General features: G+C 72.9%; 55 protein-coding genes (2 of these 55 only partly in view). 23 read left to right on the top strand and 32 right to left on the bottom strand.

Annotated features, from left to right (window positions below; genetic code table 11):
• Together nagB and ACLJT4_RS00520 are read right to left on the bottom strand one after the other, a co-directional pair.
• Nucleotides 1–236: the 5' end (the start) of a glucosamine-6-phosphate deaminase gene (nagB, locus tag ACLJT4_RS00525; protein ID WP_411120477.1), read on the bottom strand. Its footprint begins 547 nt before the window's first position; only the first 236 of its 783 coding nucleotides appear in the window; the start codon lies at nt 234–236; its stop codon lies off the left edge, out of view.
• Nucleotides 237–426: 190 nt separating this feature from the next.
• Entirely contained in the window at nt 427–1200 is a 774-nt protein-coding gene (locus ACLJT4_RS00520) for an SDR family oxidoreductase (protein ID WP_411120476.1), read from the bottom strand.
• 139 nt (nt 1201–1339) lie between these two features.
• Between ACLJT4_RS00520 and ACLJT4_RS00515 the strand changes: the two genes are divergently transcribed.
• The gene (locus ACLJT4_RS00515; protein WP_411120475.1) at nt 1340–2008 is read left to right on the top strand and encodes a TetR/AcrR family transcriptional regulator; all 669 of its coding nucleotides are present in this window, start codon (nt 1340–1342) and stop codon (nt 2006–2008) included.
• Nucleotides 2009–2367: 359 nt separating this feature from the next.
• Nucleotides 2368–3840 carry a sensor histidine kinase gene (locus tag ACLJT4_RS00510; RefSeq protein WP_411120474.1) on the top strand — a complete coding sequence of 491 codons (1473 nt, stop codon included), beginning with the start codon at nt 2368–2370 and terminating at the stop codon, nt 3838–3840.
• Nucleotides 3841–4039: 199 nt separating this feature from the next.
• Here ACLJT4_RS00510 and ACLJT4_RS00505 read toward each other — a convergent pair whose 3' ends face one another.
• The gene (locus ACLJT4_RS00505) at nt 4040–4297 is read right to left on the bottom strand and encodes a WhiB family transcriptional regulator (RefSeq protein WP_003983230.1); all 258 of its coding nucleotides are present in this window, start codon (nt 4295–4297) and stop codon (nt 4040–4042) included.
• Nucleotides 4298–4617: 320 nt separating this feature from the next.
• On the bottom strand, nt 4618–5601 hold the full coding sequence (locus ACLJT4_RS00500) for a diacylglycerol/lipid kinase family protein (protein WP_411120473.1): 984 nt from the start codon (nt 5599–5601) through the stop codon (nt 4618–4620).
• Nucleotides 5602–5696: 95 nt separating this feature from the next.
• On the opposite strand from ACLJT4_RS00500, the gene ACLJT4_RS00495 reads away from it, so the two are divergent.
• Nucleotides 5697–6158 (top strand): hypothetical protein, encoded by a 462-nt coding sequence (locus tag ACLJT4_RS00495; RefSeq protein WP_016570329.1) that lies wholly within the window; start codon nt 5697–5699, stop codon nt 6156–6158.
• Between the two features lie 275 nt (nt 6159–6433).
• Here ACLJT4_RS00495 and ACLJT4_RS00490 read toward each other — a convergent pair whose 3' ends face one another.
• From ACLJT4_RS00490 to ACLJT4_RS00475, 4 genes are all read right to left on the bottom strand, one after another.
• Entirely contained in the window at nt 6434–7399 is a 966-nt protein-coding gene (locus ACLJT4_RS00490) for an RNA polymerase sigma factor SigF (protein WP_411121051.1), read from the bottom strand.
• 43 nt (nt 7400–7442) lie between these two features.
• Entirely contained in the window at nt 7443–7856 is a 414-nt protein-coding gene (locus ACLJT4_RS00485; protein ID WP_003985353.1) for an anti-sigma factor, read from the bottom strand.
• 308 nt (nt 7857–8164) lie between these two features.
• Nucleotides 8165–8653, bottom strand: coding sequence for a GNAT family N-acetyltransferase (locus ACLJT4_RS00480; protein WP_411120472.1), 489 nt, complete (start codon nt 8651–8653; stop codon nt 8165–8167).
• Between the two features lie 66 nt (nt 8654–8719).
• Nucleotides 8720–8980: a UBP-type zinc finger domain-containing protein gene (locus ACLJT4_RS00475; RefSeq protein WP_016570332.1), complete on the bottom strand. Its 261-nt coding sequence runs from the start codon at nt 8978–8980 to the stop codon at nt 8720–8722.
• Nucleotides 8981–9046: 66 nt separating this feature from the next.
• Between ACLJT4_RS00475 and ACLJT4_RS00470 the strand changes: the two genes are divergently transcribed.
• Entirely contained in the window at nt 9047–10639 is a 1593-nt protein-coding gene (locus tag ACLJT4_RS00470; RefSeq protein ID WP_411121050.1) for a Na+/H+ antiporter, read from the top strand.
• Between the two features lie 59 nt (nt 10640–10698).
• On the opposite strand, the gene ACLJT4_RS00465 is transcribed toward ACLJT4_RS00470, so the two are convergent.
• Together ACLJT4_RS00465 and ACLJT4_RS00460 are read right to left on the bottom strand one after the other, a co-directional pair.
• The gene (locus tag ACLJT4_RS00465) at nt 10699–11604 is read right to left on the bottom strand and encodes a 1-aminocyclopropane-1-carboxylate deaminase/D-cysteine desulfhydrase (protein ID WP_411120471.1); all 906 of its coding nucleotides are present in this window, start codon (nt 11602–11604) and stop codon (nt 10699–10701) included.
• 58 nt (nt 11605–11662) lie between these two features.
• Nucleotides 11663–11896, bottom strand: coding sequence for a hypothetical protein (locus ACLJT4_RS00460; protein ID WP_016570903.1), 234 nt, complete (start codon nt 11894–11896; stop codon nt 11663–11665).
• 103 nt (nt 11897–11999) lie between these two features.
• On the opposite strand from ACLJT4_RS00460, the gene ACLJT4_RS00455 reads away from it, so the two are divergent.
• The 3 genes from ACLJT4_RS00455 to ACLJT4_RS00445 all read left to right on the top strand — a co-directional run bounded on the left by ACLJT4_RS00455 (nt 12000) and on the right by ACLJT4_RS00445 (nt 14044).
• Nucleotides 12000–12788 (top strand): helix-turn-helix domain-containing protein, encoded by a 789-nt coding sequence (locus ACLJT4_RS00455; RefSeq protein WP_411120470.1) that lies wholly within the window; start codon nt 12000–12002, stop codon nt 12786–12788.
• Nucleotides 12789–12798: 10 nt separating this feature from the next.
• Complete coding sequence (locus tag ACLJT4_RS00450; protein ID WP_037635736.1) at nt 12799–13716, top strand: glutaminase; 918 nt, start codon at nt 12799–12801, stop codon at nt 13714–13716.
• A gap of 94 nt (nt 13717–13810) precedes the next feature.
• A complete protein-coding gene (locus ACLJT4_RS00445) occupies nt 13811–14044 on the top strand; it encodes a hypothetical protein (protein ID WP_016570900.1) in 234 nt (77 codons plus the stop codon).
• A 22-nt stretch (nt 14045–14066) separates the two neighbouring features.
• On the opposite strand, the gene ACLJT4_RS00440 is transcribed toward ACLJT4_RS00445, so the two are convergent.
• The 4 genes from ACLJT4_RS00440 to ACLJT4_RS00425 all read right to left on the bottom strand — a co-directional run bounded on the left by ACLJT4_RS00440 (nt 14067) and on the right by ACLJT4_RS00425 (nt 18980).
• Nucleotides 14067–14471: a VOC family protein gene (locus ACLJT4_RS00440; protein WP_411120469.1), complete on the bottom strand. Its 405-nt coding sequence runs from the start codon at nt 14469–14471 to the stop codon at nt 14067–14069.
• 69 nt (nt 14472–14540) lie between these two features.
• On the bottom strand, nt 14541–15479 hold the full coding sequence (locus tag ACLJT4_RS00435; protein ID WP_411120468.1) for a beta-ketoacyl-ACP synthase III: 939 nt from the start codon (nt 15477–15479) through the stop codon (nt 14541–14543).
• Between the two features lie 142 nt (nt 15480–15621).
• The gene (locus ACLJT4_RS00430; protein WP_411120467.1) at nt 15622–17883 is read right to left on the bottom strand and encodes a heavy metal translocating P-type ATPase; all 2262 of its coding nucleotides are present in this window, start codon (nt 17881–17883) and stop codon (nt 15622–15624) included.
• Between the two features lie 83 nt (nt 17884–17966).
• A complete protein-coding gene (locus ACLJT4_RS00425) occupies nt 17967–18980 on the bottom strand; it encodes a helix-turn-helix transcriptional regulator (RefSeq protein WP_275462990.1) in 1014 nt (337 codons plus the stop codon).
• Nucleotides 18981–19135: 155 nt separating this feature from the next.
• Here ACLJT4_RS00425 and ACLJT4_RS00420 point away from each other — a divergent pair, with 155 nt between their 5' ends.
• On the top strand, nt 19136–20668 hold the full coding sequence (locus ACLJT4_RS00420; protein ID WP_411120466.1) for an MFS transporter: 1533 nt from the start codon (nt 19136–19138) through the stop codon (nt 20666–20668).
• A gap of 138 nt (nt 20669–20806) precedes the next feature.
• Entirely contained in the window at nt 20807–21892 is a 1086-nt protein-coding gene (gene corA, locus ACLJT4_RS00415; protein ID WP_020963711.1) for a magnesium/cobalt transporter CorA, read from the top strand.
• A 40-nt stretch (nt 21893–21932) separates the two neighbouring features.
• Here corA and ACLJT4_RS00410 read toward each other — a convergent pair whose 3' ends face one another.
• Nucleotides 21933–23216, bottom strand: a complete 1284-nt coding sequence (locus ACLJT4_RS00410; RefSeq protein WP_411120465.1) for a CynX/NimT family MFS transporter — start codon at nt 23214–23216, stop codon at nt 21933–21935.
• Entirely contained in the window at nt 23213–23992 is a 780-nt protein-coding gene (locus ACLJT4_RS00405) for a FadR/GntR family transcriptional regulator (RefSeq protein WP_411120464.1), read from the bottom strand. Before ACLJT4_RS00405 ends, ACLJT4_RS00410 begins: the two co-directional genes overlap by 4 nt.
• A 278-nt stretch (nt 23993–24270) precedes the next feature.
• Between ACLJT4_RS00405 and crcB (ACLJT4_RS00400) the strand changes: the two genes are divergently transcribed.
• Genes crcB (ACLJT4_RS00400) through crcB (ACLJT4_RS00390) form a run of 3 tightly spaced genes read left to right on the top strand, consistent with a single transcriptional unit; the run spans nt 24271 to nt 25513 of the window.
• Nucleotides 24271–24708: a fluoride efflux transporter CrcB gene (gene crcB, locus ACLJT4_RS00400; protein ID WP_411120463.1), complete on the top strand. Its 438-nt coding sequence runs from the start codon at nt 24271–24273 to the stop codon at nt 24706–24708.
• Nucleotides 24705–25154, top strand: coding sequence for a DUF190 domain-containing protein (locus ACLJT4_RS00395; protein WP_411120462.1), 450 nt, complete (start codon nt 24705–24707; stop codon nt 25152–25154). The genes crcB (ACLJT4_RS00400) and ACLJT4_RS00395 overlap by 4 nt, the downstream gene beginning before the upstream one ends.
• A complete protein-coding gene (gene crcB, locus ACLJT4_RS00390) occupies nt 25151–25513 on the top strand; it encodes a fluoride efflux transporter CrcB (RefSeq protein ID WP_411120461.1) in 363 nt (120 codons plus the stop codon). The genes ACLJT4_RS00395 and crcB (ACLJT4_RS00390) overlap by 4 nt, the downstream gene beginning before the upstream one ends.
• Before the next feature lie 239 nt (nt 25514–25752).
• Here the strand turns inward: crcB (ACLJT4_RS00390) and snpA are convergent, their stop codons facing one another.
• On the bottom strand, nt 25753–26415 hold the full coding sequence (gene snpA, locus ACLJT4_RS00385; RefSeq protein WP_411120460.1) for a snapalysin: 663 nt from the start codon (nt 26413–26415) through the stop codon (nt 25753–25755).
• 243 nt (nt 26416–26658) lie between these two features.
• Here snpA and ACLJT4_RS00380 point away from each other — a divergent pair, with 243 nt between their 5' ends.
• Nucleotides 26659–27618, top strand: coding sequence for a LysR substrate-binding domain-containing protein (locus ACLJT4_RS00380; protein ID WP_411120459.1), 960 nt, complete (start codon nt 26659–26661; stop codon nt 27616–27618).
• 159 nt (nt 27619–27777) lie between these two features.
• Here the strand turns inward: ACLJT4_RS00380 and sodN are convergent, their stop codons facing one another.
• A complete protein-coding gene (gene sodN / locus ACLJT4_RS00375) occupies nt 27778–28173 on the bottom strand; it encodes a superoxide dismutase, Ni (protein WP_016570886.1) in 396 nt (131 codons plus the stop codon).
• A gap of 165 nt (nt 28174–28338) precedes the next feature.
• Here sodN and sodX point away from each other — a divergent pair, with 165 nt between their 5' ends.
• A complete protein-coding gene (sodX, locus tag ACLJT4_RS00370) occupies nt 28339–28785 on the top strand; it encodes a nickel-type superoxide dismutase maturation protease (protein WP_411121049.1) in 447 nt (148 codons plus the stop codon).
• Here sodX and ACLJT4_RS00365 read toward each other — a convergent pair.
• Entirely contained in the window at nt 28707–29318 is a 612-nt protein-coding gene (locus tag ACLJT4_RS00365) for a CGNR zinc finger domain-containing protein (protein WP_411120458.1), read from the bottom strand. The genes sodX and ACLJT4_RS00365 overlap by 79 nt on opposite strands.
• Before the next feature lie 92 nt (nt 29319–29410).
• Here ACLJT4_RS00365 and ACLJT4_RS00360 point away from each other — a divergent pair, with 92 nt between their 5' ends.
• On the top strand, nt 29411–30172 hold the full coding sequence (locus ACLJT4_RS00360; protein ID WP_411120457.1) for a class I SAM-dependent methyltransferase: 762 nt from the start codon (nt 29411–29413) through the stop codon (nt 30170–30172).
• Between the two features lie 101 nt (nt 30173–30273).
• On the opposite strand, the gene ACLJT4_RS00355 is transcribed toward ACLJT4_RS00360, so the two are convergent.
• The 3 genes from ACLJT4_RS00355 to ACLJT4_RS00345 form a co-directional block, all read right to left on the bottom strand.
• Nucleotides 30274–31026: an amino acid ABC transporter ATP-binding protein gene (locus tag ACLJT4_RS00355; RefSeq protein ID WP_037635773.1), complete on the bottom strand. Its 753-nt coding sequence runs from the start codon at nt 31024–31026 to the stop codon at nt 30274–30276.
• Nucleotides 31027–31079: 53 nt separating this feature from the next.
• Nucleotides 31080–32018: an amino acid ABC transporter permease gene (locus tag ACLJT4_RS00350; protein WP_411120456.1), complete on the bottom strand. Its 939-nt coding sequence runs from the start codon at nt 32016–32018 to the stop codon at nt 31080–31082.
• 82 nt (nt 32019–32100) lie between these two features.
• Nucleotides 32101–33084, bottom strand: a complete 984-nt coding sequence (locus ACLJT4_RS00345; protein ID WP_411120455.1) for an ABC transporter substrate-binding protein — start codon at nt 33082–33084, stop codon at nt 32101–32103.
• 562 nt (nt 33085–33646) lie between these two features.
• On the opposite strand from ACLJT4_RS00345, the gene ACLJT4_RS00340 reads away from it, so the two are divergent.
• On the top strand, nt 33647–34876 hold the full coding sequence (locus ACLJT4_RS00340) for an NADP-dependent malic enzyme (protein ID WP_411120454.1): 1230 nt from the start codon (nt 33647–33649) through the stop codon (nt 34874–34876).
• Nucleotides 34877–35065: 189 nt separating this feature from the next.
• Nucleotides 35066–36028, top strand: coding sequence for a zinc-binding dehydrogenase (locus tag ACLJT4_RS00335; protein WP_233656812.1), 963 nt, complete (start codon nt 35066–35068; stop codon nt 36026–36028).
• A 54-nt stretch (nt 36029–36082) separates the two neighbouring features.
• Here ACLJT4_RS00335 and ACLJT4_RS00330 read toward each other — a convergent pair whose 3' ends face one another.
• The gene (locus ACLJT4_RS00330) at nt 36083–36829 is read right to left on the bottom strand and encodes an antibiotic biosynthesis monooxygenase (RefSeq protein WP_411120453.1); all 747 of its coding nucleotides are present in this window, start codon (nt 36827–36829) and stop codon (nt 36083–36085) included.
• Between the two features lie 152 nt (nt 36830–36981).
• On the opposite strand from ACLJT4_RS00330, the gene ACLJT4_RS00325 reads away from it, so the two are divergent.
• Nucleotides 36982–37191 (top strand): helix-turn-helix domain-containing protein, encoded by a 210-nt coding sequence (locus tag ACLJT4_RS00325; RefSeq protein WP_016571568.1) that lies wholly within the window; start codon nt 36982–36984, stop codon nt 37189–37191.
• Nucleotides 37191–37763, top strand: coding sequence for a Clp protease N-terminal domain-containing protein (locus tag ACLJT4_RS00320; RefSeq protein ID WP_411120452.1), 573 nt, complete (start codon nt 37191–37193; stop codon nt 37761–37763). Before ACLJT4_RS00325 ends, ACLJT4_RS00320 begins: the two co-directional genes overlap by 1 nt.
• Before the next feature lie 72 nt (nt 37764–37835).
• On the opposite strand, the gene ACLJT4_RS00315 is transcribed toward ACLJT4_RS00320, so the two are convergent.
• The 7 genes from ACLJT4_RS00315 to ACLJT4_RS00285 form a co-directional block, all read right to left on the bottom strand.
• Nucleotides 37836–39041: a helix-turn-helix transcriptional regulator gene (locus tag ACLJT4_RS00315; RefSeq protein WP_411120451.1), complete on the bottom strand. Its 1206-nt coding sequence runs from the start codon at nt 39039–39041 to the stop codon at nt 37836–37838.
• Nucleotides 39042–39043: 2 nt separating this feature from the next.
• Nucleotides 39044–39955, bottom strand: a complete 912-nt coding sequence (locus ACLJT4_RS00310; protein WP_411120450.1) for a DUF4097 family beta strand repeat-containing protein — start codon at nt 39953–39955, stop codon at nt 39044–39046.
• A gap of 176 nt (nt 39956–40131) precedes the next feature.
• Complete coding sequence (locus ACLJT4_RS00305) at nt 40132–40311, bottom strand: DUF6104 family protein (RefSeq protein WP_004937694.1); 180 nt, start codon at nt 40309–40311, stop codon at nt 40132–40134.
• Between the two features lie 168 nt (nt 40312–40479).
• Nucleotides 40480–44256: a multifunctional oxoglutarate decarboxylase/oxoglutarate dehydrogenase thiamine pyrophosphate-binding subunit/dihydrolipoyllysine-residue succinyltransferase subunit gene (locus tag ACLJT4_RS00300; RefSeq protein ID WP_411120449.1), complete on the bottom strand. Its 3777-nt coding sequence runs from the start codon at nt 44254–44256 to the stop codon at nt 40480–40482.
• Between the two features lie 237 nt (nt 44257–44493).
• Nucleotides 44494–45627, bottom strand: coding sequence for a sensor histidine kinase (locus ACLJT4_RS00295; RefSeq protein WP_016570287.1), 1134 nt, complete (start codon nt 45625–45627; stop codon nt 44494–44496).
• A complete protein-coding gene (locus tag ACLJT4_RS00290; protein WP_016570288.1) occupies nt 45624–46364 on the bottom strand; it encodes a response regulator transcription factor in 741 nt (246 codons plus the stop codon). The genes ACLJT4_RS00295 and ACLJT4_RS00290 overlap by 4 nt, the downstream gene beginning before the upstream one ends.
• Nucleotides 46365–46447: 83 nt before the next feature.
• Nucleotides 46448–47200 carry a spermidine synthase gene (locus tag ACLJT4_RS00285; protein WP_411120448.1) on the bottom strand — a complete coding sequence of 251 codons (753 nt, stop codon included), beginning with the start codon at nt 47198–47200 and terminating at the stop codon, nt 46448–46450.
• Nucleotides 47201–47415: 215 nt separating this feature from the next.
• Between ACLJT4_RS00285 and ACLJT4_RS00280 the strand changes: the two genes are divergently transcribed.
• The 3 genes from ACLJT4_RS00280 to lon all read left to right on the top strand — a co-directional run bounded on the left by ACLJT4_RS00280 (nt 47416) and on the right by lon (nt 51924).
• On the top strand, nt 47416–48282 hold the full coding sequence (locus ACLJT4_RS00280; protein WP_411120447.1) for a rhomboid-like protein: 867 nt from the start codon (nt 47416–47418) through the stop codon (nt 48280–48282).
• A 61-nt stretch (nt 48283–48343) separates the two neighbouring features.
• Nucleotides 48344–49321 carry a pentapeptide repeat-containing protein gene (locus tag ACLJT4_RS00275; protein WP_411120446.1) on the top strand — a complete coding sequence of 326 codons (978 nt, stop codon included), beginning with the start codon at nt 48344–48346 and terminating at the stop codon, nt 49319–49321.
• A 161-nt stretch (nt 49322–49482) separates the two neighbouring features.
• Nucleotides 49483–51924, top strand: a complete 2442-nt coding sequence (lon, locus tag ACLJT4_RS00270) for an endopeptidase La (protein ID WP_411120445.1) — start codon at nt 49483–49485, stop codon at nt 51922–51924.
• Nucleotides 51925–51993: 69 nt separating this feature from the next.
• Here the strand turns inward: lon and ACLJT4_RS00265 are convergent, their stop codons facing one another.
• Nucleotides 51994–52854, bottom strand: coding sequence for a lysozyme (locus tag ACLJT4_RS00265; RefSeq protein WP_411120444.1), 861 nt, complete (start codon nt 52852–52854; stop codon nt 51994–51996).
• A gap of 286 nt (nt 52855–53140) precedes the next feature.
• Between ACLJT4_RS00265 and ACLJT4_RS00260 the strand changes: the two genes are divergently transcribed.
• Complete coding sequence (locus ACLJT4_RS00260; protein WP_016574676.1) at nt 53141–53635, top strand: MarR family winged helix-turn-helix transcriptional regulator; 495 nt, start codon at nt 53141–53143, stop codon at nt 53633–53635.
• A gap of 56 nt (nt 53636–53691) precedes the next feature.
• Here the strand turns inward: ACLJT4_RS00260 and ACLJT4_RS00255 are convergent, their stop codons facing one another.
• Nucleotides 53692–54481: the 3' portion of a hypothetical protein gene (locus tag ACLJT4_RS00255; protein WP_411120443.1), read on the bottom strand. It continues 56 nt past the right edge of the window; 790 of the gene's 846 nt are visible here — the last part of the coding sequence; its start codon lies off the right edge, out of view; it ends in the stop codon at nt 53692–53694.

The raw sequence follows: 54481 nt of genomic DNA, 5'->3' as shown, positions 1-54481 counted from the left end.
GACTCCGGGTGCCCGGCGGGCAGGCCCACGTACTCGTCGAGCTGGCAGATCCGCGCGCGCGAGGCGTCCACCGCACCGGCGCGGACCTTCGCCGCCAGCGCCTCGTAGATGGGCAACGGGGTCGAGCCGGTGGCCACGCCGAGCAGCGCCTCGGGCTTGCGGCGCACCAGGGTGGCGATGGCCTCCGCGATGAGCGCGCCGCCTGCCGCGGCGTCCGGGACGATGACAACTTCCACGCTTGGCCTGCCGTTCTGGAGAATGGGCTATGTGGTATAGACCAATCTAACAGAGAAGGCCGTCCCTGACCCCGTGGCGTCGCTGAACGCAAGGGCACGTTTTCCTGACCGTTCCCCGTCGCCGTGGTGACCGCAGTCGCGGGGGCGGACGGGGCGCGGCGGCGGGATGGCGAGGCGGGGTGCGGGGTCGTCAGAGCAGGGCGCCGCCCGTGGCGTCTATCCACTGGCCCGTCACCCAGCGACTGTCGTCCGAGGCGAGGAACCCCACGATGTCGCTGATCTCGGTGGGTCCGGCCACCCGCCCCAGCGGAGAGAGTGCGCCGGTCGCGGCGCGGGCCTCGGCGTTCGTCTCGCCGCGCAGCCAGCCGGCGTTCATGTCGGTGTCGACCGCGCCCGGTGCCACCGCGTTGACCGTGATGCCGCGCGGGCCGAGCTCCTTCGCCAGCGAGCGGGTCAGTACGTCGACGGGGCCCTTGGACATCGCATAGGCGATCAGATCGGACCGCGCGGCGCCCTGCGTCAGCCGCGTGGAGACGTTGACGATCCGTCCGCCGTCCCGCAGGCGGGACAGCCCCTGCTGGATCACGAAGAACGGTGCGGTGGAGTTGACCGCGAAGAGGTGCTCGACGTCGCCGCGCGTCATCTCGCCGAACGGGCGCAGGGCGCCGTCCAGCGTCTTGTTGATCCCCGCGTTGTTGATCAGGATGTCCAGTCCGTCGGCGTGTGCGTCGAACGCGGTCCACAGTGCCTCGGCGTCGCCCGGCTCCCCGAGTCCGGCGCGCAGCGTGAACGCCTCGCCACCCGCCGCCTCGATCGCCGCGACCGTCTCCTTCGCCGCCGCCTCGTCGCTGGCGTAGTGCACGCCGACCCGGGCGCCGTCGCGCCCCAGTCGCTCCGAGATGGCCCGGCCGATCCCCCGGCCGCCGCCCGTCACCAGTGCCGTCCTGCCGCTCAGAGCACCCATCGTGACCCCTCCCCTTCTTCTGTGCGTCCGTGCGCTTCCGCGCACGGACGTCCGGTCGTCCGCGCGAGCACTTTCTGTAGTGCTCGCTACACAAAAACCGTAGCACGCGTTTCTTATCGACCGCTATAGAATTCACTCCATGGTGGCCAAGGAGACCAAGCAGCGCGGCCGACCCCGGTCGTTCGACCGGGACACGGCACTGGAGAAGGCGGTCCGCTCCTTCTGGGAGCACGGCTACGAATCCACGTCCATCTCGGACCTCACCCGCGAGATGGGCATCAGCGCCCCCAGCCTCTACGCCGCCTTCGGCGACAAGCGGGCGCTGTTCGACGAGGCGATCGCCGTCTACGGGCAGCTCTACGGCGGCTTCATCACCCGCGCGCTCGCCGAGGAGCCCACCGCTCGCCGCGGCGTCGAGCGGGCCCTGCGCGAGGCCGCGACCGAATACACCGTCCCGGACCGCCCGCGCGGGTGCATGGTCATCAGCGCCGCGCTGAACACCGCCCCCGCCTCCGCCGAGGTCGCCGACTCCCTGCGGCACAAGCGGCAGTCGAACCTCCGCGAGATCGAGCGCGCGATCCGGGCGGACGTCGCCACCGGCGAGCTCCCCGCCGACACGGACGCGTCGGCACTGGCCGCGTACGTGAGCGCGATCGTCGCCGGGATGTCGCAGTCCGCGCGCGACGGCACGGACCGCACGACCCTGGAAGCGGTCGCCGCCCTGGCGATGAACGCATGGCCGGGCGCGGCGGAGGCGCGCGCGGAACGGCCGCACGCGGCAGGGCCGTCCGAGGGGGAGCGGGCCTGACACCGGCCCCGAAAACACCCGCGGGCCGCGGCGCCGGGACAGGACCCTCAACCTGTCCGGCACCGCAGCCCGGAGCTGACATCGGCCGGCCCCGTAGTACGGGCGGGGCGCGCCCCCTGTGCGGTTGGGGACGCGGTCCCGTCCTGGGACCGGTCGATCGGAGGCCCGGGCGCAGTCAGGGCAGAGAGCGCCGTGGGCCTCGATCCGCCCTCCTGTGCGGGGAGGGCGGAGGCTTCAACGGTCCGGGGTTTCCCCCGGGGTGTCGCACCGCACATTCTGGACTAGACCATTCTGCCGTGTCCATGGCCGTGCAGGCACAACACATACCGTACGCCGGTAGGCTCCCAGGTGTGCCCTCGATGAACGATCTCGTACGCCAGCACACCGCTCTGAGCGACTCCGACCTGGAGTGGCTACACCTGTTGGTCTCGGAGTGGCAACTGCTCTCGGACCTCTCTTTCGCCGACCTCGTGCTGTGGGTGCCCACTCTCGACGGCACCCGGTACGTGTCGGTCGCCCAGATGCGGCCCAACACCGGACCGACCTCCTACCAGGACGACATGGTCGGCCATCTCGTGCCCCGTGGCCGCCGGCCGATGCTGGACTCCGCTCTGGACGAGGGCCGCATCGTGCGCGAGGGCGACCCGGAGTGGCGCGAGGAGGTGCCGGTGCGGGTCGAGTCGATCCCGGTCCGCCGCGAGGGCCGGGTCCTCGGAGTGATCGCCAGGAACACCAACCTGCTCACCGTGCGGACCCCCAGCCGGCTGGAGTTGACCTACCTCCAGAGCGCCTCCGACCTGGCCCAGATGATCGCTGCCGGAACGTTTCCCTTCCCTGGTCAGCAGGTCGACATGGACGCCTCGCCGCGCGCCGGCGACGGACTGATCCGGCTCGACGCCGACGGCGTCGTCCAGTACGCCAGCCCCAACGCGCTCTCCGCCTACCACCGGCTCGGCCTCGCCGCCGACCTCGTCGGCCACCACCTCGGCCAGGCCACCGCCGAACTGGCCCCGGCCCGCGGCCCGGTGGACGAAGCGCTGGTCAAACTGGCCAGCGGCTGGGCCCCGCGGGAATTCGAGGTCGAGGGCGACGAGGGCGTGATCCAATTGCGCGCCATTCCGCTCAAGCCCAAAGGAACGCATATCGGTTCACTGGTCCTGTTGCGCGACGTGACCGAACTGCGACGCCGCGAACGGGAACTGATCACCAAAGACGCCACCATCCGGGAAATCCACCACCGGGTGAAGAACAATCTCCAGACGGTCGCCGCCCTGCTGCGGCTGCAGTCCCGCCGGATGGAATCCGAGCAGGGCCGCGAGGCGCTCAACGAGGCCGTACGCAGGGTCGGTTCGATCGCGATCGTGCACGAGACGCTCTCCCAGACGCTCGACGAACGGGTGGAATTCGACGAGATCGCCGACCGGGTGCTGGCCATGGTCGCGGAGATCGCCCCGGGCAAGGTGACCACCCGCCGCACCGGACGCTTCGGCATCCTGGACGCCGAGGTGGCCACCCCGCTGTCGATGGTGCTGACGGAGGTGGTCCAGAACGCCCTGGAGCACGCCTTCGACCAGGAGCAGCACGGCACCGTCGAGGTCACCGCGGTGCGCGGCGGCAGCCGCACCGAACCCCGCCTGCTGGTCACCGTCCAGGACAACGGCCGCGGCCTGCCCGGGGGGTTCGATCCGCACCGCACCGGAAACCTGGGGCTGCAGATCGTACGGACCTTGGTGGAGGGGGAGTTGGGCGGAACGTTCGACATGGTCCGCCGGCCCGAGGGCGGCACCCAGGTGCTCCTCGACCTTCCGGTGCGCGCCGAGAAGCAGCACTAGCGGGCGGGGAACGGGGCCGCGGGGCGGGCGCGAGCGGGAAACCCGCACCCCGGCCGCGGCCCGGGCGCAGCAACAAGCCCCGGACCGATGTGCGGTCCGGGGCTCAAAGCTATTGCGATGCGATAACGACCGGGTGTGAGCTCCGGGCGGGCATCGAAGGTACTGCGCGCTGCGGCTCGGGGGCCACGGGGCGGTTGGCTCAGGCGCTGGCGTTGCGCGCCCGGTTGCGAGCTGCACGGCGCTTCATCGCGCGGCGCTCGTCCTCGCTCAGACCACCCCAGACGCCCGAGTCCTGGCCGGACTCGAGCGCCCACTGCAGGCACTGCTCCATGACGGGGCAGCGGCGGCAGACGGCCTTGGCTTCCTCGATCTGCAGCAGCGCGGGACCGGTGTTGCCGATGGGGAAGAAGAGCTCGGGGTCTTCTTCGCGGCAAACGGCGCGGTGACGCCAGTCCATGGCTGCTCCATCTCCTCGTGTGACGGGAACGTTGCTTGTGAATGTGAACGCTTTCACGAATCCCTCCACAAGGGAAGGGCCGAAAGCCAGTCAAGGACTGGTGCGGTCCTGTGGAATGAGGAGGAGGATTCGGGCTCTCAAGGGGGCCGGTAAAGCGGCCGTCCCGATCGCCATGAAGAGACTCGCAAACCTCGGCGACGGATACAACCCCTTCCGGAAACTTTTTTTTGATTCCTTGGTGTCGCCTAGCTCACAGCCGTCATTCCAGGGGGTGGAGGCCAGTCTAAACGTTCGAGTGAAAGGACTTTAGGCCCTACTGCTCACACAATCACACGCAGTGCACGACGTACGCCTGTGAACGTCACACTCGTGCGCAGTCCGAGGTGGTCACCGTCCATCTGAAACGGCAGGGGGACCTGCGAATGCAAGGTGAAGTCGGTGAGGTCGTGGAGTGAGAGGACGTGCTTGCCCCGTGGGCCGCGGTCCGGCGTGGAGGCGAGGAGCTGGGAGGCGTAGCGGGTCACCGCCGGCATCGAGAACTTGTCCAGCGCGAAGAGGTCCAGCGCGGTGTCGAACGACGCCTCGGGGGAGGGGTAGATCGGACGGTTGCCCAGGTAGGACCACGGGGCGGTGTTGCAGATTATGGACATCGCGAGGTTCTCGGTGACCTCGGTGGTGCCCGGTGCGTCGCCCGGTCGTTCGAGCGTGATGGTGCCCCGACGGCGGTTGGCCTCGCCGAGGAACTGACGCACGACCTGTCGCACGTACAGGGCGTGGGTGGAGCGCTTGCCGCGCTCGCGCTGCTGCTCGACCCGGCCCACCACGCCCGCGTCGAAGCCGAAGCCGGCGCAGAAGGTGAACCAGCGGGCCGGCACCCCCTCGTCCGGGCTGCCCGGCGTGCCCGAGGCCAGGCCCAGTCCCACGGTGCGCTCGGTGCGGTCGCGCAGCGCGTCCAGCAGGGCACCGGTGGCCTCGACGACGTCGTTGGGCAACCCCAGGGCGCGGGCGAAGACGTTGGTGGAGCCGCCGGGGACCACGGCGAGCCGGGGGTGCGAGTCCGGGTCGGGGCCGGTCGACAGGAGGCCGTTGACGACCTCGTTGACCGTGCCGTCCCCGCCGAGCGCCACCACCAGGTCCATCTGGCCGCCCTCGGCGGCCTCCCGGGCCAGGTCGCGAGCGTGGCCGCGGTACCGCGTCTCGGCGACCTCCAGCTTGAGGTCGCTGGCCAGTGCGTGGGTGAGCACCTCACGGGTACGGGCACTCGTGGTGGTAGCTGCGGGATTGACCACGAGAAGTGCGCGCATATGCAGCAGCGTACCTACCTGCCGGTACCTGCTCCGCCCCTGCCCATGCTGCGGGCAGGCCCGGACCGGCGGTGACCCGGCGCTACCCTGCTGGGGTGACCAGTCAGCAGAAGCAGTCCCCGAAGCGAGCCGCCGGCACCCCCGCGGCGTCCGAGCCCAAGGGGCCCCGGCCCGCCCGGCTCAGCGCCGCCGCGGCGCTCACCGCCGTCGAGGGCCTGGCCCTGGCCGCCCTCGGCGCGTACATGCTGATCGACGGCCTGGTCGGGACGCCGGACAGCCCGCAGCAGGCGGAGATGGGCGGGGTGACGATCCTGGCGCTGGCGGTGCTGCCGTTGGTCGCCGCGCGCGGACTGTGGCTGCGCCGCCGGTGGAGCCGGGGACCCTCGCTGATCACCCAGATCGTGGCGCTGCCGGTCGCCTGGACGCTGGTCAAGGGCGGCGGCGCACTGATCGCCGCCGGCGCCGCGCTGGCGGTGGCGGCGCTGGTCGTCCTCGTTCTGCTGGTCAATCCGACCGCGACCACGGCGCTGGGCATCGCCCCGCGGGAGACCCCGTAGGACTGCGGCGCCCTGAGGCCGTCCTGAGACGCCTCGGCGCACGCCCCCGCACGCGTGTGGCCCCGTAGGGGTGGGCCGAACGGATCCCGTAGGGGTCGTCGGCGCCCCCTGCGGGGCCACAACGCGGTGGAGCGGGGTGGTGTTCCCGGTGGCGGCGCTGGTGTCCGCGTCGGCAGTGGTGTCGGTACTGGTGTCTGCGCCGGCAGTGGTGTCGGCACCAGCAGTAGGCAGTTGTGCCGGCACCAGCACCGGTGGCTCGGCTGGTGCCGTGGCCGTTACTCCTCGACCAGTAGCTTGTCGCGCAGCTGGGCCAGGGTGCGGGCCAGTAGGCGGGAGACGTGCATCTGGGAGATGCCGACCTCCTGGGCGATCTGCGACTGGGTCATGTTCCCGAAGAACCGCAGCAGCAGGATCTTCTTCTCGCGCGGCGGCAGGTCCTCCAGCAGCGGTTTGAGGGACTCGCGGTACTCCACGCCCTCCAGCGCCTCGTCCTCGGCCCCCAGGGTGTCGGCGACGGCCGGCGACTCGTCGTCGGTGTCCGGGACGTCGAGGGAGAGGGTGCTGTAGGCGTTCGCCGACTCCAGGCCCTCCAGGACCTCCTCCTCGGAGATCCCCAGGTGCTCGGCCAGCTCGTGCACGGTGGGCGCCCGACCGTGCCGTTGGGAGAGCTCGGCGGTCGCGGTGGTCAGCGAAAGCCGCAGCTCCTGGAGGCGCCGGGGGACCCGGACCGCCCACCCCTTGTCGCGGAAGTGCCGCTTGATCTCGCCGACGACGGTGGGCGTGGCGTACGTGGAGAACTCCACGCCGCGGTCCGGGTCGAACCGGTCCACCGACTTGATCAGACCGATCGTGGCGACCTGGGTCAGGTCGTCGAGCGGCTCACCGCGGTTGCGGAACCGCCGGGCCAGATGCTCGACCAGCGGCAGGTGCATCCGCACGAGGGTGTTGCGCAGCTCGGCGCGCTCCGGGGAGCCGTCGGGGAGCTTGCGCAGCTCGTAGAACATCGCGCGGGCGCCGCCGCGGTCGTGCGCGCCCCCCGGCTCCGCGGAGCGCCGGTCCTGGGGCCGGTCCACGGCAGCCGGCGGATCCTGCCGTTCCGCCTGCCGGCCCTGCTGCTCGCTCTGGTCCATGTGGTCCGCCCGCTCCGCCTGCTCCGCCGCGTCCAACCGGCCGCCGTGGTCGTCCGCTCCCGTCGGGTGCGGCTGGGCATGCTGCCCGGGGATGACCGCGCCCGCCGCCATCCTCGCGCCGCGTTCGAGATCTTTCACGGGGCCCCCTGTTCGGTCATGACGGTCCGGGACCGGCGCCGCGCTCCTTGTACAGACTGATGGTGACCGTGCGGTCCTCGGCGACGGTGGAATCGACCTTGCCGGCCAGTGCGGAGAGCACCGTCCAGGCGAAGGTGTCGCGCTCGGGAGCGCGGCCGTCGGTCGTCGGGGCCGACACCGTCACCTGCAGTGCGTCGTCGATGAGCCGGAAGACGCAGCTGAGCACACTGCCGGGGACGGCCTGTTGCAGCAGGATTGCGCAGGCTTCGTCGACCGCGATGCGCAGATCCTCGATCTCGTCGAGGGTGAAGTCCAAGCGGGCTGCGAGGCCGGCCGTGGCCGTACGCAACACGGACAGGTAGGCACCCGCAGCGGGCAGACGGACTTCCACGAAGTCCTGAGTCCCGGGCTCGCCTGCGATCTGGGACACCCTCACCTCCAAGGTGGCACAAGCTGGTAGAGCTGGAATGCGTGCTGAAGCTCTTGCGGTTCGCGTTTCTTCGCGTTCTTCGGGGTATCCGTGCCGGGTGGTCCTCCCGCCAGGTGCAAGGAGAACGATCCGGCGCGGCTCGTGGTTCGGCTGTGACGCTATCGCGATCGGCGGGCCGGTGTCGCCCGGAAGGAGCAGGGCAGCCGTCCGGACGGCGACGGCCGGCTCACCGGCGCCACGTCTGTTACTGAGTGTAAAACCTCGGGCACGGACGGTGGTAGGGGTGGGAGCCGCCAAATCGAGCCCGATTACGCTCCGTTGGCGGGTGCGGTGTCCGCGAGCGTGTGCAGTGCCTCTCCAGTGAGCCGGAATACCGTCCATTCGTCCATGGGTTGGGCGCCGATGGATCGGTAAAAACCGATGGAAGGCTCGTTCCAATCCAGCACCGACCACTCGAAACGCTGGTATCCGCGGCGCACGCAGAGCTGGGCGAGGGCCGCCAGCAGTGCCTTGCCGTGGCCGCCGCCGCGCGCCTCGGGGCGGACGTACAGGTCCTCCAGATAGACACCGTGCGTGCCCGTCCACGTCGAGAAGTTCCGGAACCACAGGGCGAAGCCGACCGGCCCGCCGGCGTCCTCCGCGATCAGTGCGAAGGCGGCCGGCTGGGGGCCGAACAGCGCCTCCTTCAGCTGCGGCTCGGTGGCCTCGGCGGCCTCGGCGGCACGTTCGTAGGCGGCCAGTTCGCCGATCATGGCGAGGATGACGGGGACGTCGTCGGGCGTCGCTTCGCGGATCATGCGGCAAGGCTAGACCGGCCTCCCGCCGCGCCCCGAGGGGGTGTCGCGCGGACCCGCCCGCGCGCGTCAGACCAGCGCCTCGTCCACGAAGCACCACCGCCACGCGGCACCCGGTTCGAACGACCGCATCACCGCGTGGCCGGTCTCCTTGAAGTGCCCGGTGGCGTGCTGGTACGGCGAGGAGTCGCAGCAGCCGACGTGGCCGCACACCAGGCAGAGCCGCAGCTGCACCGGGTGGCTGCCGGCGGCCAGGCACTCCAGGCAGGTGGCGCTCAGCGGCGTCGGTTCGGCGCGCGGGAGTTCGGGAACGTGCGTGCACTCGCTCATGATGGCCAGGTTAGATCGCCGGGACGGCCGGCGGGGGAGCGTGGGGACGGTGCAGGCGTGAACGTGATGCCGCTGTTGCTGCTGGTCGCGGGCAGTGCGGGGGTCGCCGGGCTGGCGCGACGGACCCCGGTGCCGGCGCCGCTACTGCTGGTCGCCGTGGGACTCGGTGCCGCGTACATCCCGGGCATCCCGGACTACACCCTCAATCCGCACGTCGTGCTGCCGCTGCTGCTGCCCCCGCTGCTGCACACCGCCGCCCTGGACAGCTCCTACCTGGACCTGCGGGCCAACGTGCGTCCGGTGGCGCTGCTCTCGGTCGGCTACGTGCTGTTCGCGACGCTGGCCGTCGGGTACGTCGCGTACCTCGTCGTCCCGGACCTGCCGCTGACCGCGGCGCTCGTGCTGGGCGCCGTGGTGGCCCCGCCGGACGCCGTCGCGGCCACCGCGATCGCCCGCCGACTGGGCCTGCCGCACCGGATCACGACGATCCTCCAGGGCGAATCGCTGGTCAACGACGCCACCGCGATCACCGCGTACAAGGTGGCGCTGGCCGCCGCCGTCGGCGTCAGCGCCACCTGGGGCCAGGGCTTCAGGGAGTTCGCCGTGGCGTCCCTGGGCGGCATCGGGGTCGGCCTGGTGCTGATGGTGCCGCTGCACTGGCTCCGCCGCCGGCTGCGGGAGTCCGCGCTCCTGGAGAACACCCTGTCGCTGCTCATCCCGTTCACCGCCTACGCCGCCGCCGAGCAGGTCGGGGCGTCCGGGGTGCTGGCCGTCGTGGTCGTCGGCCTCTACCTGGGGCACCGGTCCTGGCAGGTCGACTTCGAGACCCGCCTCCAGGAGGAGGCGGTCTGGAAGATGGTCTCCTTCGTGCTGGAGTCCGCGGTGTTCGCGCTGATCGGGCTCCAACTGCCGGTCGTGCTGCGCGGGCTGGGGGAGTTCAGCACCGCCCAGGCGCTCGGCTACGCGGCGGTGGTGTTCGGCGCCGTGGTGCTGGCCCGCTACGCATGGGTCTTCCCCGCCACGTACCTGCCGCGGCTGTTCTCGGCCCGGATCCGGACCCGCGAACCGGACACCACCTGGCGGGCACCGGTCATCGTCGGCTGGGCCGGGATGCGCGGAGTGGTCTCGCTGGCGATCGCCTTCTCCATCCCCACGACGGTGCACGACGGCGGCCCCTTCCCGGCCCGCAACCTCGTGCTCTTCCTGACGTTCACCACCGTCATCGGCACCCTGGTCGTCCAGGGGCTGACGCTGCCGCCGCTGATCCGGGCGCTGCGGCTGCCGGGCCGGGACGCGCAGGCCGAGACGCTCGCCGAGGCGCAGGCCCAGAGCGAGGCGTCCCGGGCCGCCGAGGCCCGGCTCGACGCCCTCCTGGAAGACGAGCGCAACGCGCTGCCCGGGCCGCTCGCCGACCGGCTGCGCACCGTCCTGGAACGGCGCCGCAACGCGGTCTGGGAGCGGCTGGGCGCGGTCAACGAGGTGACCGGGGAGTCCGCCGACGACACCTACCGGCGGCTGGCCCGGGAGATGATCGACGCCGAACGGCGGGTCTTCGTCGAACTCCGCGACGCGCGCCGGATCGACGACGAGATGATGCGGACGCTGCTGCGCCGACTGGACCTGGAGGAGGCCGCGGCCTACCGGGAGGGCACCGACTGACGGGCCGCCGGGCCGCCGGGCCGCCGGCCCGCGGGCCCGTCAGCATCCGGGGGCGGGAGCTACGGCGTGCCGGTGACCACGGCGGCGACGGTGCTGCCGGGCGGGAAGGCGCCCCGCTCGACCAGCGCCGTCAGGGCGAACAGCAGCTTGGCGACGTAGACGCGCTCGACGGGCAGGCCGTGCCGCTCCTCGAAGGCGTCGGCGAACGCGTCCAGTTCGGGGGTCCGGCGGGCGTAGCCGCCGAAGTGGAAGTCCGCCGCCAGCGACCAGTCGCCGCGCGGCCCGCCGAAGGCCGCGTGCTGGAGGTCGGCGACCGCCGCGTGGAGGAAGTGCGGGTCGCCGCCTTTGAGGACCGGGACTCCCAGCGCGCGCTGCCCGGGGCCGAGACCGGCGGCGAGGCCGGCCAGGGTGCCGCCGGTGCCGCAGGCCACCGCGACCGTGTCGGCCCGCCCGCGCAGCTCCCGGCCCAGATCGGTGCAGCCCTGTGCGGCCAGGGCGTTGCTGCCGCCCTCCGGTATGAGGCGGAAGGCGCCGAACCGGTCCCGGAGGGCGGCGAGGAACGCCGGGTCGGTCGCGCGGCGGTAGGTGGCCCGGTCGACGAAGTGCAGCACCATCCCGTCGGCGGCGCAGCGGGTCAGCGACCAGTTGAGCGGGGCCCCGGCCAGTTCGTCGCCGCGGACCACGCCGACGGTCCGGAAGCCGAGCAGCCGGCCCGCGGCGGCCGTGGCGCGCAGGTGGTTGGAGTACGCGCCGCCGAAGGTGAGCAGCGCGCGGTCGCCCGCCTCGGCCGCGGCCCGCAGGTTGGGGGCGAGCTTGCGCCACTTGTTGCCCGGCAGGTCGGGGTGGATGAGGTCGTCCCGCTTGACCAACAGGCGGACGCCCTGGCGGGCGAACCGGTCGTCGTCGAGGGGCTGGAGCGGGGAGGGCAGGCGCGGGCGGAGCGCACCGGGGCCGGGACTGGTCACGGGGAGCGGAGGAGAGGGGCCGGGGACGGGGGACGGGGGTGCGGGCTACGGCACGGCGTCAGTCGTGGAGGAAACCGTCGCCGTGAGCGGAGATGTGCGCTTCCAGGGCGGTGAGGGCGCTCTGGGTGGCGTCGGGGGTGCCGCTGCCGCGGCGCTCGGCGTAGTAGGCGGCGCCGAGCTTGCGCAGCAGGTCGTTGCCGGCCCGCTGCTGCTGCAACTCGTCGACCTTCTGCTTGCCTTGCGCCAGTCCCTGCTTGGCCTGCTCCTTGGCGCGGTCGAGAAACCCTGACATTGCTGCCTCCCTGGCGGACGGGCCGATGGACCCGGTCGGTGTCGGTTTCGTAAGGGATCAACGGCGGGGACGGCCGTGGGGTTCCCGTGCCAGGCTGGGGGACGTGGGCGAGGAACGCGACAGGTGTGAGCCGGTTGGCGCATCCGCCGTTGCCGTCCGGGTGGTCTACCGGGAGCGGGCGTCGCGGCTGCCGGGGGCGGTGCTGTGGACCACCACCACGGTGCCGGGGGCGGGGCCGGTGCTGCCCGACGGCTGCACCGACCTGCTCTGGAGCGCGGGCCGGCTGCTGGTGGCCGGGCCGGACACCGGGCCGCAGGCCCAGGACGGTGTCGCGCCGGTCGGGACGCGGTGGGTGGGGCTGCGGTTCGCGCCGGGCCAGGGGCCGGCGGTCTTCGGGGTGCCGGCCCACGAACTGCGCGACCGGCGGGTGCCGTTGGAGGACCTGTGGGGCGCCCGACGGGCCCGGGAGCTGGCGGCCCGCGCGGCGGCGGCCGACGCCCCGGGCGCGGTCCTGGAGCAGGCCGCTCGGGACCGCCTGCGGGCGGCGGGGCGGTGGACCGACGGTGCCACGGCGGACGTCCTGCCCGGTCGGGACGGGCGGACCGCGGCGATCGCCTCCGGGCTCGGGCGCGGCCGGCCGGTGGCGGAGGTGGCCCGCCTGGTCGGGATGGGCGAGCGGCAACTGCACCGGCACAGCCTGGCGGTGTTCGGGTACGGGCCGAAGACGTTGGGCCGGGTGCTGCGGTTGGTGCGGGCGTTGGAACTGGCCCGCGCCGGCGTCCCGTACGCCGAGGTCGCGGCGCGGGCCGGCTACGCGGACCAGGCCCACCTGGCGCGCGAGGTGAAGTCGCTCGCGGGGGCTCCGATGGGGACGCTGCTGCGCGCGGGTTAGCGTGTCCGGTATGGACTACCAGGCCGTTCTTGAGGAGGTAGCGGCCTATGCGAGGCCGTTCGTGGGGCGCGGGCACGTCGCCGACTACATTCCGGCGTTGGCGCGGGTCTCCCCGGACCGCTTCGGGATCGCCGTCGCGGACATCAACGGCGACGTGTACGGGACCGGTGACTGGGAGATCCCGTACTCCGTGCAGTCGATCTCCAAGGCGTTCTCGCTGGCCCTGGTGATGGCCGGGTCCCACGGGGACGACGACATCTGGCAGCGGGTCGGGCGCGAGCCCTCCGGCACGCCGTTCAACTCCCTGGTGCAGCTGGAGTGGGAGAACGGCATTCCGCGCAATCCCTTCATCAACGCCGGTGCGCTGGTGGTGACGGACCGGCTGCTGACCATGACCGGTGACGCCAGCACCTCGATGCTGGAGTTCCTCCAGACCGAGAGCGGCAATCCGGAGCTGGCGTTCGACCAGGCGGTGGCCGGTTCGGAGGCCGACCACGGCGACCGCAACGCGGCGCTGGCGCACTTCATGGCCTCGTTCGGCAACCTGGAGAACCCCGTGCCGAGCGTGATCGAGCACTACTTCTGGCAGTGCTCGATCGAGATGTCGTGCCGGGACCTGGCCGTGGCCGGCGGGTTCCTCGCCCGGCACGGGCTGCGGGCAGACGGCAGCCGGCTGCTGGAGGCGCGCGAGGCCAAGCGGATCAACGCGGTGATGCTGACCTGCGGGACCTACGACGCGGCGGGGGAGTTCGCCTACCGGGTGGGCCTGCCGGCGAAGAGCGGGGTGGGCGGCGGCATCGTGGCCGTGGTGCCGGGGCGGTGCACGCTCTGCGTGTGGAGCCCGGGGCTGGACGCCCGGGGCAACTCCGTGGCCGGCATGGCGGCGCTGGACCACTTCACGACGCTCACCGGCTGGTCGATCTTCTAGGCCGACGCGCCCGCGGCGCCCGCCCGGCCGGGCGGGCTGGCGTTGTGGGCTCGCGGGCGGCGGCGCATGGTGGGCGGTAGGAGGTGCACCTGCCATGGAGCATGAGATGCGCGCGGAGTACGCGGAGGGCGTGCTGCCGCACGAGGACACGCCGGTCAAGAAGTGGCACATGACCAGGGTGGGCGCGACCATCGCGATGTGCGGCCAGCCGCTGGCCCCGGCCGCCGCCACCCAATCGGCCGGTCGCTGGGGGACGGCCGAGGCGCAGCCGTTCTGCCGCACCTGCGGCGTGATGTACCTGGAGGAGCATCCGCAGGACATCGAGTGACCGGCCCGGCCGTCCCGTCCGGCTAGGTCAGCGGGGCGAAGAGGTCGACGCCGTGGCCGTCGGGGTCCTGCACGACGGCGTAGCGCTGGCCCCAGTCGGCGTCCCAGGGGGCCTTCTCGCCCGTGTACCCGGCGGCGGTGAGGTCCGCGTACACCGCGTCGACGTGCGCGGCGTCCGCGCAGGCGAAGGCCAGGCCGGTGGGTGCGCCGGCCGGCAGCGGCGTCCAGTCGGGGTCGAGGGCGCGGGCGGTCTCGTGGGTGTCCCACATCAGGCGGAGTCCGCCGGGCAGTTGCGCCTCGGCGTGCGGGGCGGTGTCACCACGGTCGGGGACGGCCAGGCCCAGGCGCCGGTAGAACGCCAGGGCGGCGGCCATGTCGGCCACGACCAGGCCGATCGCGTCGAGTCGGGGTGCGGGTGGGGTGTTCATGGCGGCGAGCCTAGGAGCGGCGCGCGGGCGCCGTCTTGAAGGAATCGGACACCGCCGCCGGCCGGCCCGTCAGGGGACGCGGACGACCTGCCCGGCGTAGGAGAGGTTGCCGCCGAAGCCGAACAGCAGCACCGGGGCACCGGTCGGGACCTCGCGGCGTTCGACCAGCTTGGCCAGGGCGAGCGGGACCGAGGCGGCGGAGGTGTTGCCGGAGTCGACGACGTCCCGGGCGATGACGGCGTTGACCGCGCCGAGCCGTTCCGCGACCGGCTCGATGATCCGCAGGTTGGCCTGGTGGAGGACGACGCCGGCCAGCTCGTCCGGGCGCAGCCCGGCGCGGTCGCAGACCTTGCGGGCGATGGCGGGCAGCTGGGTGGTGGCCCAGCGGTAGACGGTCTGGCCCTCCTGGGCGAAGCGGGCCGGGGCGCCCTCGATGCGGACCGCGTTGCCCATCTCCGGGACCGAGCCCCACAGGACGGGGCTGATCCGCGGTTCCGGGGAGGCGGTGACGACCGCGGCGGCCGCGCCGTCGCCGACCAGGACGCAGGTCGAGCGGTCGGTCCAGTCGACCACGTCGGTGAACTTCTCCGCGCCGATGACCAGGGCGCGGGTCGCCGAACCGGCCCGGATGGCGTGGTCGGCGGTGGCCAGCGCGTGGGTGAAGCCGGCGCAGACGACGTTGAGGTCCATCGTGGCGGGCGCGGTCAGGCCCAGCCGGGCCGCGACCCGGGCCGCGGTGTTGGGGCTGCGGTCGGTGGCGGTGCAGGTCGCGACCAGCACCAGGTCGATGTCGCCGGGGTCCAGGCCGGCGGCGGCCAGCGCCTTGCCGGCGGCCGCGGCGGCCATCGCGTCCACCGTCTCCTCCGGCGCCGCGACGTGTCGGGTGCGGATGCCGACGCGACTGCGGATCCAGGCGTCGTCGGTGTCGACGATCCCGGCGAGGTCGTCGTTGGTCAGCACACGGGAGGGCTGGTAGTGGCCGAGGGCCAGGATGCGCGACCCGGTCATGGAGTCCCCTGCGGTACGTGGAGCGGAGCGGGCGGTTCCCGGACAGTCTCGCCGGTCGGCGGCGCCGGACGGGTGTGCGAACCGCCAACGTTCGGCCGTCAGAACTGGAGGCTTCCGACGCGTGACGGTCGCGTGAACGGGCTCAGCCCAGGGCGCGGAAGCGTCGCAGGCGCAGGCTGTTGCCGACCACGAAGACCGAGGAGAAGGCCATCGCGGCGCCGGCGATCATCGGGTTGAGCAGGCCGGCGGCGGCCAGCGGCAGTGCGGCGACGTTGTAGCCGAACGCCCAGAACAGGTTGGTGCGGATGGTGCCGAGGGTGGCCCGGGCCAGCCGGATGGCGTCCGCCGCGGCGCGCAGGTCACCGCGGACCAGGGTGAGGTCGCCGGCCTCGATGGCGGCGTCGGTGCCGGTGCCCATCGCCAGGCCCAGGTCGGCGCGGGCCAGCGCGGCCGCGTCGTTGACCCCGTCGCCGACCACGGCGACCGAGCGGCCCTCGGCCTGGAGGCGCTCGACGACGGCCACCTTCTCCTCCGGCAGCACCTCGGCGATCACCTCGTCGATGCCGACCGCCGCGGCGACCGACTCGGCGACCGCGCGGTGGTCGCCGGTCAGCAGCACCGGCGTCAGCCCGAGCCCGCGCAGCCGGCGGACCGCCTCGGCGCTGGTGGGCCGGACCGCGTCGGAGACGACCAGCACGGCGCGGGCCGCACCGTCCCAGCCGACCGCGACCGCGGTGTGCCCGGCCCGCTCGGCCGCGTCCTTGGCGGTGGCCAGCGCGGGCGGCAGCTGCTGGCCGCGGTCGGCCAACAGGCGCTCCCGGCCGACCAGCACCGCGTGCCCCTCGACGGAGCCGCGCACGCCCAGCCCGGGAACGTTGGCGAACCCCTCGGGGACCGGCAGGGCCCCGCCGGGCTCGGCCTCCAGGGCGGCGGTGGCGACGGCCCGGGCGATGGGGTGCTCGGAGGAGTGCTCCAGCGCACCGGCCAGCCGCAGCGCCTGCGCGCGGGGCACGCCGTCGGCGAGGTGGACGTCGGTCAGGGTCATCACGCCGGTGGTGACGGTGCCGGTCTTGTCCAGGACGACGGTGTCGACGGCGCGGGTGGCCTCCAGGACCTCCGGCCCCTTGAGCAGGATGCCGAGCTGGGCGCCGCGGCCGGTGCCGACCATCAGCGCGGTCGGCGTCGCCAGGCCCAGCGCGCACGGGCACGCGATGATCAGCACGGCGACCGCGGCGGTGAACGCGGCGACCGCGCCGTGGCCGGTGCCGAGCCAGAGCCCGAGGGTGGCCAGGGCGAGCACGAGGACGACCGGGACGAAGACCGCGGAGATCCGGTCGGCGAGCCGTTGGGCCGCCGCCTTGCCGTTCTGGGCCTCCTCGACCAGCCGGGCCATCCGGGCGAGCTGGGTGTCCGCGCCGATGCGGGTGGCCTCGACGACGAGCCGGCCGCCCGCGTTGACGGTGGCGCCGGTGACGCTGTCGCCGGGGGCGACCTCCACGGGCACGGACTCGCCGGTCAGCATCGAGGCGTCCACGGCGGACGAGCCCTCCACCACCCGGCCGTCGGTGGCGACCTTCTCCCCGGGGCGGACCACGAACCGGTCGCCCACCCGCAGCTCGCCGACCGGGATCCGGACCTCGCGGTCCGCCCGGAGCACCGCGACGTCCTTGGCGCCCAGCTCCAGCAGGGCGTGCAGGGCCGCGCCGGCCTTCCGCTTGGCGCGCGCCTCGAAGTACCGGCCGGCCAGGATGAAGGTGGTGACGCCGGCCGCGGCCTCCAGGTAGATCGCGCCGCTGCCGTCGGTGCGGGCGATGGTCAGCTCGAAGGGGTGGGTCATGCCGGGCATGCCGGCCGTGCCGAAGAACAGCGCCCACAGCGACCAGCCGAAGGCGGCGAGGGTGCCCATCGAGATCAGGGTGTCCATGGTGGCCGCGCCGTGCCGCAGGTTGGTCCAGGCGGCCCGGTGGAACGGCCACGCCCCGTAGGCCACCACGGGGGCGGCCAGGGTGAGCGACAGCCACTGCCAGTTGGTGAACTGCAGCGCCGGGACCATCGCCATCGCGACCACCGGGACGGCGAGCGCCAGCGAGACGCACAGCCGCTGCCGGAGGGCGGCGAGCGGGCCGTCCTCGGCGCCGGCGGCGTCGTCGGCGGACGGTTCCGGCGCGGGCGGTTCGGGGACCGCGGCCGTGTAGCCGGTCTTCTCCACGGTGGCGATCAGGTCGGCGGTCGCCACCGTGCTGTCCTGCGCGAGGGTCACCTGCGCCTTCTCGGTGGCGTAGTTGACGGTGGCGGTGACCCCGGGCATCCGGTTGAGCTTCTTCTCGACGCGGGCCGCGCACGAGGCGCAGGTCATGCCGCCGATCTCCAGCTCGACGACGGGCCCATCGATCGCGGTGGTCATGACGGCTGTGCCTCCTGTTCGCGGGAGTGCGGGGCTCCGGGGCGGTCGGCCCCCGTCCACTCTCCGCCGACCCCGCCAACACTTTACCCCCCTGGGGTATCCCGTCCAGTGGGGCGGGCCGTGGCGTCCGTCTCGCCGCCGTCGGTGGCCCGGTGCACCCGGTCGCCCAGGGCCCGGAGGTACGCGATCAGCTCGACCGGTTCGTGCACCGTGAACTCCCGCCCCAGCAGCGCCAGCCGCATCGCCAGCCACTCCAACGAATCGGGTGCGCTGTGCCAGCGGCAGCTCTCCCCGTCGAGCGGTGCGATCTCGCCCGCCGCCCGCCCGCCGAGCCGGGCGGTCACCTCCTCGGCCGGCCCGTACACCGTCGCCACCGCCCGGTACGTCGTCGCCATCCCGCGCATCCGCTCCCGGACGTACGCCCCGGCGTCGGTGGCCGGCAGCTCGCGCGGCGCGGTCCGCACGCCGGTGGCGAACGGCTCGCTCAGCCGGTCCACCCGGAAGGTCCGCCAGTCGTCGCGGTCGTTGTCGAACGCCACCAGGTACCAGCGGCGGCCGGCGGCGACCAGGCGGTGCGGCTCCACCAGGCGCCGGGTGAGCTCGCCGGCCCCGGCGCGGTAGCCGAAGCGCACCCGCTCGTGGTTGGCGATCGCCGCGGCCAGCACCGTCAGGTGCTCCGGGTCGACGGTCGGACCGTCACCGGCCGGCAGCGGGACGGTGGCGGTGCCCAGCGTGCCCACCCGCCGCCGCAGCCGCGCCGGGAGCACCTGCTCCAACTTGGCGAGCGCCCGGACCGACGCCTCCTCGATGCCCGCGATGGTGTGGCCGGCCGTCGAGCGCAGCCCCACCGCGATGGCCACCGCCTCCTCGTCGTCCAGCAGCAGCGGCGGCATGGCGGTGCCGGCGGCCAGCCGGTAGCCGCCCTCCGCGCCCATCGAGGCGTGCACCGGATAGCCCAGTTCGCGCAGCCGCTCGACGTCGCGGCGGATGGTCCGGGTGGTCACCCGCAGTCGTTCGGCCAGCTCCCGCCCGGGCCACTCCCGGGGGGTCTGGAGCAGGGACAGCAGGTTCAGCAGACGTGCCGAGGTCTCACTCATGGCGACGATGATGGCCCAGGAAGTAGGACGGGAGCTGTCCTAGGTGGGCCGTAATGTCGAGGACGTCCGGGACGGGCGTCCACCGCACCAGCGCGGTGGACGCCCGTCCCGGCGCGTCCCCTCCGCTCGTCCCACGGCACCGCCAGGAGTTCCGCATGTCCCCGTCCGATCCGCACCCCGCCGCGCCGGCCGGCGCCGTCCCCGCGCCCGCCGACCGCAGACGCTGGATCGCCCTCGCCGTCGTCCTGACCGCGAGCTTCATGGACCTGGTCGACGCGACCATCGTCAACATCGCGCTGCCCAGCATCCAGCGGGACACCGGGGCCGGCTTCGGCGCGCTCCAGTGGATCACCGCCGGATACGCCCTGGCCTTCGCCATCGGCCTGATCACCGGCGGCCGGCTCGGTGACATCCACGGCCGCAAGAAGCTCTTCCTGCTCGGGATGGGCGGCTTCACCGTGGCCTCCGCGCTCTGCGGGCTCGCCGCCGACCCGGCGATGCTGATCGCCGCGCGGGTGCTGCAGGGCGCGATGGCCGCGCTGATGGTGCCGCAGGTGCTGGCGATCATCCACGTCAGCTTCCCGGCCCACGAGCGCGGCAAGGTCTTCGGGATGTTCGGCGCGGTGGTCGGGCTCGGCGCGGTCTGCGGCCCGCTGATCGGCGCCCTGCTCACCCAGGGCGACCTCTTCGGCCTGGAGTGGCGGCCGATCTTCCTGATCAACCTCCCGGTCGGCGCCGTCGGGATCTGGCTGGGCCGCCGCTTCCTCACCGAGTCCCGCTCGGACACCGCGCTCCGTCTCGACCTGGTGGGCACCGCGCTGCTCACCGTCGGCCTGCTGCTGGTGCTCTACCCGCTCACCCGCGGCCGTGAGGCCGGCTGGCCCCTCTGGGGCTTCGTCGCCATGGCGACCGGACCGCTGGTCCTCGTCGGATTCGTCCGCTATGAGCGGTTCAAGGCCCGCAAGGACGGCTCGCCGCTGGTCGAGCTCTCGCTGTTCCGGATCAAGACGTTCGCGGCGGGCGTCGGCGTCCAGCTCACCTTCGGGGCGGTCACCGGCCTGTTCTTCCTCATCTGGACGCTGTACATGCAGCTCGGGCTGGGCTGGGGGCCGCTGCACGCCGGGCTGACCGGGGTGCCGTTCTCGCTGGCCTGCTCGGCGGCGGCCGGGCTGTCCGTCCAGAAGCTGGTGCCGCGGTTCGGCCGCGCGGTGCTCCAGGCCGGCGCGCTGATCATGCTCGGCGGGGCGCTGCTCTACCTGTGGCAGGCCGACCACTACGGCACCGACATGCAGTCCTGGCAGATGGCCCCGGCGATGGTCCTGATGGGCGCCGGCATGGGACTGATCGTCGCGCCGATCACCGACGCGGTCCTCTCGGAGGTGCCGGTCCGGCACTCCGGTTCGGCCTCCGGCATCTTCAACACCACCGGTCAGGTGGGCATGGCGCTGGGGCTGGCGCTGTCGTCGGTGGCGTTCTTCGGCGCGGTGGACGGCCCGGGGCGCGCGGGCTTCGTCGCCGCCACCACGCACGCCCTGTGGTGGATCGCCGGCGGGCTGGTGCTCGTCCTCGGCCTGCTGTTCTGGCTGCCCCGGCGGGCCAGGGCGGGGAGCCCGGCGCCGGTGGAGCCGGCCGCCGCCGGCGGCTCGTCGGACGCGCCGGCGGCGGAGCGACCGGCGCTCGTGCCCTGATCACCGCGGGGGCGCACGCCCGGGGCGTGCGGGCAAATGGACGGCACGGCCCGGACCACGGCCCGGTGCGGAGTGCGCAAAATCAAACCCGGGCCGTACCTCCGGCGCGCCCCCACGGGCGATACTGGGCCGGTGTCAATGATCAGCAACCTCCGCAAGGCCGCCCGGCTGCCGCAGCCGCGTAAGGGCGGGGTGGACCTCAGCCACCCCGCCCGCTCGCCGCTCGGCACCGCCGTGGTGAACTGCGCGGTCTACGTCTCCGGCGTGCGCCAGGAGGGCGACCGGCCGGCCGAGGAGGCGATCCGGCAGGTCCGGCGGTCCGGTGACGGCTTCGTCTGGATCGGCCTGCACGAACCGTCCGAGGTGGAGTTCGCCGGCATCGTCGAGCTGTTCGGGCTGCACCCGCTCGCCGTCGAGGACGCGGTCCACGCCCACCAGCGCCCCAAGCTGGAGCACTACGACGACTCGCTGTTCACCGTCTTCAAGACCGTCCGCTACGTCGAGCACGACCAGCTGACCGACACCAGCGAGGTCGTCGACACCGGCGAGATCATGGTCTTCACCGGCACCGACTTCGTGATCACGGTGCGGCACGGCGGCCACGGCTCGCTGGGCCCGCTGCGCGAGCAGCTGGAGCGCGATCCGGACCAGCTCGCCCTCGGCCCGTCCGCGGTGCTGCACGCCATCGCCGACCTCGTCGTGGACGACTACCTCGACGTCGCCGCCGCTGTCCAGGACGACATCGACGACGTCGAGAGCGAGGTCTTCTCGGTGCGCGGCAGCCGCGGCGCCGACCGGATCTACCAGCTCAAGCGCGAACTGCTCGAATTCAAGCGGGCGGTGACGCCGCTGGACCGTCCCTTGCAGGAGCTGGCGACCCGTTCGCTGCAGTACGTCGACCCGCGGACCAAGACCTACTTCCGGGACGTCGCCGACCACCTCGACCAGGTCCGCGAGCGGATCACCGGCTTCGACGAACTGCTCAACTCGATACTCCAGGCGCACCTCGCCCAGGTCGCCAACGCCCAGAACGAGGCGATGCGCCGGATGTCCGCCTGGGCGGCGATCCTGGCCGTCCCCACCATGGTCACCGGCGTCTACGGCATGAACTTCGAGTACATGCCGGAGAAGAGCTGGCCGTTCGGCTATCCGCTGGTGATGGTCGTGATGGTGGGCGTCTGCTGGCTGATGCACCGAGGCTTCAAGCGCAACGGCTGGTTGTAACGCCGTTACACGGCCGGCCGCGGGGCAGCGCCCGGCACCCTCACCGGCCCGCGACGTGCAGCGGTCGGGCGGCCCCGAGCCCCACAGCCACCTGCGGCACCAACAGCACCAGCAGCACCGCCAACGGCACCGTCCAGGTACCCGAGGCGTCGTGCACCGCCCCCAGCACCGCCGGACCGGTGGCGGCCAGGACGTAGCCGAAGCACTGCGCCATGCTGGAGAGCTGCGCGGTGTGCCGGGCGTCCGGGGCGCGCTGGACGATGAACAGCAGCGCCAGGCTGATCGCCGTCCCCTGTCCCAGGCCCAGCAGCGTCATCCACAGGTACGCGCCGCCGACCGGCGCCGCCCACATGCCGACGAACCCCGCCGCGCACAGCACCGCGCCCAGCGCGGCCAACGTGCCGGCCCGCAGCCGGCGGCCGACGATCACCGGCGCCAGGAACGACCCCGCGATCCCCAGCAGCGAGGAGAACGACAGCATCCACCCGGCGTCGCCCGCGTCCATCCCGGCGTCCTTGAGGATCGTCGGCAGCCAGGCGGCGGCCGCGTAGTAGCTCAGCGACTGGAGCCCCATGTAGCCGGTGACCTGCCAGGCCAGCGGGGAGCGCCACAGCCCGCGGACCGGGTGGGCGGCCTGCCGAGCGGCGGCCGCCGTCACCTCGGTGCGGCGGCGCAGCTGCGGCAGCCAGACGACCAGGGCGAGCACCGCCAGCGCACCCCAACAGGCCAGCGTGGCCTGCCAGGAGAGCCCGGCGGCCTGCTGCACGGGGACGGTGATGCCGGCCGCCAGCGCCGCGCCGCCGAACAGCGACATCGAGTAGAGCCCGGTCATCAGGCCCGCCCTGGCCGGGAAGTCCCGCTTGATCAGGCCCGGCAGCAGCACGTTGGCGACCGCGATCCCGGCGCCGATCACGACCGTCCCGGCGAACAGCGCCCCCACCGAGTCCACCAGCCGCAGCCCGGTGCCCAGGCAGATCAGCACCATCGTGCCGAGCAGCGACCGCTCCGTGCCGAAGCGCCGGCCCAACCGCGGGGCGATCGGGGCCAGTAGTCCGAAGCAGAGCAGCGGCAGCGCGGTCAGCAGGCTGGTGGCGGCCGCCGACATGCCGCTGTCGGAACGGATCGTGCCGACCAGCGGGGAGACCGCGACCAGCGCGGGCCGCAGGTTCAGCGCCAGCAGGACGACCCCGAGGCCGAGGGTGAGGGCGCGGCGGCCGGTGGCGCCGGTGGGCGGGGCGGCGTCGCCGGCCGTGGCCGTGGGCGTCGCCCCGCCGGTCGGCCGGGGCGGGGCCGGGGATATGCCCGATGCGGGTCCGCGTGTCATCGCTGGGGTTCCTCCTGTGGTGCTTCGTGTCCGTCGGCGCCGGTCGGGTGCCCCGTTTCCCCCGCGTCCCGGTCGTCGTCCGCGGCCTGCGCGCGCAGGGCGTCGGCCGCCTCGGCGAGGTGGGCCAGCGCCGCCCGCTCGGCGGCGTCCGGGTCCCGTGCCTCGATGGCGTCGACGATCGCGGTGTGCGCGTCGATCTGGTGGCGGACCGCGTCGGGCAGCAGCGGCGTGCCGACCACGGCCTGCAACGTCTCCCGCAGGGCGGCGCCGAACTGCTCGTACAGCTCGGCCAGTAGGCCGTTGTGGGCGGCGGCCGCGACCGTCCGGTGGAAGTGCACGTCCGCGTCGATGAACTGGGTCACGTCGCCGGCCTCCCAGGCCCGGCCGCGCAGTGCCAGCGCCTCCCGCAGCGCGGCCAGGTCCTCGTCGGTGCGGCGCTCGGCCGCATGACGGGCGGCGTCCCGCTCCAGGCTGGCGCGGACCTCGTACGCCTCCAGGTTGGCGGCCCGGCGCAGCCGGCGCTGGACGGCGGCCCCGAAGCCGCTGCGGGCCCGGACGTAGGTCCCGTCGCCCTGCCGCGGCTCCAGCATCCCGGTGTGCACCAGGGCGCGGACCGCCTCGCGGACGGTGTTCCGGCCGACGTCCAACTGCTCCACGAGCAGCGGCTCGGCCGGGATCTTGGTGCCGACCGGCCACTCGCCGTCGGCGATCAGCCGTTCCATCTGCTCGATGACCAGCTCGACGAGGCTGGTGCGGGCAGTGCTGCGCAGCGGCATCGGCGCCGTCCTCCCGTCCGCGTTCCGCGGCTCTGCGTGCGGCGGTGCCCGAACGACCCGAACGACCCGAACGACCCGAAGGACCCGAAGGACCCGAAGGACCCGAAGGAGCGGACACCAAATTCCACCGGTGATGGGAACATCCCATGTTTAGCGCTGTCAAATGACCGGGCTTAGCCTGAGGACGGTGCCGCCCCCGTCGGGGCGGGCCGGCCGGCCTCCCGGCGGACGACTTCCGCTGCCGGCCGCACGCACGCAGAGAAGGATTCCGCGGACCCATGGACGAACGAGCCCGCCGGCCGTGGCCCTGGCAGGGCGAGTGGCCGGTGATCGGTGCGGTGGCGGTGGGCGGCGCCCTCGGTGCCGCGGCCCGGTACGGCGCCGGCCTGATCTGGCCGACCGCCGACGCCGCCTTCCCCTGGACCACGCTGGGGGTCAACGTGGTCGGCTGCGCGTCGATGGGCGTCCTGATGGTGCTGATCACCGAGGTGTGGACGGCCCACCGGCTGCTCCGCCCGTTCCTGGGCACCGGCATCCTCGGGGGCTTCACCACCTTCTCGACCTACGCGGTGGACACCGAGCGCCTGGCGGCCGCCGGCCGGCTGCCGCTCGCCCTGGCCTACCTCGCCGGCACCCTGTTCGCCGCGCTGGCGGCGGTGGCCCTCGCGAGCAGCGCCACCCGGACGGTCCTCGACCTGAGGCGGCGGACGGCATGACGGAGCACCGGCGGCACCACCGGACCGAGCGGGCGGCGGCGGACGGACCGGCGGATGTCCCGGTCCCGTCGGCCGCGGCCCCGGTCAGCACCCCGGCCCTGCGCCTGACCGTCCTCGTGGGCGAGCAGGACGTCTGGCACCACCGGCCCCTCTACGCGGAGGTCGTGCACCGCGCCCGTGCGGCGGGCCTCGCCGGGGCCAGCGCCTTCCGCGGCGTCGAGGGGTTCGGGGCGACCTCGATGATCCACACCCAGCGGCTGCTGTCGCTCAGCGAGGAACTGCCGGTGGCGGTGGTCGTGGTGGACACCGAGGAGCGGGTGCGGGCGTTCCTGCCGCAGCTGTCCGAACTGCTGGCGGGCGGCGGCCTGGTGACCCTCGACCGGTGCGAGGCGCTCACGTTCGGCGGCCGGCCGGGCGGTGCCGGCGGAGCGGACCCGTCCGGGTGAACTGGCTGCTGGTGGTGGCGGGTGCCGTGGTCGGGGCACCGCTGCGCTTCCTCACCGACCGCTTCGTCCAGGCCCGGCACGACACCGTCTTCCCCTGGGGGACCTGCGCGGTCAACGTCGTCGGCAGCCTGATCCTCGGCCTGGTGAGCGGCGCGGCCGGTGCCGCGAGCCCGCACGTCCAACTGCTGCTCGGCACCGGCCTGTGCGGGGCGCTGACGACCTATTCGACGTTCTCCTACGAGACCCTGCGGCTGGCCACCGACGGGGCGCGCGGGTACGCCGTGCTCAACCTCGGGCTGAGCCTGGCGGCCGGACTGGCCGCCGCCTGTGCCGGGGTGGCCCTCGGCCACGCCCTCTGAACCGTGCCGCGAGGACCCGGCGCCCCTCGGACCTCCGCACGCGGACGAGCGGTGGGGCCCGGGAAGGAGCCCCACCGCTCGGGCGGACGTACGGCATGCGGGGGCTGGTGGGGGGTACGGAGCCGGCCGCCAGGTACCGGCTCCGTCAGCCCCGGCCCGTCGTCTGCCCGGCCACCGTCAGCCCGGCCGGGAAACGGCGGGCCGACCGTCGTGCCGCGTGCGGGGGACGGACCGGTGGGTCAGCCGCCGAAGCGGACGCCGGCCAGGCCGTTCGCCCAGAGCTGGTCCACCTGGGCGCGCTCGTTGGCGTCCGGCTGGGTGTTCTGGCAGGACGGGCCGGGCCCGCCGCCGGACATCAGCTCGCTGCAGGGGCCTTCGTAGTGGTCCGGCAGGCCCAGGACGTGGACGGTCTCGTGGGCCACGATGCGGGTGCGGTTGTACTGCTGGGCCTGGCTGTAGTCGATGAAGACGAAGCCCTTGCCGTGGCCGTCGGTGCTGGCGTACGAGCCGCGCGGGTCGTTGCCCTCCTTGTACTGGAAGTCACCGCCGTTGCCCGCTTGCAGCTTGACGTTCTGGACCGCGCTGTTCCAGATCGACGCGCTCTGCGATATCTCGTTCGCGAAGGTGGGTGCGGCGCTCGGGTCGTAGGTGACCGTGACCGACTTCAGGTGCGGGTTGGCCTTCATCTTGGCCCGGGCCGACTTCATGACGGCCTCGAAGAACGCCTTGGTGTTCGCCTTCTCCGCCGTCGAACCGGTGTAGGCGGCGATCGAGGCGGGGGTGCTGTGGTGGGGGGCGGAGTGTGCGGTGGCGGCGGTGGCCGACACCGGAGCGGCCGCGGCGAGCGCGGCGGCGAGGCCCAGGCCGAGCGCAGCCGACAGCGCCGTCTTGGGAGATCTCATGTGGGGGGCTCCTTAATTTCCGAGGGGCCGTACGGCCGCCGTGTGGGGCGGCGGCCGGGGCCCTGCGGATTTCGTGGTGCCGTTGAGTGTGGACGGAGTTCACCCGTGGGACGGAGATGCCAGGTGGCGATAGCCCGAGGCAATACCCCCGGTGGCCGCGGACCAACGTGCTGGTGAAGAGGCGGAGTTCGGACCGGCGGAAGAGTCTGGTGTGAGCCGCGCCCGCGCGTTTATGCTCCCGGCGTGGAGCTAGAGGTAAGGCATCTTCGGGCCCTGTGCGCCATCGCCGACTCCGGCAGCGTGCGCAAGGCGGCCCGGCAGCTGGGAATGACGCAGCCCTCCTTGACGACCCAGCTCCACCGCATCGAGAAGGCCCTGGGCGGTCAGCTCTTCTTCCGCGAGCCGACCGGCAGCCGTCCTACTCCGCTCGGTCATTCGGTGCTCTGTCGCGCCCGGCCGATAGTGGCCGAAATGCGCGCGCTTGTCGAGGACATCGCCTCGGTATCGGTCCGGGAGGAAGGTACCCGGCTGCGGATCGGCAGCACCAACAGCCCGGCCGTCGCGGGCTGGTTGCGCCGGCTGCGGGCCCGGCTCCCGGAGACCGACACCACGATACGGACCGACGTGTCCGCCAACGCCCTGCTCCACATGGTCGCGATGGGCCAGCTCGACGCGGCCTTCGTGCACGAGGTCGAGGGCGCCCCGCTGCGCGTCCCCGACGGCCTGCTGACGCACGAACTCCTCGCCCGGGAGCCGCAGTTCATCGCCCTCGCGGAGAGCCATCCGGCGGCCGGACGGGCCGTGGTCCGGGTCGCCGACCTGGCCACCGACCAGTGGATGGTCGACCCGACGGTGGACGGCGAATGGGCCGGCCTGCGCCGCATCTGGGCCGCGGCCGGCGTCAACCCCCGGGTGGTGCACGGCGACTACCTCACCGCCGTGGACCTCGTCATGGCCGGCGAGGTGGTCACGCCCTGCCAGCCCACCGCCCGCTCCCGCCCCGGCATGGCGATCCGCCCGCTGCACGGCGACCCGCTGGCGGTCCGGCTCTTCATGGCCTGCCGCGCGGACGGCCCCTCGGCGGCCTCCGCCGACGACCTCTTCACCGACCTCACCGCCGCCTACACGGACATCGCCTGGGCCAGCGAGGCGTACCACGACTGGCTGGTCCAGCACGGCGGCGTGCTGAGCTCCGGGCGCTGAGGCGTCAGGGGCCTATAGTCCGGGGCTATCGCCCGCCCCGGCCCCCGAACGACCGCACCCGGCCCGCCGGGGCCGCCGGGTTGCGGCGGGTGGCGGACCGGGTGCGGTCGACGGACCCGGGCGGTCGCAGGGACCGCGGGTCGGCAGGGTGAGCGGGGCTCAGCCCTTCTTGGTCTCCCAGAAGATCTTGTCGATCTGGGCGATCAGGTCCAGGGCCTTCTGGCCGGTGGCCGGGTCGTTCGAGCCCTTGGCCGCGCTGAGGGCCTTGAGGGTGTCGTTGACCAGCTGGTGCAGCTCCGGGTACTTCTCGAAGTGCGGCGGCTTGAAGTAGTCGCTCCACAGCACCGAGACGTGGTGCTTGGCCAGCTCGGCCCGCTGCTCCTTGATCAGGACGGCGCGGGTGCGGAAGTCAGCGTCCTCGTTGCCCTGGTACTTCTCCTGGACGGCCTTGACCGACTCGGCCTCGATGCGGGCCTGGGCGGGGTCGTAGACACCGCAGGGCAGGTCGCAGTGGGCGCTGACCTTGACCTTGGGGGCGAACAGGCGGGAGAGCATGTTCAGTCCTTCCTCGTGATCGTCTTCTCAGGTGCGAGATTACTCGGTGCGGGAAGGGTTTTCTCGGGTGGCCCGGGGGTCTTAGGGCAAAAGTCCGGTGCCGGGCCGGGACTGATGGAGGATGGTCCGGTGACGGTCGTACGGGGGCTGGAGCGGGAGGCATGGATGCCGGAGCGGGTGCGCGAGCCGGAGCAGGACAGCGGCGACGGCGCGGAGCCGGCGCGCGGCGGGCCGCTGCGGGCGTTCGGAATGGCGGAGGTCTACAACCCGTCGATGGTGCCGACGCTCCAGCCGGGGGACCGGCTCGTGGTGCGGTACGGGGCGGTGGTGCGCCCGGGGGACGTGGTCGTGCTGCGGCACCCGTTCCGACAGGACCTGCTGATCGTCAAGCGCGCGGTGGAACGGCGCGACGGCGGCTGGTGGGTGCGCGGTGACAATCCGTACGTGGAGAACGACAGCCGGGAGTTCGGGGTGGTCCCCGACGAACTGGTGGTCGCGCGGGCCTGGCTGCGGGTGCGGCCGCCGCGCGGGCTTCAGCGTTCGCCGCGGGCGGTGGCGTCCTGGGCGCTCTCGGCGGTGCGGGTGCTCTCCCGGCGCTTGCGGGCGCGGTAGGCGGCGACGTTGGCGCGGGTGGCGCAGCGGTCCGAGCAGTAGCGCCGGGACCGGTTGGTGGACGTGTCCAGGTAGGCGTTGCGGCAGGGTTTCGCCTCGCAGATGCCCAGGCGCTCCACGCCCAGCTCGGTGAGGTGGAAGGCCAGGCCCATGCAGGCGGTCGCGGTGAAGCCGGCGGTGGCGTTGGCGGCGTGGTCGGCGATGTGCATGTGCCACTTGGGGCGGTTTTCGTCGTCGCGGAACTCGTGGCCGGAGATCTGCGGGCTGACCGGGAACTCCATCATCAGCGCGTTCAGCAGGTCGACGGCGAGCACCTCGTCGCCGCGGTCGGCGGCCTCGAAGACCGCGCGCAGCCGGGAGCGGACCGCGCGCAGCCGGGTGACGTCGCTCTCGGTGGCCCGCCGGGCGGCCTGCTGGGCCACGCCGAAGAGCTCCCGGACCGCTTCGACGGAGGTGAGGGAGTCCCCGCCGCGCTCGGGCTGTTCGGTGTTGACGAGGCGCACGGCGTAGTCCGAGTAATAGGCCAGTTCCACTTGTAGTCCTTACGGGTGCGCGTCTAGGGTGCTGCTACCCATGCGTAATGGGTGTTGTCACTACGAGGGTATTACGGGGCGGAGGGGTTGCGATGACCGAGACCGTTGTCGGCGGCGACTGGCGGGCGTGGCAGGAGAGTTGGGACCGCCAGCAGGAGTGGTACATGCCGGACCGCGAGGAGCGCTTCCGGGTGATGCTCGACATGGTCGAGGCGCTGGTGGGCCCCGAGCCCCGGGTGCTCGACCTGGCGTGCGGCACCGGCAGCATCTCCGACCGGCTGCTGACGAGGTTCCCGGCCGCCGAGAGCGTGGGCGTCGACCTGGACCCGGCGCTGCTGGCCATCGCCGAGGGGTACTTCGCGGGCGAGCGGCGCATCCGATTCGTCCGGGCGGACCTCAAGGACCCGCAGTGGACCGCGAAGCTGCCGTACGACTCCTTCGACGCGGTGCTCACCGCCACCGCGCTGCACTGGCTGCACACGCCCGAGCTGCGCACGCTCTACGGGCAGCTGGGCGCTCTGGTCCGGGACGGCGGGGTGTTCCTCAACGCCGACCACATGCCCGACGGGGCCACCCCGCGGATCAACGCCGCCGAGCGGGCGTTCCGGCACTCCCGGATGGACCGGGCCAAGGAGGCCGGCGCGGTCGACTGGGCCGAGTGGTGGCGGCTGGCCGCCGCGGACCCGCGCCTGGCCGGGCCGACCGCCGAGCGCTTCGAGATCTACGGCGAGCACGCCGACGGGGAGACCCCCGCCGTGCAGTGGCACGTCGACGCGCTGCGCGCGGCCGGCTTCGCCGAGGCCCGCGCGGTGTGGGCCTCGCCGACGGACAGCCTCGTCCTGGCCCTGAGGTAACGCCCGGCGCCACGACGGCGCGCGGCGCGGCGGGCGGGACCACGAGGGTGCCGCCCGCCGCGCCGCCGCGGCCGGTCCGGGAACGAGGGGGCCGGCGGCCCTCAGAGGACCTTGGACAGGAACGACTTGGTCCGCTCGTGCTGGGGCTTGGTGAGCACGTCGCGCGGGTGGCCGGACTCGACCACCACGCCGTCGTCCATGAAGACCAGCGAGTCGCCGACCTCACGGGCGAAGCCCATCTCGTGGGTCACCACGACCATCGTCATGCCGTCCGCGGCCAGGTCCTTCATGACGTCCAGGACGTCGCCGACCAGCTCCGGGTCGAGGGCCGAGGTCGGCTCGTCGAAGAGCATCAGCTTGGGCTCCATGGCCAGCGCCCGGGCGATCGCCACCCGCTGCTGCTGGCCACCGGAGAGCTGCGAGGGGTAGTTGCCGGCCTTGTCGGCGAGGCCGACCCGGTCCAGCAGCTTGGCCGCCCGCTCCCGCGCGGACGCCTTGGACTCGCCCTTGACCTGGACCGGCGCCTCCATGATGTTCTCCAGCGCGGTCATGTGCGGGAAGAGGTTGAAGCGCTGGAAGACCATGCCGATGTCCCGCCGGCGGGCGGCGACCTCGCGGTCGCGCAGCTCGTAGAGCTTGCCGTGGTGCTCGCGGTAGCCGACCAGTTCGCCGTCGACCGACAGCCGACCGGAGTTGATCTTCTCCAGGTGGTTGATGCACCGCAGGAAGGTCGACTTGCCGGAACCGGACGGGCCGATCAGGCAGAAGACCTCCCGGGGCGCCACCTCCAGGTCGATCCCCTTGAGGATGTGCGCCGCGCCGAAGGACTTGTGGACGCCCTCGGCCTTGACCATCGGGACCGCGGCCTTGCCCGAGCCGGTGTTCGTGGCCTTGCTCTTGCTCGTGCTCATGCCGTACCTCCGGCGCGGTTCGGGCCGGCCAGCTTCGCCTTGAGGCGCTGGAACGGGGTGGGCGGAAGCTGACGGCTGGCGCCGCGGGCGTAGTAGCGCTCCAGGTAGTACTGCCCGATGCTGAGCACCGTGGTGGCGATCAAGTACCAGGCGGCGGCCAGGATCAGCATCTCGACCACCACGCCGGAGTCCCGGCCGACGTTCTGCGCGGCCTGGAGGAGGTCGTAGTACTGCACGGCGATGACCAGGGACGAGGTCTTGAGCATGTTGATGACCTCGTTGCCGGTCGGCGGCACGATCACCCGCATCGCCTGCGGCACGACGATCCGGCGCAGCGTCCTGCCGTGGCTCATGCCCAGCGCGTGCGCCGCCTCGGTCTGGCCCTCGTCGACGGCGTTCAGGCCGGCCCGACAGATCTCGGCCATGTACGCGGCCTCGTTGAGGCCGAGGCCGAGCAGCGCGCACAGGAACGGGGTCATGAAGTCCGACCACTCGTCCTTGTAGATCGGCATGATGTCGATGTACTGGAAGACCAGGCCGAGGTTGAACCACAGGAAGAGCTGGACGTAGACCGGGGTGCCGCGGAAGAACCAGACGTAGAACCACGCCACGGACTTGGTCACCGGGTTCTTGGACTGCCGCATGACCGCCAGGACCACGCCCAGCACGATGCCGATCACCATCGACAGCACGGTGATCCACAGGGTGTTGCGCAGGCCCTTGAGGATGTCCGCGTTGAACATGTACTCCGGTATCGCGCCCCAGTTGACCTTCCCGGAGGCGAAGGCCCGGACGAGCAGCACCAGCAGCCCGATGACGACGAGCGCGGCGACCCAGCGCCCGTAGTGGCGGACCGGTATGGCTTTGATGGGCTCGGGCTGGGCCGGTGGTGCGGCCGCCGGCGGCTCGGCCGGCTTGTCGACGTCAACTGACACGAGGGTTGCCTTTCAGCGTGTGGCGGGAGAGGCGTGGTGGGGCCGCGCGGAGCGCCCCGGCGGGACGGGACCGGGCGCCGGCTCAGGTGCCGCCGTTGATCTGCACTTCCTTGACCGCGGCGTCCTTGACGTTCCACTTGGCGAGGACGCCGTCGTACGCGTGGTTCTTGATCACCAGCTCCATGGCCGCCTTGATCGCGTCGCGCAGCTGTTCCTGCCCCTTGGGGACGGCGATGCCGTAGGGGGCCGCCTTGAGCGGTGCGCCGCCGACCGTCTGGAAGTCGTTGCCGCCGCCGGAGACCTTCACCGCGTAGGCCGCGACCGGGTAGTCGCTGGAGACCGCGTCCACACCACCGGTCCGCAGCCGGGTCTGGGCCTCGGAGTCGTTGTCGAACGCCTCGATGGAGATGGGCTGCTCGCCGCCCGCCTCACACGCCTTGGACTTGTCCTTGGCCAGGTCGTGGGAGACGGTGCCGCGCTGCACGGCGAGTTTCTTGCCGCACATGGTCTCCCAGCCGTCGATGCCCTTGGTCTTGCCCTTCTGGGTGTAGAGCGAGACGCCGACGTTGAGGTAGTCGACGAAATCGACGCCTTCGCCGATCTTCTTGCCGGTGGTGCTGTCGATGCCCTGCTGGCGGTCCTTGGTGTCCGTCATCGCCGACATGGCGAGGTCGTAGCGCTCGGACTTCAGACCGCCCATGAGGGTGTCGAAGGTGGCGTTGTTGAAATTGAGCTTGATGCCCAATTCCTTGCCGATTGCCGCCGCAAGATCCGGATCGATGCCTTCCACCTTGCCGTTCGAGCGGAACTCCACCGGCTTGTACGTGATGTCCGAGCCGACCTGGAGCATCCCCTTGTCCTGAACGTCCTTGGGGAGCTTGCTGAAAAGCGGGGCGTGCGGATTGCGGTTCTTGGCCGCCTCCCGTCGGGCGATCGCCGCGTCCGTCTGGTCACCGCAGGCGCTGAGCAGCAGCAGCGAGGCGGTGACCGTGGCTATTGCCGCGACGGTCTTGACGGGCTTACCGGACCTGCCGGCCGCCGCGCGACGGGTGGTGTCTGCGGTCATGCGGATCCTCCTGCGGTGGGTAGCCGACGTGCCAGTGTGGGCAGCCGAAGTGCTGGTGAGAAGGGGTTGGGCACACACCTTTGGGCACCTTTGGGCGTCGCGCCCTCGGTCGGTGACGGAATCTTGCCATCCGGACTCCGGTATTCGGACTGTCGTTCAGGTCAAAATCGGATAACGGACGAGCAAGGGCCATCCCCGGCCTTGTCGCACAAGGGAAAACGCCCGCCATCGGCACCGGAGGTAAAGGCGGTGACCCCTGCGGCGTCTCGGAATTCGGACAGCCACGGGGTATCTCCGGCGTTTTTAGGCGTTCCGTCGCTAATGTCGGAGCCTTGTACCGGCAGGTAACGAATCTGACTCGTCGCCTTGCACGCCCGTCCGGTAGAAAGGGTCGTTACACCCCTCATCCGGGGCTCAGGGCGCGTGTGCGGCGCGCCCGGCGTCCGTACCTCCCCCCGCGCGGCGGCCATCCGCCGGGCAGGGCGCGGGCGCGGTGCCCGCCCACCCCCCAACCAGGGAGTGGCCACCCTCAACAGATTTACGACAAAGGGGTCAGAGAACAGTGGCAGCGGAGATCGTCAATCCTCGCAGCGACAACGCGACCGGTGCGGAAGAAGGCACGGACGGCACGTCCGGCGAACTCTTCGACCCGGCCTTCGCGCTGCATCGCGGCGGCAAGATGGCCGTCCAGGCAACCGTCCCGGTGCGGGACAAGGACGACCTGTCCCTCGCGTACACGCCGGGCGTCGCCAAGGTGTGCAGCGCGATCGCCGAGCGTCCCGAACTCGTGCACGACTACACCTGGAAGTCCCAGGTCGTGGCCGTGGTCACGGACGGCACCGCGGTGCTGGGCCTGGGCGACATCGGCCCGGAGGCATCCCTTCCGGTGATGGAGGGCAAGGCCATCCTCTTCAAGCAGTTCGGCGGTGTGGACGCGGTGCCGATCGCGCTCGCGACCACCGACGCCGACGAGATCGTGGACACCGTCGTCCGCCTCGCGCCCTCCTTCGGTGGCGTCAACCTGGAGGACATCTCGGCGCCCCGGTGCTTCGAGATCGAGCAGAAGCTCAAGGAACGCCTGGACATCCCGGTCTTCCACGACGACCAGCACGGCACCGCCGTGGTCACCCTGGCCGCGCTGCGCAACGCCGCGAAGCTGACCGACCGGGCGCTGGGGCAGCTCCGGGCGGTCATCTCGGGTGCCGGCGCGGCCGGTGTCGCCATCGCCAAGATCCTCGTCGAGGCGGGCATCGGCGACGTGGCGGTCTGCGACCGCAAGGGCGTCGTCTCGGCGGACCGCGGTGACCTCACGGACGTCAAGCGCGAGCTGGCCGGCTTCACCAACAAGGCGGGCCTGACCGGCTCCCTGGAGGACGCGCTCGACGGCGCCGACGTCTTCATCGGCGTCTCCGGCGGCACGGTGCCGGAGGAGGCGGTGGCGAAGATGGCGAAGGACTCGATGATCTTCGCGATGGCCAACCCCAACCCGGAGATCCACCCGGACGTCGCCCACAAGTACGCCGCGGTGGTCGCCACCGGGCGCAGCGACTTCCCGAACCAGATCAACAACGTGCTGGCCTTCCCCGGCATCTTCGCCGGCGCCATGCAGGTGCGCGCCTCGCAGATCACCGAGGGCATGAAGCTCGCCGCCGCGGAGGCGCTGGCCGCCGTCGTCGCCGACGAGCTCAGCGCGGACAAGGTGATCCCGTCGCCGTTCGACGAGCGGGTCGCCCCGGCCGTGACCGCGGCCGTCGCCGCGGCCGCCCGTGCGGAGGGCGTCGCGCGACGCTGACCCGCCGCCGCGGAGACCGTTGACGGGCCGGACCGACCCCCTCGTGGGTATGGGTCCGGCCCGTCCGGCATTGAGGGCGGCGGGCCGGAAGGGACGGTCGGATTCCGGCCGTCCGCGGTTCCGGTGGGGCGGCGCGTGTCACACCCGCGCCCGCTGTCGCGGGGCCCGCCCGCGGCCTACGTTGGGATCATGTTTGCTGCCTACGCCGCCCGCATCGACCGCGACCAGCCGCTGAACGGCCTGGAATTGGGGGAGCGCCCGGCCCCCGCCGCCCGCCCCGGCTGGACCACCGTCGACGTCAAGGCCGCCTCCCTCAACCACCACGACCTGTGGACGCTGCGCGGCGTCGGGATCACCGAGGAGTCGCTCCCGATGATCCTCGGCTGTGACGCCGCCGGCATCGACGAGCACGGCAACGAGGTCGTCCTGCACTCCGTCATCGGGCAGACCGGCCACGGCGTCGGCCCGGACGAGAAGCCCTCCATCCTCACCGAGCGCTACCAGGGCACCTTCGCCGAGCGGGTCACCGTGCCTTCCTGGAACGTCCTGCCCAAGCCCGCCGCGCTCTCCTTCGAGGAGGCCGCCTGCCTGCCCACCGCGTGGCTGACCGCGTACCGGATGCTGTTCACCAACGGCGGGGTGCGGCCCGGGGACAGCGTGCTGGTCCAGGGCGCCGGCGGCGGCGTGGCGACCGCCGCCATCGTCCTGGGGGCCGCGGCGGGCCTGCGGGTCTTCGCCACCAGCCGGGACGAGAGCAAGCGCAAGCGCGCCGTGGAACTCGGCGCCGAGGCGGCGTTCGCGACCGGCGAGCGGCTGCCCCAGCGGGTGGACGCCGTGATCGAGACGGTCGGTGCCGCCACCTGGTCGCACTCGGTCAAGTCGCTGCGGCCCGGCGGCACCCTGGTCATCTCCGGTGCCACCAGCGGCTTCACGCCGAAGAGCGGCGAACTCAACCGGATCTTCTTCCTGGAGCTGAAGGTCGTCGGTTCGACGATGGGCACCAAGGAGGAACTGGCGGGGCTGCTCAGCTTCTGCGCCGCCAAGGGCATCCGGCCGGTGATCGACTCCAAGCTGCCGCTGGACCGGGCGCCCGAGGGCTTCGCGAAGATGGCCGAGGGGGAGCTCTTCGGCAAGGTCGTGCTGACCGTCTGAGCCGCCCGAGCCGCCCGAGCCGCCCGAGCTGGCGGGGCCCGACCCGTCGGGGCGTCAGCCGCGGCCGGGCGGCGGGACGTTGACCAGGCTCCGGTGCAGGACGTAGGCGGGCACGGCCGGTGCGCCGGGCGTGCCCGCACCCGCGTCGTCCCCCGGCACCGCCGGGGTGGGAGCGACCCCGGGCAGGGCTTCGATCGCCGCCCGCAGCCGGACCGGGAGGGCGCCGCCGGCAAACGCCCGCCAGGCCGAACCGCTGCTCCACTCCCCGAAGTTGAGCACCCGCCGGCCGTCCTGCGAGAAGTGGAAGTGGGCGCCGAGCAGCCCCGGGGCGGGCTCCTCGGCCACCATCCGGAGGACGGTGTCGGCCAGTGCGCGCTGGGCGTCCGGGCCGGTGGTGGCGAACGTCGGCGTCACCAGGAACGCCGGCGTCCGGGTGGCGCGCTCCTCGGCCACGTGACTGCGGTAGCGGCGGTAACGGATCACGCCCGGGCGGCGGATGCCCGGGAGGGCCGCGTCGACGGGGGCGAGGGCCGCGGGGCGCCGGGTGCGCACCCACTCCCGGTGGGCCGCGTCGTCGGTCCACTGCGCGTAGTTCAGGACGTGGCCGCCGTCGGTGCTCAGGAACGTGGTGAGCGCCAGCATCGCGGCCGGGCGGGGCTCCTCCTCCCAGGCGGCCAGCACCGCATCGGCCGCCGCGCGCTGGAAGCGGTCGGACGGTACCAGCCAGGGGCTGATCAGGACGGTGCCGGCGTCGGGGCGTCGGACGTCCGGGAAGGCGGGGGCGGCGGCGTTCGGGGGCATGGGGGCTCCGTTTCGTTCCCGTGGGCGGGCTGGTGCGTACCGGGCACGATGCTGGTTCCTCAAGTGTGGTCGAGGTCAAGGGGGCGAGGACGTGCACCCCGATGTGTCAATGAAGGTTGACGCCGCCCCGCGTGTCAACGTAAGTTGACGTCATGACCGAAGCAACGGACCTCGCCGCGAAGGCGAGCGACCCGGACCCACGGGCCGGCCTCCGCGCCGTCGCCGCACTCCGCCGGCTGCTGGAACAACTCGAAGCCGTACAGGTGCGCAGCGCCCGCGCGAAGGGCTGGTCGTGGCAGGAGATCGCCGCCGAACTGGGCGTCAGCCGGCAGGCGGTCCACAAGAAGCACGGGAGGCGCTGATGTGGGAGAGGTTCACGGGGGCGGCCCGGTCGGTGGTGCGCGGCGCGGTGGCGCACGCGGACCGCGCCGGAAGCCGCACGGTCGGCGAACCCGAGCTGTTGCTCGCACTGTTGGACCGCCGGGACACCCCGGCCGCGGCAGTGCTCGACGGGCTCGGCGCGCCGCGGGCGGAGCTCGCCGCCGACCTGGCGGCGGACCGGCGGCGGGGCGGCGTCTCGGCGGCCGACGCGGCGGCGCTGGCCGGCCTCGGCATCGACGTCGACGCGGTCGTGGCGCGGGTGGAGGACGCGCACGGGGTCGGGGCGCTGGCCGGCGGCCCGACCGACGGTGGGCGCCGGCCCGGGCGCCGGGCGTGGACGCGGCACCGCTTCGCGCCGGACGCCCGGGCGGCGTTGGAGCGCGCGCTGCGGATCGCGGCGGGCCGCGGCGAACGGCACATCGGCGACGAGCACCTGCTGTTGGCGCTGACCGCCCGATCCGGTCCGGCCGGTTCGGTGCTCGCCGGCCACGGGGTGACGCACGACGCGGTGGTGCGGCTCCTCGGCGAACGGACCGCCGGGCGCGCGAGCTGACGCGCCGCCGCCGGGCGCAGGCGTCGGCCGCCGATCGGGGAGACCCGGCCGGCGGCCGACGCGCGTCGGCCGCTACGCGCCCCGGTCCGCCGCCCCGCCGTCCGCCCCCGGCCGGCGCAGCAGCGCCCCGATGTGGGCGGCGGCGGACGCCAACCGGTGCCGGGAAGCGGTGAGTTGGTCCGCGGTGACGCCGTGGTCGCGGGCGGCGTCCCGCAGGTCGTCCCGGAACCGGTCCAGCAGGCGGTCGAAGTCGCGGGCCGGATCGCCGCTGCCGGGCTCGAAGGCCCATGTGGGCGTGGCCGGCTCCTCGGCGACGGGCGCCGCCCCGGCCGCCGGCGGCTCGGCCTCCTCCTTGGAGAGGTCGATCCGCTCGACCGTGATCCGCGGGCCGTCGTGGGCGGTGCCGTGGTCGGTGGTGGTGCGGTGGTCGGTGCCGTCGCCGTGGTCCCCGGTGTCCGCGGCGGCCCGGTCGTGCGCGTCGGCCCGGTCGGTGCCGGACGGGGCGCCCGTATAGCGGCCGACCTCGCGGGAGACCTCGGACAGCGCGTCGCGCACCGCCGTCGACCAGTCGCCGGAGCGCACCGCCTCCTGGGTCTGGTCCTGGACGCGCTTGATGACCCGCTGGATCTCCTCGCGCGCGAACACCTGGGCGTCCCTGGCCTGTTTGCGGGCGCGCTGGGCGTCCTGCTTGGCGCGGCGGCTCTCCTCCTTGGCGCGGCGGGCCTGCTCCTTCCACTCCTCCTTGGCGCGCCGGAACTCCTCCTTCGCCTGCCGCCAGGCGTCCTTGTCGCCGAACGCGGCGTCGAAGTAGTCCGACGCCTCCGGGAACGGCCGGCCGCCGGCCGGGCCCTTGCGCCCGGCCTTCCCCGCACCCGGCGTCCCGGTGCCGGCCCGGGCCTGCTGGGCGGCCTCCCGGACCTCCCGGCGCAGATCGCGCGCCGAACCGCTGACGTCCTCGCGGATGTCGGAGGCGAGGGCGGCCACCGACTCCCGGATCTCCAGCTCCAGATCGGCGAGTTCGCCGCCGCGGTCGGCGAGCTCGGCCCGGCCGGCGTCGGTGATCGAGTAGACCTTGCGGCCGCCCTCGGTGGTGTGCGTCACCAGGCCCTCGGCCTCCAGCTTGGCCAGCCGGGGGTAGACGGTGCCGGCGGACGGGGCGTAGAGCCCCTGGAAGCGCTCCTCCAGCAGGCGGATGATCTCGTAGCCGTGCCGCGGGGCCTCGTCGAGCAGCTTGAGGAGGTAGAGCCGCAGGCGGCCGTGGGCGAAGACGGGGGGCATGCTCAGAGCACCTTCTTCCCGGCGGGCGGGGTCGTGGGGGAGGGGTCGTCGCCCGCTCCGTCGTCCGGCGCCCCGCCGGCGGGGCCGTGCGGCTCGTCGTGGGCGGGGCGGCGCAGCAGGGCGAGGGCGCCGGAGACGGTGGTGGCCTTGAGCCGGCCGGTGCCGGCCCCCAGCGAACCGGTGATGCGCTTGGCGCCCCACTGGCCGGTGACCCGCAGGTCGTCGAAGGCGTTGGTGACCGCGCCGGTGGTGGTGCCGGCGTCCACCTTCGCGTCGGCCGGGTCGGGCAGCCGGATGGCGATCTCGCCGGAGACCGTGGTCAGGTCGATCTGCGCGCCGGCCGACGGGTCCAGGTCCAGGACCATGTCACCGCTGACGGAGTCGGCGTGCACCGCGCCGCCGGTGCCCTCGACGACGGTCAGGTCGCCCGAGACGGAGTTGAACTGGAGGTCGCCGGTCAGGGCCTGCGCCTCGACGTTGCCGGCGACGGTGTCGGCGCGGACCGGGCCGGAGAGCCCGACGAGGGTGCTGTCGCCGTTGACCCCGCGCAGCTCCGTGCGGCCCGAGACGCCGGAGATGACCACGCCGGCGCCGACCACCCCGACCTCGACGCGGGTGGTGGCCGGCACCGTCACCGAGACCACCGCGCTGCGGTTCCAGCCCTTGCGCTCCAGGAACTTCAAGAAGCCCTTCCACGGCAGGTCGTCGTAGCCGACGGAGAGGGTGCCGTCCTCGACGGAGACCACGACCTGAGGGCCGTGCAGCTCGGACACCTCCAGCCGGGCCGGCCCCTCCTCGGAGGTGCCGACGACGTTGACGGTGCCGCCCATCAGGCGCACGGAGAGGGCGTTGACCGGCTCCTCGATCTCCAGCGTGCGCGGTGCGGAGACCGTCCATTCGGTCCGGGCTGACATACCTGGCCTCCCCTGGGTAGGCAGACAACGCAACATATCGCGTCTTCGTTAGACACGATATATCGCAGCCTGTGGGAGTCAAGCGGGTCCGCCCCTGACCGTGCCCTGATGCGCCCCCTCCGTTCCCCTAGGTGACGGCGGCGACGGCGCCCCCGTCGGCCGGTCGCCCGTCGCCGCTACTCGTCGTCCTCGTCGTCCAGCCGGGCCAGCCAGGTGGCCAGCCGCTCCACCGGAACCTCGAAGTCCGGGTTGAGGTCGACGAACGTGCGGAGCTGCTCGGCCACCCACCCGAGGGTGACCTCCTCCTCGCCGCGCCGGTTCTCCAGCTCCTCGATGCCGCGGTCAGTGAAATACACGTGCTCTCCAGCAGGTCAAAAGGACATTGCGGCCAGGATAGGCAGCCGCACCGGGCCGCCGTGCCACCGGTCGGGGGCGGCCGCACCACCCCGGACAGCCCGAAGGGCCCGCCCCACCGTTCGGTGGGGCGGGCCCTTCGCGGACCGCGCTCAGCGGTGGCTAGACGCTCACGCGTCGAAGACCTCGGCCACCAGCTGGGCCTGCTCGGCCTGGTGCCGCTTGGCCGAGCCGACCGCCGGCGACGAGCCGTGCGGCCGCGAGATGCGGCGCAGGCGCTCACCGTGCGGGACGTCGGCGCCGACCGCCAGGTCCAGGTGGTCGATCAGGTTCAGACCGAGGAACGGCCAGGCACCCTGGTTCGCCGGCTCCTCCTGCGCCCACAGGTACTTCTCGGCGTTCGGGAACTTGGCGATCTCCGCCTGGAGCTCCTTGCCGGGCAGCGGGTACAGCCGCTCGATCCGGACCAGCGCGGTGTCGAACGCGCCGCGCTTGTTCCGCTCCTCCTCCAGGTCGTAGTAGACCTTGCCGGAGCAGAAGACGACCTTGCGGACGTCCTCGGGCTTGACCGCGGCGTCGCCGATGACCGGACGGAACCCGCCGGTGGTGAACTCCGCCGCCTTCGACGCCGCGGCCTTCAGACGCAGCATCGACTTCGGGGTGAAGACGACCAGCGGCTTGTGGTGCGGGTTGTGCACCTGCCAGCGCAGCAGGTGGAAGTAGTTCGACGGGAGCGTCGGCATCGCGACGGTCATGTTGTTCTGCGCGCACAGCTGGAGGAAGCGCTCGATCCGGGCCGAGGAGTGGTCCGGGCCCTGGCCCTCGTAGCCGTGCGGGAGCAGCAGGGTGACGCCGGAGGTCTGGCCCCACTTCTGCTCAGCGGACGAGACGAACTCGTCGATGACGGTCTGCGCGCCGTTGGTGAAGTCACCGAACTGCGCCTCCCACATCACCAGCGCGTCCGGGCGGGCCAGCGAGTAGCCGTACTCGAAGCCCATCGCCGCGTACTCGCTGAGCAGCGAGTCGTAGACGTTGAAGCGGGCCTGGTCCTCGGACAGGTACAGCAGCGGGGTGTAGTCCTCGCCGGTCTGCCGGTCGATCAGCACCGCGTGGCGCGAGCCGAACGTGCCGCGGCGGGAGTCCTGGCCGGCGAGCCGGACCGGGGTGCCCTCCATCAGCAGCGAACCGATGGCCAGGGTCTCGCCCATGCCCCAGTCGATCGTGCCTTCCTCGACCATCGTCGCCCGGCGCTGCAGCTGGGGCAGCAGCCGCGGGTGGACGGTGATGTTGTCGGGGATGTTGACCTGGGACTCGGCGATCCGCTTGACGATCTCCTGGGAGACCGCGGTCTCCACGTGCACCGGGAACTCCGCCTGCGGCTGCGGCACCTCGGGCGTGGCCGGCGTGGTGGTGGCGTCGCGGACCTCGGTGAAGACCTTCTCCAGCTGGCCCTGGAAGTCCTGGAGCGCCTGCTCCGCCTCTTCGAGGGTGATGTCGCCCCGGCCGATCAGCGACTCGGTGTAGAGCTTGCGCACCGAGCGCTTCTTGTCGATCAGGTCGTACATCAGCGGCTGGGTGAAGGCCGGGTTGTCCAGCTCGTTGTGGCCGCGGCGGCGGTAGCAGATGAGGTCGATGACCACGTCCTTGTTGAACGCCTGGCGGAACTCGAAGGCGAGCCGGGCGACCCGGACGACGGCCTCGGGGTCGTCGCCGTTCACGTGGAAGATCGGCGCCTCGATCATGCGGGCCACGTCGGTGGCGTACATGGAGGAGCGCGAGGACTCCGGCGCGGCGGTGAAGCCGACCTGGTTGTTGATGACCACGTGCACCGTGCCGCCGGTGCGGTAGCCGCGCAGCTGGGACATGTTCAGCGTCTCCGCGACCACGCCCTGACCGGCGAACGCCGCGTCACCGTGCAGCTGGATCGGCAGGACCGTGAAGTCCGTGCCGCCCTTGTTGATGATGTCCTGCTTGGCGCGGGCGACGCCCTCGACGACCGGGTCGACCGCCTCCAGGTGGGAGGGGTTGGCGGTCAGCGAGACCTTGATCTGCTCGCCGTCCAGGCCGGTGAAGGTGCCCTCGGCGCCCAGGTGGTACTTCACGTCGCCGGAGCCGTGCATCGACTTCGGGTCGAGGTTGCCCTCGAACTCGCGGAAGAGCTGCGCGTAGGACTTGCCGACGATGTTCGCCAGCACGTTGAGCCGGCCGCGGTGGGCCATGCCGATGACGGCCTCGTCCAGCCGCGCCTCGGCCGCGGAGTCGATGACCGCGTCCAGCAGCGGGATGACCGATTCGCCGCCCTCCAGGGAGAAGCGCTTCTGGCCGACGTACTTGGTCTGCAGGAACGTCTCGAACGCCTCGGCGGAGTTCAGCCGGCGCAGGATGCGCAGCTGCTCGTCGCGCTCGGGCGACTTGTGCGGGCGCTCGACCCGGTCCTGGATCCACTTGCGCTGCTTGGGGTCCTGGATGTGCATGAACTCGATGCCGGTGGTGCGGCAGTACGAGTCGCGCAGCACGCCCAGGATGTCGCGCAGCTTCATCATCGACTTGCCGGCGAAGCCACCGACCGCGAACTCCCGCTCCAGGTCCCACAGGGTGAGGCCGTGCTCGGTGATGTCCAGGTCGGGGTGCTTGCGCTGGTGGTACTCCAGCGGGTCGGTGTCGGCCATGACGTGGCCGCGCTGCCGGTAGGAGTGGATCAGCTCGAAGACCCGCGCGGCCTTGGTGACGTCGTCGTCGTGCGAGGCGTCGATGTCGCGCAGCCAGCGGATCGGCTCGTAGGGGATCCGCAGCGACTTGAAGATGTCGTCGTAGAAGTCGTTCTCGCCGAGCAGCAGCTGACTCATGATCCGCAGGAACTCGCCGGAGGCGGCGCCCTGGATCACGCGGTGGTCGTAGGTGCTGGTCAGCGTCATGACCTTGGAGACGCCCAGCTTGTTCAGGGCGTCCTGCGAGGTGCCCTGGAACTCGGCCGGGTAGTCCATCGAGCCGACGCCCATGATCATGGACTGGCCGGGCATCAGGCGCGGCACCGAGTGGACGGTGCCGATGCCGCCGGGGTTGGTCAGCGACGCGGTGACCCCGGTGAAGTCGTCCATCGTGAGCTTGTTGTCCCGGGCCCGGCGGACGATGTCCTCGTACGCCTGCCAGAACTCGAAGAAGCTCAGCGTCTCGGCCTTCTTGATGGCCGCGACGACCAGCTGGCGCTCGCCCTTCGCCTTGACCAGGTCGATGGCCAGGCCGAGGTTGATGTGCGGCGGCTTGACCAGCGTCGGCTTGCCGTCCTTCTCCGCGAAGGAGTTGTTCATCGACGGCATGGCCTTGAGGGCCTGCACCATCGCGTACCCGATGACGTGCGTGAAGGAGACCTTCCCGCCGCGGGCGCGCTTGAGGTGGTTGTTGATGACGATCCGGTTGTCGAACAGCAGCTTCACCGGGACCGCACGGACGGACGTGGCCGTCGGCAGCTCCAGGGACGCGCTCATGTTCTTCGCCACGGCCGCGGACGGGCCGCGCAGGGTCACCAGCTCGGGGCCCTCGGGCGCCGCGCCGTTGCTCGCGGCGGGCTGCTTGGCCGCCGGGGCCGGCTTCGCCGCGGGCTTCGCGGGCGCCGGCGCGGCGCTGGCAGCGGGCTTCGCCGGGGCGGCGGCCGCGGCGGGGGGCTTCGGGGCCTCAGCGGCGGGAGCCGCCGCGGGAGCCGGCGCCGACGGGGCCGGGGCCGCCGGAGCAGCGTCCGCTGCCGGCTGGCTCGGCGCGCTGGCGGCGCCTGGCTTGTAGTCGGCAAAGAAGTCCCACCAGGCTCGGTCTACCGAGTTCGGGTCCTGGAGGTACTGCTGGTAGATCTCGTCGACGAGCCACTCGTTGGAGCCGAACGCGGCAGCGGGATTCTTCCGCTGCTCTTCCTGTTCGGACGAGACACTCGCACTGTTGGGGGACTGTAGCGACACGGCGGCAACCGCCCTCTTCCGCTTCCTAAGGTGGTGGACAGCGGGAATAAAGGCTACGCCTCTTGTGACCTTTGGTGCAGTCCGGGAGGGCCACTCGTCGCGCACGTCACATTCACCGAAGGGTTTCGGGGCTCGACTTGGCGGGAAACACCCGTGGTTTGGCTGCGTGCGGGTAGCACGGATCGCCGTCGCACCCCGTGATGAGTGCTCCCACCACCGACCCTACGACAGTCGGCGTCAACCTCGGGATGACTCCAGCCCTGGAAGAGTGACCCGGATTCGGCAACCTCGGGGTGATTCGGCCACCCCGATCCGTCCGCCGTGCAGGTCCACCGCCCAGCGCGCGATCGCCAGGCCGAGCCCCGTCCCGCCGTCGGCGCCCGGGCCCGAGGGGGCCGGCCCGCCGCGGTTGAACCGCTCGAAGACCCGGTAGCGCTCCGACTCCGGGATGCCGGGGCCCTCGTCCTGCACCTCCAGCACCAGGCTCTCCGGCCCGTCGCCGCGCCGGGCCCGCACGGTGACCCGTCCGTGCCGGGGGCTGTGCTTGATCGCGTTGTCGATGAGGTTGGCGACGACCTGGTGGAGCCGCTCGGCGTCGGCGTGCGCGGTCAGCTCCGGCGGGGAGACGTCGAGGTGGAGGTGGACGTCCGCACGGGTGTGGGTGCCGGAGCCGGCGAGCCGGGAGAGCCCGGAGAGCGTGGTGGCGCCGCGGCTCATGTTCGCCTCCTTGAGCACCCCGGACAGGTACGGCCAGACCTCGAAGCGCCGGGCGTGCAGCGGCACCACGCCGTTGTCCAACCGGGACAGGTCCAGCAGGTGCTCCACCAGCCGGCCCAGCCGCTCGGTCTGCTTCAGCGCCGTGCGCATGGTGTCCGAGTCGGGCTCGCAGACGCCGTCGACGACGTTCTCCAGCACCGCGCGCAGGGCCGCGATGGGGGTGCGCAGCTCGTGCGAGACGTTGGCGACCAGTTCCTTGCGGTGGGTGTCCACCGCTTCCAGGTCGGCGGCCATGCGGTTGAACGCGTCGGCCAGGTCGCCGAACTCGTCGCGGCGGTCCGCGCGCACCCGGCGGGTGTAGTCGCCGTGCGCCATCGACCGGGTCACCTCGGTCATCTCGCCGAGCGGGGCGGTCAGCCCGGTGGCCACGAACTGGGTGATCAGCAGCGAGGCGATGATCGAGAAGACCGTGATCACCCGCAGCTCGGTCGCCGAGTGCATCGCCACGAACACCAGGAGTGTGGTGATGATCACCGAGACGATGACCAGGGCGCCGAGCGCCGCCTTGACCGAGCGGTACGGGTCCAGCGGCCGCAACGCCTCCCAGAACCGGTCCCACAGGTCCCGCGCCCGCGGCCGCCACCGACGGATCATGCGGGCGGGGTCTCCAGCGCGTACCCGACGCCGTGGACCGTGCGGATGCGCTCGGCACCGATCTTGCGGCGCAGCGCCTTGATGTGGCTGTCGACCGTCCGCGTGCCGGAGGCGTCCGCCCAGTCCCAGACCTCGGCCAGCAGCTGCTCGCGGGAGAGCACCGCACGCGGGGTGTTCGCCAGGCAGACCAGCAGGTCGAACTCGGTGGGGGTGAGGTGGACGTCGCTGCCGCGCACCCGCACCCGGCGCTGGGCGTGGTCGATCTCCAGCTCGCCGAGCCGCAGGATGCCGCTGCGCGGGGTGTGCGCGGCCAGCGCGGCCCGCTCCACCCGACGCAGCAGGACGTGCACCCGGGCGGCCAGCTCCCGCATGGAGAACGGCTTGGTCATGTAGTCGTCGGCGCCGACGCCGAGGCCCACCAGCATGTCGGTCTCGTCGTCGCGGGCGGTGAGCATCATCACCGGCACCGGGCGCTGCGCCTGCACCCGGCGGCACACCTCCAGGCCGTCGAAGCCCGGCAGCATCACGTCGAGGACGAGCAGGTCGGGCTGCCACGCCTCGGCCGTGTCCACGGCGGCCGGGCCGTCGGTGGCCGTCTGCACCTGGAAGCCCTCCGCGCGCAGCCGGGCCGCGATGGCGTCGACGATCGTCGGATCGTCCTCCACGACCAGCACCCGGCGCTGGGCGCCCGGCGTGGCCGCGGTGGTGCCGCCCTGGGTTGTCTGAGTCTGGTCCATCGCCCGCCCCTGCATGTGCCCTGCGTGGTCGCGTCTTGCTGGGCAGCAGCGTAAGGGCATGATGTGACAGTCGGCTACGCGCCCTACGCGGACCGGAGCGCCAGGTGGACCACGTCCGGGACGCCTCGGGCAACCGGGATCTCTTCGGTCCGTACGCCCTCGAATCCGGCATTTCCCAGCGCCCGCTCGAACGCCGACGACGGCTGCGCGGACCACACCGCGAGCACCCCGCCGGGGGTCAGCCGGTCCCGGCAGGCGGCCAGGCCGGCGGGGGAGTAGAGCCCGCCGTTGTCCTCGGTGACGGTCCAGTCGGGGCCGTTGTCGATGTCCAAGCACAGTGCGTCGTAGACGAGTTGGCCGGTCTCTTCGCGCAGGTGGGCCACCAGGTCGGTGTGCAGGACCTCGGTACGCGGATCGGCCAGCGCCGGGCCGGAGATCGCCGACAGCGGACCCGTGCGGTGCCAGTCGATCACCGCCGCCTCCCGTTCGACGACCGCGATCCGGCCCCAGCGCGGCTGGCCGGCCGCCCGGACCAGCGAGAAGCCCACGCCCAGCCCGCCGATCAGCACCGCGGGGCGGGCGCGGTCGGGCGGCAGGGCGGCCAGCGCGGCGTCCACCAACCGCCGTTCGGAACGCCCGTCGGAGGTGTCCATCAGGAAGCAGCCGTTGGCGATGATCTCGTAGACCGGGCCGGCCGGTTCGGGGGCGTGGGGGCCCGCGGCGCCCGGGTCCCGGCGCCGCAGCACCACCTCTCCGTAGGGGCCCTCGCGTCGGTCGAGGGTGTGCACGGCCGGCTCGGTGCCGGCGGTCGGATGCCAGGGGTGATCGGGAGCCATGCGGTCATCTTGGCCAACGCCCGGGGGCGCGGTCCACCGGCGGCGGACGGCCTCCGGGCCTGTCTCCAGGGCGGCTCCGGAGGCGGGCCGAAAGAGACGCGGTGCACCGCACGGGGGTTGCGGGCTGTGAGGGATATCACTCGCACAGCTGACTCATGGCTTGGCCGTGCACAGTGGACCGCGGACGGTGCGCGGGGTGGCGGAAGGGACGTGCGATGGCGAGTGCGGTGGAGACGGCCGGTGGTCCGCCGGTCGGGGACGCGGCGGCTGAGGGCGCCCCGGTGCTCCTGACCGGGCTGCCCCGGCAGCGCGGCGACGCGGCCACACCGGTCGCCGACGCCCCGCCGGATGCGCCGGTCGCGCCGGCGGCGGTGGCGGTGGCCCCCACCCCGGCCCGCTGGAGCCGGCCGCGCCCCTGGCGGCTGCTGCCCACTCCGACCGGCACCCCCTTCACGTTCTGCTACGCGGTCCTGCTCGTGGGCACCTCGCTCTACGCCGACCACGGTGACCCGTCCGTGGTCTCCGCCCTGCTCCAGGGCTCCAGCACGGACGTGGTCCATCTCGCGCAGGCGCCGCTGCTGGTGCTGGTCGCCAGCGCCCTGTGGAGCGCCGGCGGACTGCTCTCGGGGTACGCCCTGGCGTTCCTCGTCGTGCTGACCGCGCTGGAGCGGCGGATCGGCGGGGTGCGCAGCGCGGCGGTGTTCTTCGGCGGACACGCGCTGGCCACGCTCGCCACCGAGCTGCCGGTCGGCTTCTCGGTCGCCGCCGGCGGGCTGCCGGACAGCTCGCTGCACCGCCTCGACTACGGCATCAGCTTCGGGGTGATGACCTGCGTCGGGGCGCTCGCCGGACTGCTGCCCGCCTGGCTGCGCTGGCCGCTGCTGGTCGCCGGCGGCTACCCGGTGCTGTCCGGGCTGCTGGCCTACGCCGATCCGATGACCGACTGGGGCCACGCGATCTCGCTCGCCCTGGGGGTCGCCGCCTGGCCGCTGCTCCGGTACTGGCGGGCGCAGCGCTCCGGCCCGGCCCCGCTGCTCGGCGACCTCGGCCACCCGGCGCTGCGGCCCGGCCGGGCGATCTGAGGCCGGCACCGCCCGCCGCCCGACCGGGCCGCGCCGTGGCGCACCCCGTCGATCGCGGAGAATGGGGCCCTTCGCGGGCGCCGTGCCGAAGGGCGACCGCCGGCCGCAGGAGCAGAGAAGAACCGTGTCGCACGAGCGCCGCCACCCCGCCCAGGACCGCCCGTCCACCCCGCCGCCGGCACCGGACGCCGCCCGGCTCCCGCTGCTCTCCGACTGCGGCGACTGCTTCGGCCTGTGCTGCGTGGCGCTGCCGTTCGCGCGGTCGGCGGACTTCGCCCTGGACAAGGAGGCCGGCCGGCCCTGTCCGAACCTGCGGACCGACTTCGCCTGCGGCGTCCACCGCGACCTGCGGCAGCGCGGCTTCGCCGGTTGCACGGTCTTCGAGTGCTTCGGCGCCGGCCAGAAGGTCTCCCAGGTCACCTTCGGCGGGACGGACTGGCGGACCGCGCCGGAGACCGCCCGGCCGATGTTCGACGCGTTCGCCGTGATGCGCCAGCTGCACGAGCTGCTCTGGTACCTCACGGAGGCGGTGGCCCTGCCGTCCGCCGCCGACCCTGGTTCCGCCGGCCGCGCGGGAGCGAGCGGCGCCGTGTTGCCCGCCGGCGTGCACGAGGAGCTGCGGGCCGCCCTGGAGCGGACCGAGGAGCTGACGCGGGGCACCGCCGAGGAACTGGCCGGACTGGACGTGGCCGCCCACCGCGGTGCGGTCAACGTCCTGCTGCTGAAGGTCAGCGAGTCGGTCCGGGCCGGGGTGCCCGGCCGGAAGAAGGAACGGCGCGGCGCGGACCTGATGGGGGCGCGGCTCAAGGGCGCCGACCTGCGGGGCGCCAACCTGCGCGGGGCGTACCTCATCGCGGCCGACCTGCGGGGCGCCGACCTGCGCTCCGCGGACATGATCGGTGCCGACCTCCGGGACGCCGACCTGCGCGGCGCCGACCTCACCGGCAGCATCTTCCTGACCCAGGCCCAGGTGAACGCGGCCCGGGGCGACGCGGCCACCCGGCTGCCGCAGGGGCTGCGCCGCCCCGCCCACTGGTAGCGCAGCCCGCCGCCGGCGCTGGTCCCGTCCGCCCCAGGCGCCGCGCCCCGCAACCGAGTTGCCCCCACGTGATCGCTCACAGCGAACACGTCCGGGGGAACAACGCCGCGGCCATCGGCATTGAGTGAGTAAAGCTCAACTTGCTTGCCGAAGGGGAGATCATGACTGCTGAGTCCACGGCGTCCACCACGCTGACCCTGCCCGTGCTGCCCCTCGACGACGAGGTCGTCCTGCCCGGCATGGTGGTGCCCCTGGACCTGTCCGACGCCGAGGTGCGGGCCGCGGTGGAGGCGGCCCAGTCCGCCGCCACGTCCGGGGCGTCGGGCGGTAAGCCCAGGGTCCTGCTGGTGCCGCGGATCGACGGGGCGTACGCGGCGATCGGCACGCTCGGGCGGATCGAGCAGGTCGGGCGACTGTCCGACGGCGACCCCGGAGCGCTGATCCGCGGGCTGGGGCGGGTGCGGATCGGGTCCGGCACCACCGGCCCGGGCGCCGCGCTCTGGGTGGAGGGCACCCCCGTCGAGGAGACGGTCCCCGACCCCCTGCCCGGCGCCGTCGGCGAACTCGTCACCGCGTACAAGGCGCTGGCCACCAGCTGGCTGCGCAAGCGCGGCGCCTGGCAGGTCGTCGACCGGGTCACCGGCATCGACGACGTCCCCACGCTCGCCGACAACGCCGGGTACCTGCCGTTCCTGACGAGCGAGCAGAAGCTCCACCTGCTGGAGACCACCGACCCGGTGGCCCGGCTGAAGTACGCCGCCGACGTGCTCCGTTCCCACCTCGCCGAGCAGGACGTCGCCGAGTCCATCGCCAAGGACGTCCAGGAGGGCGTCGACAAGCAGCAGCGGGAGTTCCTGCTCCGTCGCCAACTGGAGGCGGTCCGCAAGGAGCTGGCCCAGCTCAACGGCGACCCGGAGGACGAGGGCGACGACTACCGCGCCCGCGTCGAGGCCGCCGACCTGCCCGCGGAGGTCCGCAAGGCCGCCCTGAAGGAGGTCGAGAAGCTGGAGCGGGCCAGCGACCAGAGCCCCGAGGGCTCCTGGATCCGGACCTGGCTGGACACCGTCCTGGAACTGCCGTGGAACGAACGGACCGAGGACGCCTACGACATCGCCGGCGCCAAGCGGGTGCTGGACGCCGACCACGCCGGGCTGGAGGACGTCAAGGAGCGGATCACCGAGTACCTGGCGGTGCGCAAGCGGCGGGCGGAGCGCGGGCCGGGCCCGGAGTCCGCGGGTGCCTCCGGGCGGCGGGCGGGCGGCGCCGTGCTGGCCCTCGTCGGGCCGCCGGGCGTCGGCAAGACCTCGCTCGGGGAGTCCGTGGCCCGGGCGATGGGGCGGACGTTCGTCCGGGTCGCCCTCGGCGGCATCCGGGACGAGGCGGAGATCCGCGGCCACCGGCGGACGTACGTGGGCGCGCTGCCCGGGCGGATCGTGCGGGCCATCAAGGAGGCCGGCTCGATGAACCCGGTCGTCCTCCTCGACGAGATCGACAAGGTGGGCTCCGACTACCGGGGCGACCCCTCCGCCGCCCTCCTGGAGGTGCTGGACCCGGCGCAGAACCACACCTTCCGGGACCACTACCTGGAGGTCGAACTGGACCTGTCCGACGTGGTGTTCCTGGCCACCGCCAACGTCCTGGAGGCGATCCCCGCACCGCTGCTGGACCGGATGGAACTGGTCCGGCTGGACGGCTACACCGAGGACGAGAAGGTCGTCATCGCCCGCGACCACCTGGTGCCGCGCCAACTGGAACGGGCCGGACTGGCCCCCGGCGAGGTGGCCGTGACCGACGACGCGCTGCGCAAGCTGGCCGGCGAGTACACCCGCGAGGCCGGCGTGCGGGACCTGGAGCGGTCGGTCGCCCGCCTGTTGCGCAAGGTGGCCGCCCAGCACGAACTGGGCGAGCGGGAACTGCCGTTCACCGTCGTGCCGGACGCGCTGCGCCCGCTGATCGGGCGCCCGCACCACATCCCGGAGTCGGCCCAGGACCCGGCCGAGCGGCGGACCGCGGTGCCCGGTGTGGTCACCGGACTCGCCGTCACCGGTGCCGGCGGCGACGTGCTGTACGTCGAGGCGTCGCTGGCCGATCCGGAGACCGGAGCCTCCGGCCTGACGCTCACCGGCCAGCTGGGCGACGTGATGAAGGAGTCGGCGCACATCGCGCTGTCCTTCCTGCGCTCGCACGGCGCCGAACTGGAGCTCCCGGTGGGCGACCTGAAGGAGCGCGGGGTCCACCTGCACGTGCCGGCCGGCGCCGTCCCCAAGGACGGTCCCAGCGCGGGCATCACGATGACCACCGCACTGGCCTCGCTGCTCTCCGGCCGTCCGGTCCGGCCGGACGTCGCGATGACCGGTGAGGTCTCGCTCACCGGGCGGGTGCTGCCGATCGGCGGCGTCAAGCAGAAGCTGCTGGCGGCGCACCGGGCCGGCCTCACCACGGTGATCCTCCCCAAGCGCAACGAACCGGACCTGGACGACGTCCCGGCCGAGGTCCTCGAAGCGCTCGACGTCCACCCGGTGGCGGACGTCCGGCAGGTGCTGGAGCTGGCCCTGACGCCGGCCGCGAACGGTGAGCGGCCGGTGGTCCCGGTCGCCGCGTAGCCCCGTCCTGACACCGGTGGTGCGCACGGCCGTCCCGCCCCTCGGGGACGGGCCGGCCGCGCCGCGGCGTCAGCCGTTGGCCAGCGCCTGGAGCCGGTCGTAGGCCCCGTTGAAGCGGTTGTGGTCACCGACCGTCGGGCCGGTCGAGGTGTACTGCCAGATGGTGTGGAAGCCCCAGCCGGCCGGGAGTTCGCCGACCGACGAGCCGTAGCGCGGGACCCACAGCGGGTTGGTGGCGCCGAACGCCCCGGAGTTGCCGGTGCACTGCTGCCACCAGCTGGTGGAGGTGTAGATGACGGCGTCCCGCCCGGTGCGCGCCTTGTAGGTGGCGAACCAGTCCTTCATCCAGTTCACCAGCCCGGTCGCGCTCAGCCCGTAGCAGGTCGCGCCGTAGGGGTTGTACTCCATGTCCAGTGCGCCGGGCAGCGTCTTGCCGTCCTTGGACCAACCGCCGCCGTGGTCGACGAAGTAGTTGGCCTGGGCGGCGCCGCTGGAGGTGTCCGGCGTGGCGAAGTGGTAGGAGCCGCGGATCATGCCGGAGCTGTAGGAGCCGTTGTACTGCTGCGCGAAGTACGGGTTGGTGTAGCTGGTGGACTCCGTGGCCTTGACGTAGGCGAACTTCACGCCGGCGCCCCACAGCGTCGACCAGGCGACGTTGCCGTTGTGGCTGCTGACGTCCACGCCCTCGACGGACGCGGTCAGGGAGGGCAGCGGCGGCAGCACGCCGCCCTTGGTGCCCTCGTGCTTGGCGATCTGGGAGCCCGCCCAGTCCTGTTCCGGGTGGCGGGGCTCGGGCGCGCGCGTGCCGGCCGCGGCACCGGCGGTACCGGGCAGGCCGACGAGGAGGGAGACGGTCGCGAGGAGGATCCCGGCCACGCTTGCGCGCGAGCGCACGGAACGGTGGGGGGAGCCGGATCTGAGCACGGGCATTGCGTGCCTCCGTAGATCTCGGTGGATCTCGGTCGGTGACTTTGCGGAGAAGTGACCTTGAGGGGGGAAACCAGGACCACACTTGGTGTGGCCATGCCACAAATGACGATACGCGCGTAGACCCCCGTGACAAAAGGGGGTCGGGAGCTGCCGTTGGTCTAATCCTGCGAAATACTGTCCCAACTGCGGGTCCGTCCGGCCGGGAAGGAAATTTTCAGGCGACGGAAACGCACGGGGGCACAGCGGGGGAATTCCTGGATGTGACGACGCGGGAAAGGGCGCTGACGTGCACGACACCGGAGCCGGCGGAACCACGGCGGACGGCGAGCCGATGGGAGTGGACCCCGCCTTCCTGTCCCTGGAGCGGGAATTGGCGGTGTTCCTGCGCCGCGCCCGGGCCTCCTCCGGCGAACTCGCCCGCGAGGTCCACCCCGACCTCGAACCGGCCGCCTACGGGCTGCTGGTGCGGCTCGCCGACGCCGGCGCCCAGCGCGCCACCGACCTCGCCGCCTTCTTCGGCGTCGGCAAGGCGACCATAAGCCGCCAGTTGAACGCCCTGGAGAAGCTCGGCCTGGTGGCCCGCGCCCCCGACCCGCACGACGGGCGCGCGGTCCTGGTGCGGATCACCGACGAGGGCCGGGACCGCTTCAACCGCGTCCGCACCGCCCGCCGCGCCCGCTACGCCCGCAACCTCGTCTCCTGGGACCGCGCCGAGGTCGCCGAACTCGCCCGCCTGCTGCACCGGCTGAACGCGGAGCAGGAGGCGGGCGAGGAGGGGTAGGCCCCCCCGGGGCGGAGGGGGCGACCGCCGCCCCGGGCCCGGCCGCCGGTTCCGCGTCAGGGGGCGACGCGGATCACCGCCGCGTCGTCCCGGACCTTGCCCCGCGGATGCGCGGTGCACTCCGGGTCCGCCGCCTCCAGGGCCCGCACCCGGTCGATCAGTGCCTGCGGCCCGGCCCCGGCGACCAGCGCCGCGCACGCGGCCCAGGAGCCCGCGCGGAAGACCTCCACCCAGCGGCCCGCGCCGTCGCTCAGCGCGGTCAGTCCGCGGACCTCGGCGCGCGGGGTGGTGCCGGTGACCGCGCGGACGGCCACCGACGGATCGGCCGCCGCGGTGAAGAAGCCGCCCTCGGCGTTCCGCCGCGCCTCCACCGCACGGACGTACTCCCGGGCCGCGGCCGCGCGTTCGGCCGACCCGGGGGGCAGCGCCCGGACCGCCGCGCGCCGGGCGCGGACCGCGGGCGGCTGCGCGTCCAGCCGGGTGTCGCGCACCGGATGCACCGAGCCGTCCGCCTTCTCCAGGAGCAGTACGGAATCGGACAGCACCAGGTGTTCCACGGCCTCGTGGGACCAACGGGCGGCGACCACCGTCGCCTGCGGCGTACGGGGGTGAGAAAGGTCACAGGTGGCGCGGTGCGTGTCGGCCGTTCTGGCGAGGGCCGCGGCGAGGACCTCAGTCAGCGTCATGTCGCGGCGTGAAACCGACAGTTCGAGCATTGCGCCCCCGAGCCGTGCGGTGAACCACGGCACGGAATGGACGCAGCCGTCGTCCCCCTCCGGCGGGGTCACCCCGTCCAGCAGCACCAGGGCGCCGCCTTCCCCGGAGGCAGGTAGGGCGACCGACGCG

The organism is Streptomyces sp. x-19 (assembly GCF_046549115.1).
Lineage (GTDB): Bacteria > Actinomycetota > Actinomycetes > Streptomycetales > Streptomycetaceae > Streptomyces > Streptomyces albulus_C.
Note: the sequence above shows the minus strand (reverse complement) of the source record. Positions and strands in the feature narration are given on the sequence as shown.

Bases quoted from the DNA above. Each gene is read 5' to 3' on its own strand.
- ACLJT4_RS00520 (WP_411120476.1), bottom strand. From the start codon at position 1,200: ATGGGTGCTCTGAGCGGCAGGACGGCACTGGTGACGGGCGGCGGCCGG.
- ACLJT4_RS00515 (WP_411120475.1), top strand. From the start codon at position 1,340: ATGGTGGCCAAGGAGACCAAGCAGCGCGGCCGACCCCGGTCGTTCGAC.
- ACLJT4_RS00510 (WP_411120474.1), top strand. From the start codon at position 2,368: ATGAACGATCTCGTACGCCAGCACACCGCTCTGAGCGACTCCGACCTG.
- ACLJT4_RS00505 (WP_003983230.1), bottom strand. From the start codon at position 4,297: ATGGACTGGCGTCACCGCGCCGTTTGCCGCGAAGAAGACCCCGAGCTC.
- ACLJT4_RS00500 (WP_411120473.1), bottom strand. From the start codon at position 5,601: ATGCGCGCACTTCTCGTGGTCAATCCCGCAGCTACCACCACGAGTGCC.
- ACLJT4_RS00490 (WP_411121051.1), bottom strand. From the start codon at position 7,399: ATGGCGGCGGGCGCGGTCATCCCCGGGCAGCATGCCCAGCCGCACCCG.
- ACLJT4_RS00480 (WP_411120472.1), bottom strand. From the start codon at position 8,653: ATGATCCGCGAAGCGACGCCCGACGACGTCCCCGTCATCCTCGCCATG.
- ACLJT4_RS00475 (WP_016570332.1), bottom strand. From the start codon at position 8,980: ATGAGCGAGTGCACGCACGTTCCCGAACTCCCGCGCGCCGAACCGACG.
- ACLJT4_RS00470 (WP_411121050.1), top strand. From the start codon at position 9,047: ATGCCGCTGTTGCTGCTGGTCGCGGGCAGTGCGGGGGTCGCCGGGCTG.
- ACLJT4_RS00460 (WP_016570903.1), bottom strand. From the start codon at position 11,896: ATGTCAGGGTTTCTCGACCGCGCCAAGGAGCAGGCCAAGCAGGGACTG.
- ACLJT4_RS00450 (WP_037635736.1), top strand. From the start codon at position 12,799: ATGGACTACCAGGCCGTTCTTGAGGAGGTAGCGGCCTATGCGAGGCCG.
- ACLJT4_RS00445 (WP_016570900.1), top strand. From the start codon at position 13,811: ATGGAGCATGAGATGCGCGCGGAGTACGCGGAGGGCGTGCTGCCGCAC.
- ACLJT4_RS00440 (WP_411120469.1), bottom strand. From the start codon at position 14,471: ATGAACACCCCACCCGCACCCCGACTCGACGCGATCGGCCTGGTCGTG.
- ACLJT4_RS00435 (WP_411120468.1), bottom strand. From the start codon at position 15,479: ATGACCGGGTCGCGCATCCTGGCCCTCGGCCACTACCAGCCCTCCCGT.
- ACLJT4_RS00430 (WP_411120467.1), bottom strand. From the start codon at position 17,883: ATGACCACCGCGATCGATGGGCCCGTCGTCGAGCTGGAGATCGGCGGC.
- ACLJT4_RS00425 (WP_275462990.1), bottom strand. From the start codon at position 18,980: ATGAGTGAGACCTCGGCACGTCTGCTGAACCTGCTGTCCCTGCTCCAG.
- ACLJT4_RS00420 (WP_411120466.1), top strand. From the start codon at position 19,136: ATGTCCCCGTCCGATCCGCACCCCGCCGCGCCGGCCGGCGCCGTCCCC.
- corA (WP_020963711.1), top strand. From the start codon at position 20,807: ATGATCAGCAACCTCCGCAAGGCCGCCCGGCTGCCGCAGCCGCGTAAG.
- ACLJT4_RS00410 (WP_411120465.1), bottom strand. From the start codon at position 23,216: ATGACACGCGGACCCGCATCGGGCATATCCCCGGCCCCGCCCCGGCCG.
- ACLJT4_RS00405 (WP_411120464.1), bottom strand. From the start codon at position 23,992: ATGCCGCTGCGCAGCACTGCCCGCACCAGCCTCGTCGAGCTGGTCATC.
- crcB (WP_411120463.1), top strand. From the start codon at position 24,271: ATGGACGAACGAGCCCGCCGGCCGTGGCCCTGGCAGGGCGAGTGGCCG.
- ACLJT4_RS00395 (WP_411120462.1), top strand. From the start codon at position 24,705: ATGACGGAGCACCGGCGGCACCACCGGACCGAGCGGGCGGCGGCGGAC.
- snpA (WP_411120460.1), bottom strand. From the start codon at position 26,415: ATGAGATCTCCCAAGACGGCGCTGTCGGCTGCGCTCGGCCTGGGCCTC.
- sodN (WP_016570886.1), bottom strand. From the start codon at position 28,173: ATGCTCTCCCGCCTGTTCGCCCCCAAGGTCAAGGTCAGCGCCCACTGC.
- sodX (WP_411121049.1), top strand. From the start codon at position 28,339: ATGCCGGAGCGGGTGCGCGAGCCGGAGCAGGACAGCGGCGACGGCGCG.
- ACLJT4_RS00360 (WP_411120457.1), top strand. From the start codon at position 29,411: ATGACCGAGACCGTTGTCGGCGGCGACTGGCGGGCGTGGCAGGAGAGT.
- ACLJT4_RS00355 (WP_037635773.1), bottom strand. From the start codon at position 31,026: ATGGTCAAGGCCGAGGGCGTCCACAAGTCCTTCGGCGCGGCGCACATC.
- ACLJT4_RS00345 (WP_411120455.1), bottom strand. From the start codon at position 33,084: ATGACCGCAGACACCACCCGTCGCGCGGCGGCCGGCAGGTCCGGTAAG.
- ACLJT4_RS00335 (WP_233656812.1), top strand. From the start codon at position 35,066: ATGTTTGCTGCCTACGCCGCCCGCATCGACCGCGACCAGCCGCTGAAC.
- ACLJT4_RS00330 (WP_411120453.1), bottom strand. From the start codon at position 36,829: ATGCCCCCGAACGCCGCCGCCCCCGCCTTCCCGGACGTCCGACGCCCC.
- ACLJT4_RS00325 (WP_016571568.1), top strand. From the start codon at position 36,982: ATGACCGAAGCAACGGACCTCGCCGCGAAGGCGAGCGACCCGGACCCA.
- ACLJT4_RS00320 (WP_411120452.1), top strand. From the start codon at position 37,191: ATGTGGGAGAGGTTCACGGGGGCGGCCCGGTCGGTGGTGCGCGGCGCG.
- ACLJT4_RS00315 (WP_411120451.1), bottom strand. From the start codon at position 39,041: ATGCCCCCCGTCTTCGCCCACGGCCGCCTGCGGCTCTACCTCCTCAAG.
- ACLJT4_RS00310 (WP_411120450.1), bottom strand. From the start codon at position 39,955: ATGTCAGCCCGGACCGAATGGACGGTCTCCGCACCGCGCACGCTGGAG.
- ACLJT4_RS00295 (WP_016570287.1), bottom strand. From the start codon at position 45,627: ATGATCCGTCGGTGGCGGCCGCGGGCGCGGGACCTGTGGGACCGGTTC.
- ACLJT4_RS00290 (WP_016570288.1), bottom strand. From the start codon at position 46,364: ATGGACCAGACTCAGACAACCCAGGGCGGCACCACCGCGGCCACGCCG.
- ACLJT4_RS00285 (WP_411120448.1), bottom strand. From the start codon at position 47,200: ATGGCTCCCGATCACCCCTGGCATCCGACCGCCGGCACCGAGCCGGCC.
- ACLJT4_RS00280 (WP_411120447.1), top strand. From the start codon at position 47,416: ATGGCGAGTGCGGTGGAGACGGCCGGTGGTCCGCCGGTCGGGGACGCG.
- ACLJT4_RS00275 (WP_411120446.1), top strand. From the start codon at position 48,344: ATGGGGCCCTTCGCGGGCGCCGTGCCGAAGGGCGACCGCCGGCCGCAG.
- lon (WP_411120445.1), top strand. From the start codon at position 49,483: ATGACTGCTGAGTCCACGGCGTCCACCACGCTGACCCTGCCCGTGCTG.
- ACLJT4_RS00265 (WP_411120444.1), bottom strand. From the start codon at position 52,854: ATGCCCGTGCTCAGATCCGGCTCCCCCCACCGTTCCGTGCGCTCGCGC.